This window comes from Arthrobacter sp. Marseille-P9274 (genome assembly GCF_946892675.1).
In the GTDB taxonomy this organism is placed as follows: domain Bacteria; phylum Actinomycetota; class Actinomycetes; order Actinomycetales; family Micrococcaceae; genus Crystallibacter.
In genome coordinates this window covers 1-57,671 of the sequence record NZ_CAMPOV010000004.1, presented here as the reverse complement: position 1 = coordinate 57,671, position 57,671 = coordinate 1, and the positions used below count along the sequence as shown (strand labels likewise).

The following is a 57,671-nucleotide window of genomic DNA, read 5'->3' as shown; positions in this document are numbered from 1 at the left end:
CGTAGTCGGCCAGGACGTCGCGTTCGCTGCTGCTGCCGGTGGTGCCGGCGGCCGGGATGCCCTCGGCGAGGTAGCGGGCGGCGGCGTCGCGGATGTCGAAGAGGCCGGTGTCGGAGGAGACCGGCAGGGCGCCGGGCAGGGCCATCTTCATGCCGTTGTACTGGGCCGGGTTGTGCGAGGCGGTGAAGACGACGCCGGCGGCGGACAGGGTGCCGCAGGCGAAGTAGAGCTCGTCGGTGGAGATCAGCCCGAGCATCACGGGGTTCGCGCCGCGGGCGGCGGCGCCGCGGGCGAAGGCCGCCGCGAATTCCGGGGAGGAGGGGCGCATGTCGCCGCCGACCAGCACCGCCTGTCCGGCCAGGCCGAGGACGTCGACGAAGGCCGCGCCGGTGGCCTCGACCGAGGCCGCGGTGATCGTCTCGCCGACAATCCCGCGCACGTCGTAAGCCTTGAAGGACTCCTGGAAAGAAACACTGAGATCGAGACTGGTCACCCGGCCAGCATATAAGCAATGCCTGTGGACAACCCACCGGGAGTGTCAGCCGCGCCTGTAATACTGGGGGACATGGCTGAAACCGAGAGCATGACAGTTCCGCTGGTCGACCAGGCGACGGAGATCCTGCGCCGGCTGGTCGGCAATGAGGCGGCCCGCTTCCACGACGGCCAGTTCGAGGCGGTCGAGGCGCTGGTCGACGGCGGACGCAGGGCCCTGGTGGTGCAGCGCACAGGCTGGGGCAAGTCGGCCGTGTACTTCGTGGCCAGCCTGCTGCTGCGGGCGCGCGGTGCCGGTCCGACCCTGATCGTGTCGCCGCTGCTGGCCCTGATGCGGGACCAGGTCGCCGCGGCGGAGCGCGCCGGTGTCCGCGCGGCCGCCATCAACTCGGCCAACCAGCTGGAGTGGGAAGAGGTGCAGGAGCGGCTGGCAGCGAACAGCGTCGATGTGCTGCTGGTCTCGCCCGAACGGCTGAACAATCCCAAGTTCCGCGACGAGCAGTTGCCCCGGCTCGTGCAGAGCTCCGGCCTCCTGGTGATCGACGAGGCGCACTGCATCTCGGACTGGGGCCACGACTTCCGGCCCGACTACCGGCGGATCCGCGACCTGATCGGGCAGCTGCCGTCGTCGGTACCGGTGCTGGCGACCACGGCCACCGCGAACTCCCGCGTGGTCCACGACATCGAGGAGCAGCTGGGTGCCGCCGCGGGCACGGGCGGCGGGGTGCTGACCATCCGCGGACCACTGGCCCGGGAATCGCTCCGCCTCGGCGTGCTTCGGCTCCCCGGTCCGCGGGCCCGGCTGGGCTGGCTCCTGACCCACCTTGAGGACCTGCCCGGCAGCGGCATCATTTATAGCCTCACGGTGTCCGCCGCGGAAGATACCGCCCGGCTGCTGCGCGAGGCCGGCCACCAGGTGCTCGCCTACACCGGCCGGACCGATCCCGCAGACCGGGAACTGGCCGAGGCGGCGCTGAAGGAGAACCGCGTAAAGGCGCTGGTGGCCACGAGCGCCCTCGGCATGGGATTCGACAAGCCGGACCTGGGTTTCGTGGTGCATCTCGGCGCGCCGTCCTCTCCGGTCGCCTACTACCAGCAGGTGGGCCGCGCCGGCCGTGGTACTCCCAACGCGGACGTGCTGCTGCTGCCCGGTGCGGAGGACCGGGACATCTGGGAGTACTTCGCGACTGCCTCGATGCCGAACGAGGGCACCGCCCACGCCGTGCTGCGCGAGCTCGCGGCGCCCGGGACCGTGCTCTCCACGGCCGCGCTGGAAACCCTCGTCAACCTGAAACGCTCGCCCCTGGAGCTGCTGCTCAAGGTCCTGTCCGTGGACGGGGCCGTGCGCAAGGTGGGCGGCGGCTGGGAAGGCACCGGACAGCCGTGGACCTACGACCGCGACCGCTACGCGCGGATCGCGAAGGCGCGGGTGGCCGAGCAGAACGCCATGCTGGATTACGAGAATACCAGCGGCTGCCGGATGGAGTTCCTCGCACGGGAGCTCGACGACCCTGCGGCGGCTCCGTGCGGGCGCTGCGACACCTGCGCCGGGGCCTGGTATCCGGACACCGTGGCCGCCGAAGCGACCGAAAGCGCCGGCGCCTCCCTGCAGCGCGCCGGCGTCGAACTGGAGCCCCGGGCCATGTGGCCCACCGGGATGTCCCGGCTCGGGGTGGAGGTCAAGGGCAAGATCGGCCCGGCCGAGGCGAATACGACCGGCCGCGCGCTGGCCCGCCTCACGGACCTCGGCTGGGGCGGCCGGCTGCGCGAGATCTTCGGCCGGGACGCCGCGGACGGCCCGCTGGATCCGCAGACGCTGCAGGCCTGCGTGCGCGTCCTGGCCGAATGGGGCTGGACCGAACGCCCGGTGGCGGTCGTGAGCGTCCCTTCCCGCAGCCGCCCGCAGCTGGTCCAGTCGCTGGCCCGCGGCCTGTCCGAGATCGGCCGGCTGCCCTACCTGGGCGAGCTCGCCGTTCCCCAGGGCGGTCCGAGGAACGGCCCGGGCGGCAACAGCGCCTTCCGGCTGGCGGATGTCTGGGACCAGTTCCAGGTGCCGGACGGCGGCGAGGCTTGGCTGGCGGAGAACCCCGGACCGGTGCTCCTGGTCGACGACCTCGCCGACAGCCGCTGGACGCTCACCGTCGCGGGCCGGGCCCTGCGCCGGGCCGGCGCCGCGTCCGTGCTGCCCTTTGTGCTGGCCCTCAAGGCCTGACCGGCAGCCGGCGGGCGGCCCTCGCCGGCTAGCGGACCCGGATCGCGGGGACGTGCTCGGGCAGGTCCGCGCCCTCCAGGACGTTTTCGTAGCTCGAGGAGAGATGCCCGATGTCGAGCGCCTGGATGCCCTTGGCCGCGAGCATGTCGGCGGCGACGGTGGCGGCCGGCCCGAGCGAGAGCAGGACCAGGTCGCGGCCCGTGTCCTCGATCTCGCCGACCAGCCGGTCCAGGTCGAAGAAGGCGTCCGTCGGCGTGGAGTAGACCTCGGTGACGCTGCCGAGGTTGTCGAACAGGGCCGGCACGAGGTCGAACCGGGAGCCGCGGCCGGTCACGACGGCCGCGTCGCGGCCTTCCCACACCGAGCGCCAGGCGTCCACGGCGTCCTGGCCATGGTGCTCGAAGAACATCGGCCGGGTGACGTGCGAGTTCGCGAACCGCTCCTGCGTGGCGACCATGGGCCTCAGGAAGTGCCAGGTCTCGGCGAAGACGATCGACCAATGGATGCCCATGAAAACCTGCGGCATCCCGAGGAGCGTGTGCTCGGAGGGGTTGACCAGGACGCGCTGGAGCGCCAGCATCAGCTCGGGCGAATTGCGGTGGAACTTCAGCTTGTGCTCAAGCCGGTACATCAGCCGGAATTCCCCGTCCCCGAAACGGGCCAGGCTCTTTCGCTCGGTGCGGAGCACGTCGATGGTCTCCATGAAACCGAGCTGGCGGACCTGCAGGACTTCGCCGACCTCCCGGCGGATCGGAGCCATGTTGACGTGCCGGATATTTTCCACGGCGTCACGCATCCGCTTGGTCTCCAGCGACGTCTTCGCGAGCGGGCCATCGATGGCCTCCCGCAGGAACCGGTTCTGTTCGGTCAGCAGCTTCCCGTGCCGTTCAAGCAACCTGTTCTGCTGTTCGAGCAGGGCAGCCTGCTGGCGCATCAGCGCGACCTTTTGGGCAGCAGCGCCCGTGATGAGACGTTTGACCCGCTTAGCAATTGGCACTTTGTGAAACCCCCCGGTGCAGAAGAACCCGGCCGAAAAAGGTCGGGAATAACGACGGAATTCTACCGTCAGCCGGGGGCCTTCTCCGCCACCAACGCAAAAGGCCCCTGCGGTGTCCTTGCGGAACCGTCAGGGGCCTGACGCGGAGACGGGGGGATTTGAACCCCCGGTCGAGTTTAACCCCGACCCTTCATTAGCAGTGAAGTCCATTCGGCCGCTCTGGCACGTCTCCAGGTGCTGTTGCCAGCCCATCAAGACTACCCAGAATTTCCGGCCAGATCAAAACCAGCTCCGGCTGCGGGGAGCAAGGGCGGGCCTCCCGCCGAGGCGGCTCAGTTCGTGAGCGCGCGCCACAGGAACGCATGGGAGAGCGCCTGCAGCCGGGCCGCCTGCCTATTGTCGCTTGCGCCGGCGTGCCCGCCTTCCAGCGCCTCGTGGAACCACACGTTCTCCACGCCGAGCCCCAGCATCCTGGCCGCCATCTTCCGGGCCTGCGCCGGCCCGACCCGGTCATCCGAGGTCGCCGTCCAGATGAGCGTGTCCGGGTAGTCCGCGCCGGCTTCCAGCAGGTGGTACGGGGAGAACGTGCGGATGAACTCCCACTGCGCCGGATCGGCGGGATCCCCGTACTCCGCAATCCAGGAGGAGCCGGCCGACAATTGCGTGTAGCGGGCCATGTCCAGCAGCGGCACGCCGCAGGAGACGGCGCCGAACAGGTCCGGGTAGCCGGCGAGCATGTTGCCCACCAGCAGCCCGCCGTTGGAGCCGCCGGCGCAGCCCAGGCAGTCGCGCGAGGCGACGCCGCGGTCGACCAGGTCGCGCGCCACGGCGGCGAAGTCCTCGTACGACCGGTGCCGGTGGGCCTGCAGGGCGGCCCGGTGCCAGCCCGGCCCGTACTCGCCGCCGCCGCGGATGTTGGCCAGCACGTACACGCCCCGGCGTCCGGCCTCGTCGCGCCGCTGCAGCCAGGCGCGCCCGGTCACGCCGCTGTAGGCGGGAGTGCGGCTCACCTCGAAGCCGCCATACCCGGCCAGCAGGGTCGGGTTGCCGCCGTCGTACTCCAGGTCCCTGGGCCCGATCTGGAAGTACGGCACCTTGGTGCCGTCCGCGGACACCGCGAAGTGCTGCTCCACGCTGTAGGCGGCGGCATCGAAGAACGACGGCGACTGCTTCACTTCCGTCGCGGGCCCTCCGATCGTGCCGCGCGAGAGCGTGGAAGGGGTGAGGAAGCCGGTGGCCACGAGCCAGTAGTCGTCGCCGTCCTCCTCGTCCACCGCGTAGGCCTCCACCGAATGCAGCGGCGGGCAGGCGTCCAGTTCCTCGGCGGCCCAGCCCGCCGCCGGATCCAGCACGAGGATCCGGGACGAGACGTCCTGCAGGAGATTCAGCAGCAGGTAGCCGGCGGTCCAGCTCCAGGACTGCAGGGAAGTGTTCGCGTCCGGCGGGAACAGCACGGCCAGGTCCCGGCTGCCGGCCAGGAAGTCCTCGAGTCCGATGGCCAAAAGCGACCCCGCCGGAAAGGTTTCCTCGGCGGGCTGCCAGTCCGTCTGCGGCCGCAGCGTCAGCCACTGCCGGTGCAGGCCGACTTCCACGTCGGTCGGCACGTCGATCGGCAGCCAGTCCCCGCCGCGGCGCAGGTAGGTGCGGGCGTTGAAGAAGTCGATCACGTCCACCGCGAGTTCGCGTTCGAAGCCCGGCGTGGGATCGTGCACCGCCTGGGCGAGCAGATGGTCCCCGGGGATCTCGAAGTACGGCTCGGCCTCCGCCAGGGCGGCCCCGCGGCGCAGGATGCGGCTGGTGCGCGGGTAGGACGAACCGGTCATGGAGCCGGGCCCGTAGTCCGTGCCGAGCAGCAGGCTGTCCCCGTCCAGCCAGCTGCAGCGGCTTTTGGCCGCGGGGATGTCGAAGCCGCCGGGCACGAAGGCGCGCTCCTCGACGTCGAACTCGCGGATTCGCACCGCGTCGCCGCCGTCGGGGGAGAGCCGCAGCAGCGCCCGCCGGTAGCTGGTGCCGTCCGCCGGGCGGAGGAACTGCGCGCCCGCGTAAACCCAGTCGATGCCCTCGTCCGCCGCGAGCGCGTCCACATCCAGCAGGACCTCCCACTCCGGGCTGTCCGCCAGGTAGCCCGCCCAGCTGGTCCGCCGCCACAGGCCGCGCGAGTTCCGCCGGTCCCGCCAGAAGTTGTAGTAGTAGCCGCCGCGCTTCGTGACGGAGGGGATCCGGTCCTCGGAGTCCAGCACGCCGAGGATGTCCTCCTCCAGCCGCCGGAAGTCCCCGTCCACCAGCCGGGCCTCCGTTCGCGCGTTCTGCCGGCGGACCCACTCCAGCGGCTCCGGGCCGTGGGTGTCCTCGAGCCAGATGAAATCGTCCGCGGGAAGGTGGCCGTGTTCCGTCATGCCTCCCATCCTAGGCAGACCCGGTCTTTCGGCTCCGCTTCGGCGCCCCGGCTCCGGCTCGAGCGGGAGCCGGGAACCAAACCGGAGCCGGCGCCGCCGTTAAGCTAGGGGCTATGGATTCCGAGCACGGCCACCGCGTGGCGATTGTGGGCGCCGGGCCGCGCGGCCTCTCCGTGCTGGAACGGCTCCTGGCTAGGCTCCCGCAGCGGCCGCAGGAACGGAAACCGCAGATCCATCTGATCGACCCGTTTCCGCCCGGCCCGGGTCACGTCTGGCGGCACGGGCAGTCGCGGCTGTTCCTGATGAATACCCCGTCGCTGTTCCCCACGGTCGTGCCCGGGGACGGGCTCGACGCCGGTGCCGTGCCTTCCGTAGCCGGCCTCACCTTCGATGCGTGGCGCGAGGGCGTGGCCGCCGGGTCGATCGGCGGCGTGCCCGCGGAAGACCGGGACGAGGCGGCGGCGCTGGCGCCGTCGGACTTCCCCAGCAGGCTGCTCTACGGGCGCTACCTGGCGTGGATCTTCTCCCGGCTGGCCGAGGAGGCCGGAGCCAGGGCGGCGCTCTCCGTCCACACCACCGAGGCCGTGCGGCTGTACCGGCACGGTGGCGGTTACCGGCTGGACCTGGCTGACGGCGGCGAGCTGGAGGCGGACGCCGTCGTCCTGGCGCTGGGGCACCTGCCCACCGCCCTGAACCCGGAGCAGCAGCGCCTCCAAGACGAGGCCGCCCGCTTCGGCCTGCACTACCTCCCGCCGAACGTGCCGCCGGACCTGGACTTCAAGCGGATCCCCGCGGGCCGCACCGTGCTGGTCCGGGGCATGGGACTGAACTTTTTCGATGTGATGATCCAGCTGACCGAAGGCCGCGGCGGAAAGTTCCTGCCGGCGTCGGACTCCGAACCCCTGCGGTACCTGCCGTCGGGCAAGGAGCCCCGACTCGTTGCCGCGTCGCGCCGCGGCACGCCGTACCGGGCCAAGGCCAGGCTGGAGAGCTACCTGCCGACGAGCCTGGACATGCGCTGGTTCACCCCGGCGGCGGCGCGGCTGTTCGCGGAGACCGGCGTGCAGCCGGGCTTCGACCATGACCTCTGGCCGCTGCTGCAGCGGGACGTGCTCTGGGCCTACTACTCCACGCTGGTGCGCGTGGAACCGCAGGCCGTGTCCGTGCCCGCGCGGGATTTCCTGGACGGCCTGCAGGAGCTGTTCGCGCGAAAGTCCACTCCGGGCAGCCGGGTGCTGCTGAACGCCGTGCACGCCTATCTTGCCGAGCGGATCCTGCCGGAACGGCTGCTCGATGTCGAGGCGCTGGCGAAGCCGTTTGCCGGCCGGAAGTTCGCCTCTGCCGAGGAGTACCAAGCGGCGATGCTCGGGTACCTCGAGGCGGATGCCGCCGGGTCGGCCCGCGGGGAGGACGACCCGCTGAAGATGGCCATCGGTGCGCTGAACGCGGGCCGCAGTCTGCTGAAAGAGATTGTCGCGGACGGAGGCCTGACCGAAGAGTCGTGGCTGGCCGAGCTGCGCGGCTGGTTCGAACCGCTGGTGGAAGGGCTCGCCAGCGGCCCTCCGGCGCAGCGGATCGAGCAACTCGCGGCACTGGCGCGCGCCGGCCTGGTGGACTTCGTCGGGCCTGATCCGCACTTCGAGGTGGAGCCGGAGACGGGCCGCTTCCGCGCCACCTCGCCCTGGGTGGACGGCGCCTCCTATTCCGGCGCCTACCTGGTCGAAGCGATGATGCCGGCGAACCGCGTGGCCCACAACGTCTCGCCGCTGCTGCGCCACCTGCTCGAGGACGGTCTGGCCCGGACCAAGCTGATGCTCGGGCCGGATCGCCTGCCGGTGCCCACCTCCGGACTGGACGTGACCCTGCCGCCCTACCGCGCGGTCGGGGCCAACGGGCAGCCCACCCGCAACCTGTACGTCCTGGGCCTGCAGCTCTCCTCCGCCCAGTGGGGCACGGCGATCGCCGCCGAGGCCGGGGCGCCACCGGAACAGGGCAGCCGCACCCTCAAGGACGCGGACGACATCGCCGGGCACATCCTGGGTGCAGCCGAAGACCCGCTACCGGTTGCGGGCGGCTTCATCCCGCCGCGTCTTGATGAAGGTATCAACGACGTCCCATAGCGTGACACCGACGATGACGACGACGGCGGTGGCGGCGACCGAGGACTCGGCGGACGTCCACCAGGTCAGCCGGTCGAGGAACTCCGGATTGAGCAGCGCGTCGGCGGACAGCAGCCACAGGGCCGGCAGCGCGAAGGCCAGATCCAGCACGAGGTTGAAGGCGAACAGCGGCCAGCGCCAGCCGCCCGTGCGGTACCGGAAGATTTCCAGCGCGGCGCCGGCCAGCATGACGGCGATGAAGTAGGGCAGCCAGAAGCTCCAGAGCGCGGGGTCGAGCAGCGGCACCGGCACGCCGTCGACGACGAACGGCGAGCGGAACTGCTGCCAGACGATGTAGCCTGCCACGGCCAGGGACAGCACCACGGAGACGATGGTGTCTCCGAGCCGCGGCTGGCCCTGCGCAGGCACGTCGCGAAGCTGCTCCGGCTGCCAGCGGGTGAGCGGCTTGCCGCTGCCGGTCCGTTCCAGCACGGCGAAGACCGCGGTCACCCAGAAGCACAGCTGCACGAATACGCCCAGCGTGGTCGTGACGGCGTTGGCGGCTGTCTGGCCGGGGTCGCCGTGCGCCAGCAGGTTGCCCAAGATGACGCCGATGGCCGTCAGCGGCAGGATCACCGCAAGCAGCACCGCCAGCAGCCGCACATAGTCCGGGTAGAGTGCCGGGCCGATCAGCTGCAGCGGGCGGCTCGAGTACTCGGCGGCGAGGCGGACCGGATCGCCAAGCTCCAGCAGGGCTGCCCGTTCGGCCGCGTCCGGTTCCTCGCCCGCGGCAAGGCGGGCCTCCGTCAGGTCGGCAATGGCGGCCGCGGTGTCCCTTTCGACGTCGGAACGCTGGTCCTCGGGGACGCCGCGCGCCACCGCGGCGACGTAGCGTTGGGGGAGGGTTGCCATGGTGGCTCCTAGGATTCTCGGGCGGGCGGAGTGGGGCGCAGGGCGGTGATGGCCTGGTGCAGCGACTGCCATTCGTCGAGCAGCTGCTCCAGTACTTGGGTGCCGGCGGGGCTGGTCCGGTAGAACTTGCGCGGCCGGGATTCGCCCGTGTTCCAGGCCGCCTCAAGCAGGCCCTGCTTCTCGAGGCGGCGCAGCAGCGGATACAGCGTGTTCGCGTCAACCGACAGCCCTGCCTGCTCCAAGGTGTCCAGCAGGGCGTAGCCGTAGCCCGGGGTCGAGAGCGTCGCCAGGCAGGCGACCACCACCGTTCCGCGGCGCAGCTCCTGCAGGTGTCCCGAGAGGCTGTCGTCAGTGCTCATGGTCAAACAATACTGTGTGTCACACACTATTGTCGGTGCTCTAGCAAGACGGACGCGGCGGGAGGCGCGACCGCCGTCGTCGTTCACCGCTGCCTTGGCACACGGCAAGGGCCGGCGCCCGGAACAATCCCGGACGCCGGCCCTCGCGGTCTCCACAGCGGAGAGTCAGCGGCTGTGTGCCTGCTCCTTCGCCGTTGGCAGGTCCAGGCCGACGATGAGCGGGTCATGGTCGCTGGCCCGGTAGGCGTCCGGTGCATAGAAGTCCGTGACGTTGTAGTTGTAGCGGCTGTACTCCAGCGCGACGGATTCCACCGAGTTGATGTTCCAGACGTCTGCCCCCGCCACGGTGGCGTCGGCGGACGGCGAGGCGAAGATGTGGTCGAGCGAGCCGACCATGCCGTCGAAGCTGTAGGTGTGCTCGCCGGTCTTTTCGCCCTGGTCCACGTAGCCCGCGTCGCGGAGCACCCGGATGGGATCTTCCTGCGCGTAGGAGTTGAAGTCACCGGTCAGGAAGACCTTGTCCGTGCTGAACTGCTCCTGCAGCCCGTCGGCGAAGGCCACCAGGGACTCGGCCTGGGCGGTCCGCGCCGCGTTCCAGGCACCCTGGCCGTGGTCCGCGTTGTCGCCGGTAGCCCCGCCTGAGCCCTTCGACTTGAAGTGGTTGGCCACCACGATGAACTTGGTGCCGGCGCCGCCGGCCTTGACCTTGAAGGTCTGCGCCAGCGGCTTGCGCGCGTTGGCGAAGGCGTCGGTGTCATTGTGGATGACGGACTCGTCGATGGTCTGGACCGCATCCTTCTTGTAGATGAACGCCGTGCGGATGAAGTCCTCGTCAGCCAGGGACGGCAGTTCCTCCGGCGACCGGACGTAGTCCCAGTCCGCAGGCTCGCCCTTGGCCGCCAGGGCCTCGTTCAGGGCCGCGGTCAGGGTCGCCAGGGCGGCGTCGCGGTCCTTGCCGAACTTTGCGGAGTTCTCGATCTCCTCAAGGGCGACGACGTCGGCATCGAGGGCGTTGATGGCGGCGACGATCTTCGCTTCCTGGCGTTCCAGGTTCTCGGCGTCATAGGCGCCGCGGGCGTCGCAGTTGCGCGCGCTGACCGGGTTGCCGTCGCGGTCCGTGTAGGCCTCGCAGCCGGCCAGCTGGTCGCCGGTGGTGGTGAAGTAGTTCAGCACGTTGAAGGACGCAATGCTGACGTTGCCACCCACTTCCTCCGGTGCGTCGGTGCGGGTATTGGAGAACGACGCCGGCTGCAGGCCCGCGCTGTCGTCTCCCGTCAGTTCACCCACGGGCTGGAAGCGCCAGAGGTCGAAGCGGTAGTCGAGGACGACGTCGCCGGTGAAGTCGGCGGCGGAGCCGATGCGGACCGGATCCTCCGGGGTCAGGTACGGCAGCGGGATGTCCTTGTTCCGGTCGCTGCCCAGGAAGTTGGTGCTGGCGCCGTCATCCAGGGTCACGGCGAGGGCGGCGTTCTTCTCCGTCTCGGCCCAGAAGGCGTCCGAGCCGTACGCGCCGACGGCAGTGGGCTGGACGAGCGGCATCTCGCCGGCGGCCAGGCCGATCTCGCCGTACTGGTTCAGCGCGTAGTTGTCCGTGACGGTGAAGCTACCCTCGGGCCGCAGCAGCATGCCCTCGAGCTTCTCCCGGTCCGCGTCCGTGGCGGGCCACTCGACGGCGGCGGCCTTGACGGCCTCGGCCGATTCGTCGAGCGTGGTGAGGCCCCCGTCGTTGACGGTCAGCTGGGTCATGCCGAAGTGCTCGGCGACCTTGCCGGCCACTTCGACATGGTCGCCGATGGCGACCTCGTCCACGGTGGCGGGGGAGTAGACGAAGATGCCGTCGGACGCAGTACGCTCCGCCGCGTTATCCTCGCCGCCGGTGCCCGGAGTCTGCATGTAGTAGCCGTTGAACCCGCCGCTGGGGTAGGCGGCGGTGACGACGCCGCGGGTGGCGACGGTTTGGCCGACGAGCGGGGAAACGTTTGACGTGCCTTGGATTTCGGCAATGGTCCGCAGGGCCGGAGCTTCAGGCTCGGGTTCCGGCTCGGGCTGGGACTCCGGCGCGGTTCCGCCGGAGGCAACCGGGGTGACCGCAGCGCTGAGGCTGAAGTCCTCGGCGTTGTTGTCGGTATCCAGCCCGCCGGAGCGGTTCATCGAGAGCGGGTTCGTGGTGCCGTTGGGGGAGGCGGCCGCCGCCGTCTCGTAGGTGTTGGAGCTGCCGTAGCCGAGCAGGTCCACCACCCGCTCGTCCTCCAGCACCGAACCCGTGGCCATTCCCGTGAGCGCGGTGGCCTGGCCGGCCAGCACGATGGTGCCGGAGCTGCCCGAAGGATTCAGCGCGCCGCTGGCCTGGTCTGCCTCGGGCAACGCCGCGCCGGTGCCGCCGTTGCTGCCGCCCTGGACCAGGAAGTAGCCGTTGGCCGGGATGGTGCCCTTCAGTGCCACCACCCCGGTGGGCGCGGAGGTGCCGCCCGAGGAGCGGTACTGCAGCGACATGCCGTCGAGTGTGACCGGCGCGTCGGTGGGATTGAACAGTTCGACGAACTTGTGGGTGTACGGCGCGTTGGCGCTGCCGCCATTGACGTACGCCTCATTAATCACGACGGCGGCGTCCGTGTTGATGCCTGCGGGCTGGGCTGCCGTTGCGGGCTGGGCTGCGGCTGCGGGTAGCGCTGCAAAGCCGGAGGCAAGAACGCCGGCGGCGATGGCGCCGCAGGCTGCCGGTTTCCAGGGTTTCCTGGTCATGGTTCTCTTTCCTTGGTGCGGGTGATGGGGACTAGGTCAAAGGGGGAGGGGCTCCCTCCACCGGAAGGAAGCCCCTCGAGTTGCCGCTAGCGTCCTGCTTGCTTGCGGCGCCGCGCGGCCAGGACGACGGCGGTGCCTCCGCCGAGCAGGACCAGCGCACCGATGCCGAGCGGCAGCAGGCCGCCGGCGCCGGTCAGCGGCAGGGTGCCGTCGCCCGGAGCGGACGGGTCTCCCGCGTTCGGGTCGGGGTTGCCACCCCCGCCGAGCGGGCCGGTGGTCGGCTCAGCGCTCGGCTCGTCGGTGCCTGGCTGCGGCTGGTCGGTCGGCTGATCGCTGGCGCCGGGCTCCTCGCCGGTCCCGGGCTGCCCGCTGTCGTCGTCGCTAGGAATGCCCGCCGTCGGCACCTCGATCGGCAGCCGCACCACGGTGCCGGACGGGGCCGCCGTCAGCGTGAACGCCCCGCCGCGAAGTTCGGCCGGGACGGTGAACGAAACCGTCGCGCCGCCGTCGGCCACGGCAAAGGTACCCAGGTCCGCCGGAAGCGCCGCGGCGGAAACGGCCCGCGAGAAGGCGCTGGCGCCGCTCTCCGCCGGCTCGTAGCGCAGGGTCAGTGTCTTGTTTTCCGGGGAGCCGAGCGAGGTCAGGTCCAGCTTGGAAACCTGGAACTCAACCTCCTGGCCGGGTTCAACCGTTGCCGGGACGCCGGTGAGCGCGGCCGAACGCCGGTCGAAGGACGGGGACAGCGGGCTGTTCTTTTCCAGGTAGGAGGTCCAGGCGTCGCGGTCGACCAGGCCGGAGTCGCGGGTGTCCGCACCGTCGGCAAACACATGGAAGTTGTCGCCGCCCTGGGCCAGGAAGCTGAAGGTGCCGATGCGGTATTCGCGCTCCGGATCCAGCTGCTCCCCGTCGATCCAGACGCCGGTGATGTGGCCGCCCTGCTCGGCGTCGGCATCGTACGTGTAGCTGACATTGTCCGAGAGGCCCAACTGCAGGTAGGGGCGGCTGGGAACTTCGCCGTCCGCGGTCAGCTGCCACTGCTGCTCGAGCAGGGTCTTGAACTGGGCGCCGGTCAGGGTGGTGGTCCAGAGGTTGTTGACGAACGGCAGGACGGCGTTGGCTTCGCCGTAGCTGACTTCTCCGTCCGTGCTCCCGTCCTCATCCAGCGCCGGGTCGTCGACGTAGTAGAGCTCGGACCGGAGGCCGCCCGGGTTGACGACGCCGATCTCGGCGCCGCCGAGCTCCTCGGCGGAAAGGGTGTCCGCCAAGGAGTCCGCAACGAGGTTGCCCAGCGTCGATTCGGAGGCCCGGTCGTCCCGCTTCCCGTCCGTGAACGCGGTGGTGATGTCCGCCGTGACGGAGCCGACCGGCTGCGCGCCGACGTCTTTGGCCTCGGCGAGGGCGGCGTCGACGATCTCCTTGACCTCGGCCACCCGGGGGTAGGCCTCGGTCAGGGCGGCGTCGTCGGCGGCGGTGCGCTCGACGATGTCCATCGAGTAGTCGGTGACGTCGTAGGTCGGCTCGCCGCCTTCTTCGCCCTCGGCCACCGTCAGCTTGATCTGGCCGACGTTCTCGCCGTACTGGCCTGTCTGGACCACGGGCCGGGTGTCGTCGCTGCCGGGTACCGGGGCGTCGAACGTATAGCCGAGGTGGGTGTGGCCGTTGAAGATGGCATCTACCTCGGGGGAGGTCTCGTTGACGATCCGATTGAACACGGCGCTGGCGCCGGTGGCGGTGCCCAGGTCCGCGGAGGCGCTCGCGCCCTCGTGGTAGGACGCGAGGATGATGTCCGCCTCGTCGCCCTCGCCGTCGGACAGTTCCACCGCCACCCGGTTGACCGCTTCCACCGGATCGCCGAAATCGATGGTGGAGATGCCGCCCGGGCTGACCAAGGTGCGGGTGTCCTCGGTGACGACGCCGATGATGCCGACCGTCAGGCCGTCGACCTCCGCCAGTTCGTATTCATCCAGCGCGGGAGTCTCGGTGCCCTTCTCGTAGACGTTGGCGCCGAGGTGGGCGAATCCGGCCGGGTCCTTGCCGGAAATGACCCGGCCGGTCAGGTCATCGAAGCCCTTGTCGAACTCGTGGTTGCCGACGGCCGAGGTCGTCAGGTCGAGCGCATCCAGGACGTCGATGGTCGGCTGGTCGTCCTGGACCGCGGACGCGAAGAGCGAGGCGCCGATGTTGTCACCCGCGGATGTGAACAGCGTGCCCTCGGGATTCTCTGCACGCAGTTGCTCAACGGTGCCGGCGAACTTGACGGTGTTGGCATCGATGCGCCCGTGGAAGTCGTTGATGCCCAGCAGGTTCAGCTCGTGGGTATCGCCGGCGGCGGGCGGGGACACCTCCGGCGCGGGCTCGCTGGTGTTCGCGACGGCGGGCAGGGCTGCGGAGGGAGCGGCGAGGAGGCCGATCGACAGCGCAGCGGCCAACGTGGCCTTGACGGGTGAAGCAGCCTTCGGCACTTTGTTCTCCAGTTTCATTCCCCATGCGGTGCGGCGGCGCGGCCGGCGCGGTGATGCGGTCGGCTGCGGCAGGATTCGAAGCGCGCGCGCACGCCTGTACCACCCCACCGCGACCGGATGAACGACAGGTTACCGGCCGGTAAGGGCGCAGGGAATACTTGCCTGAAACATTGGCTTCAGGACGTGCCGTTCGTCACGCTTCCCCTTGACTGGGAGAGGGGAAGGCCTATTTAACTGTGCTGATCATGAACGCCGCTCCCGTCGGGTCCGCTACCTGGGCCATGCGTCCGTAGGGCGAATCCCACGGTTCCCGGAGCACCGTACCACCGAGCTCCAGGACCCTGGCGGCGCCGTCGTCCGCGTTCCCCACGGCCAGGTACACCTGCCAGGTCGAGGGCGCCCCGGCCGGAAGATGGGCCGCAGCGTCGTAGATGCCGGCGCTGGACTCCTCGAAGGGCGCGTTCAGGGTGTAGCGGAAATCGGCCGCATCGCTCATCTCTTCGGTCTTCCAGCCGAAGACCTTTTCGTAGAACCCGACGGCGGTGTCATGGTCGCGGGTGGAGAGTTCGAACCAGGCGGGTGCGCCCTCGTCGCCCTCGCGGCCGAACCCCGTCATCTGGTCCGGCTGCCAGGCACCGATGACCGCGCCGGTCGGGTCGAGGAAGATGGCCATGGAGCCCTGGTCCCCGACTTTCATGGGCTTGGCCAGGATCCGGCCGCCCGCCTCGACTGCGGCGTTGGTCGTGGCCGAGACGTCCTGGCAGGACAGGTAGACGGACCACGCGTCGGGCTGGCCCGGCTGCTCGTTCCTGGCCAGGCCGGCCACCGGGAGGCCGTCTTTGAAGAAGGTGACGTAGTTGCCGTACTCCTCGCCGGATGTCCCGGCCGTCCAGCCGAAGAGGCCGGTGTAGAAAGCCTGGGCCTTGTCCGGGTCCGAGCTCATCAGGTCGATCCAGCAGGGAATGCCGGAGGGGAACGTTTCGCGGTCTGACATCTGGAGCTCCTTTGCTGGGAAGCCAGGAAGACGGTCCGCTCAGGGGCCGGAAGGAGTGTGGAAGTGTGGCTGGCGGCCGCGCAGGCGGGGGCCCAATTCCGACAATAGCGGCGGCGGGGAGGACGGACAAGAGCCGTCCGGGCGCCCCCAGGCGGAAGCCCGGTCCGCCGTGTAACAGAGCCCGGCCCGCCCGCAGGAAGCCGGCCCCTTAAACGGAAAAGGCCCCGTTACCGGGGCCCTCGCCGTGCTCAGGAGCGGAAGGTATGGGATTTGAACCCATGAGACGGGGTTACCGCCTACTGGTTTTCAAGACCAGCTCCTTCGGCCGCTCGGACAACCTTCCCTGACTAGTAGTGTGGCATGGAGGCGCTGGAGATATCAAAAGACCAGCCCTGTTTCCCCGAGGCTCCAGGAGGCGCAGATGAAGGCCGTTTTCTATCAGGGCGCAGGCGGACCCGAAGTGGTTGAACTGCGGGATGTTCCGGCCCCGCAACCCCGGTCAGGCGAGGTGATTGTCGACGTCGTCGCCGCGGGCCTGAACCGCGCCGACGTGCAGCAGCGCCGCGGCGTGTATCCGCCGCCTCCCGGCGCGAGCGACGTTCCCGGGCTCGAGGTGTCCGGCCGGATCTCCTCCGTGGGCAATGGAGTGGAGGGCTGGAAGGCCGGCGACGAGGTGTGTGCCCTGCTGTCCGGCGGCGGTTACGCGGAAAGGGTGGCCGTTCCGGCCGGCCAGCTGCTGCCGGTGCCGCCAGGCGTTTCCCTGCTGGAAGCCGCGAGCCTGCCGGAGACTGCCGCGACGGTGTTCTCCAACCTCTTCATGGCGGCCGGAGTGCAGGCGGGCGAGAGCGTCCTGATCCACGGGGGCGCCGGAGGCATCGGAACGATGGCGGTGCAGATGGTGCGCGCCTTCGGCGGGATCCCGATGGTGACGGCCGGCTCCCAGGCGAAACTCGACGTCGTACGTCCGCTCGGCGCGCAGCTGCTGATCAATTACCGCGAAGAAGACTTCGTCGAGAAGGTCAAGGAAGCCACCGGCGGCCGCGGGGCGGACGTGATCCTCGACGTCATCGGCGCCAAGTACCTGCAGCGCAACCTCGACGCGCTGGCCACGGCCGGCCGGCTGGTGGTCATCGGGCTGCAAGGCGGGGCCAAGGCCGAGCTTGATTTGGGGAAGTTGATGGCGAAGCGGGGCGCGGTCATCGGCACCACCCTGCGCGCACGGCCGGCGGAGGAGAAGTCGGCCATTGTGCGGGCGGTGCGTGAACATGTCTGGCCGCTGGTGGCCTCCGGGGACATCAAGGTGCAGGTGGGCAGGACCTTCCCGCTGGAGCAGGCCGCCGCGGCGCACGAGTACTTCGATTCAGGCGACCACGTCGGCAAGATTCTCCTGACCGTCGGGGAATAACCGCAGGTCAGCAGGATGGTCCTCGGCCGGCGCCAGATTTAGCAATCAAAGGCTGTGACCCATAGCATGCTGCTGTTAGCCTGCCATTATAAGGTCGCTTCGTTGATCAAGGGAGCATCATGAGCCAGACATCAGCACCACTGCCTGGACGGGACCCGGATCCGGAATCCACAGTGTTGGTCCAGGACCCGAACCTTCCGCCCGTCGCCCTCGACCCCGCGGTTATCGCGGCCGAAGACCGGAAATGGACGCCCGCGAAAATCGCGATCTGGATCGGCGTCGCCCTGCTCGGAGGCGTGAGCTGGACCATCATCGCCTTTGTCCGCGGCGAGACGATCAATGCCATCTGGTTCGTCTTCGCCGCGGTCTGTACCTACTTCATTGCGTACCGCTTCTACTCGAAGTACATCGAGAACAAGCTGACGAAGCCGAATGACCTGCGGGCGACGCCGGCCGAGTACAAGGCGGACGGCAAGGACTACGTCGCCACCGACCGGCGGGTGCTGTACGGCCACCACTTTGCCGCGATCGCCGGCGCCGGGCCCCTCGTCGGACCGGTGTTGGCCGCGCAGATGGGCTACCTGCCCGGAACCATCTGGATCATCATCGGCGTGATCCTGGCCGGCGCGGTGCAGGACTACCTGGTGCTGTTCTTCTCGATGCGCCGCGGCGGCCGCTCGCTGGGCCAGATGGCGCGCGAGGAGCTCGGCGTCATCGGCGGCACGGCGGCGCTGATCGCCACGCTGGCCATCATGATCATCATCGTGGCCATCCTGGCGCTCGTGGTGGTCAACGCGCTGGGCGAGTCCCCGTGGGGCGTCTTCTCCGTGTCGATGACCATCCCGATTGCGCTGTTCATGGGCGTCTACCTGCGCTTCCTGCGTCCGGGCAAGGTCAGCGAGGTCTCGATCATCGGGTTCGTGCTGCTGATCGCCGCCATCGCGGGCGGCGGCTGGATCGCCGAAACCGACTGGGGCGCGGCCCTGTTCACGCTGGACCGCACCACCATCGCCTGGGGCATCATCGTCTACGGCTTCATCGCTGCGGTGCTGCCGGTATGGCTGCTGCTGGCCCCGCGTGACTACCTGTCCACGTTCATGAAGATCGGCACCATCATCATGCTGGCCGTGGCCATCGTGCTGGTCCGGCCCGAGATCAACGTCCCGGCCTTCAGCGAATTCGCCGGCCGGGTGGACGGGCCGGTGGTTCCCGGCGCGCTGTGGCCGTTCCTCTTCGTGACCATCGCCTGCGGCGCCCTGTCCGGATTCCACGCGCTGATCTCCTCCGGCACCACCCCGAAGATGGTGCAGAAGGAGAGGCAGACCCGCTTCATCGGGTACGGCGGCATGCTGATGGAGTCGTTCGTGGCCATCATGGCGCTGGTCGCGGCGATCTCGATCGACCGCGGCATCTACTTCGCCATGAACTCCTCCGCGGCGGCCACCGGCGGCACGGTGGAAGGCGCCGTGGCGTTCGTGAACAGCCTCGGCCTCGCCGGCGTGAACCTGACGCCGGACATGCTGACCCAGCTGGCCCAGAACGTCGGCGAGGAATCGGTGGTCTCGCGCACCGGCGGCGCGCCGACGCTGGCCGTGGGCCTGTCGCAGATCATGCAGGGCCTGATCGGCGGCGTCGCCATGATGGGCTTCTGGTACCACTTCGCCATCATGTTCGAGGCGCTGTTCATCCTGACCGCGGTCGACGCCGGAACCCGGGTGGCGCGGTTCATGCTGCAGGACACCATCGGCAACTTCATTCCCCGGTTCAAGGACGTCTCCTGGCGGCCGGGCGTATGGGTCTGCACGGCCATCATGGTCGCAGGGTGGGGGTACATCCTGATCCTCGGGGTCACGGATCCGCTCGGCGGCATCAATACGTTCTTCCCGCTGTTCGGCATCGCCAACCAGTTGCTGGCTGCGATCGCGCTCGCGGTCTGCCTGGCCATCGTGGCCAAACGCGGCGCCTTCAAGTACCTCTGGATCGTTGCACTGCCGCTGGCGTTTGCCTCGGTGATCACCATCTGGGCGTCCATCCTGAAGATCTTCTCCCCGGATGTGCGCGTGGGCTATTGGGCCAACAACGCCGCGTACCGGGACGCGCTGGCCGCCGGCGAGACCAGCTTCGGCAACGCCAAGTCGGTCGCGGAGATGGAAGCGGTCGTCCGCAACACCACGGTGCAGGGCACGCTGTCCATCGTGTTCGTGGTCCTGACCATCATTGTGATTACGACGGCGATCGCCGCCACGATCAAGGCCTGGCAACGCGGCGGAGGCATCACCAACGAGGAGCCGGCCACCGTCTCGGCCACGTACGCGCCTGCCGGCCTGGTCGCCACGCCGGCCGAGCGCGAGCTGGACAAGCAATGGAACCAGCTGCCCGATGAGCTGCGCCTGGAGCGGGCCCACCACCACGGGCGGCGGCCATGAACTACGCACTCGCACGTGCCCGCGAGGGCTGGCACGGATTCGTCTGGTTCTTCAAGGGCGTGATGGGAGAGAACGCCTACCGGGATTACCTGGAGCACCACCGCCGGACGCACCCCGGCGTCGCGCCGATGACCGAGCGGGAGTTCTGGCGGGACAAAACGGACCGCCAGGACCGCAACCCCCAGGGCCGCTGCTGCTGAAGTGCCGGTACCCGAAGGCACCGCCCGCTTGCGCGCAGCAAACGGGCGGTGCCTTCGTCTGTCGCGGACGACGTCGGCGGTACCTGCCGGAGGTCCCGCCGGAATGTCCTGATCCTCTGGCAAGATGAAACCATGACTGACGAGCAGATACCTCAGGCGGACGATCCGGTGCTCGAGGGAGCGCTGGCCGGCGAAACGGGCGCCGACCGGAAAACGGCCAAGGAAAACGGCACGAAAAAGGGCACCTCGCTCCACGACTTGGTCGATGAGCCGGCCAAGGTTATGCGCATCGGCACCATGGTCCGCCAACTGCTCGAAGAAGTGCGCAGTGCCCCGCTCGATGACGCCGCGCGCACCCGCCTCGCGGAAATCCACGAGCGGTCCATCAAGGAACTCGAGGACGGCCTGGCGCCCGAGCTGATCGACGAACTCGAGCGCATCAACCTGCCCTTCGGCGACGATGCCGTCCCCTCGGACGCCGAGCTGCGGATCGCGCAGGCCCAGCTCGTCGGCTGGCTGGAAGGTCTCTTCCACGGGATCCAGACCGCCATCGCCGCCCAGCAGGCGGCCACCCAGCAGATGGCCGCCCGCCTCCAGCTGCGCCAGCTGCCGCCGGGAACCCTCATCGCGCCCGGCGTCGTCATCGGCGAGGACGGCGAACCCCGCCGCGCCGAAGGATCCGAAACGGAAATCGCGCCGGTCCACCCGCGTCCCGGCCAGTACCTGTAGCGGATGGAGTTCTTCGGCGCTGCCCGGCAGGCCCGCCGGGACGACAAGGAGCTGGGCAAGGGCATCTGGCGGCGCACGCACGACCGCTTCAAACGCGGACTGGACCGTTACCACCAGGTCCTGGAGGGAATCGCGGACGACGCCGTCTACGGCGAACTGGTCGTGATCGCCAACGAACTCTCCGCCCAGCTGCCCCAGGTCCGCGGCTGCTGCGCCGGGGCCCAGAAGCTGCACCCGAGCGACGGCCTGGACATCCCCGGCGGCAGCCTCGCGGGCGTCCACCGCTGCCTGTCCAAGGCCGGCAATTCCCTCGCGGCTGCCGCTGAGGCAGCCGCGATGGCGCGGCTGGCCACCGATGCGGCAGGCTCGGCCCATGCGGCGGAAAGCGTACGACGGCGGGCGGCCATCGTCGTCGAAGACGTCAGCGAGGCGCTCCGGCTGCTCGAGGAGTCCGGCGGCCGCTAGCGTTGCGCGAAACGGCGAATCCCCGCCTCGCGCGGAAGCAGGGATTCGGCTCTGAAGGCAGGGGAGCGCACTGCTCCGGCGAGGTCAGACCACGAGCGGTACCGCGTGCACCTCGTCCGCCCGGTGGCCGGCGCGCTCGTGGATCCGCTGTACGGCGTCTGCCGACGGCGCCTCGGACAGGCAGTAGACGACGCCGCTCTCCGGATCGGCCCAGGCCTGCTTGAAGACGACCTTCTCGTCGTCCTGAATGGCGAGGTCCGCGTTGTGCGCTTCCCTCAAAGCCTCCGCGGTGATCCCGACCATGTTGTGATGAACATCCATGAACTCAGGCATGACGACGTTCCTTTCTCGGCCATGTTGCTGAACGGGCGCTGGACTGCGTCCGGTTATTTCGGCTGGCAGGCGTACACTCGCCCCGGTCATCCGAAATAGCGCGGATTCGACAGGTCTGCCCAGGAATCCTAGTTCCATAGTGCTCTTCCCTGCGGAACGATGACAATGGCCGGGGCGGGCGAACCTGCGGGGTCAGGCAACAGGCTGCGCATGCCCCATGAGGTCGGCTTCCGGGGCGGCAGTCAGAGGCTCTATCCCGTCAGGCGTGACCAGGACGGCGCGGGCCGTTGCGATGTCGTAGAACAAACCGATGGCCTGGACCCGCCCCTCCGCCAGCGCAGGTCCGGCTGCCGGATGCTCCTCGAGCTTGCGCAGTTGGAGGGCAACGTTGACCATGCTCAGCTGGTCCAGCTTGCTGTAGCCGGCGGCCGCCGCCGCGAGAGCCACGAGATGGCCCGCCTTGAGCTCCCGATGGCTCGGCCGGGCATGTTCGAGCCATGCGTCGAAGCCGCTGCCGAGCGAGGGGGAACCTCCGCCCTCCGCGTCGGCCAACACGGCCTTCATGGCCCCGCAGTTGGAGTGTCCGCAGACCACGATCGAGTCCACGGACAGCCCGTGCACGGCGAAGGAGAGCGCCGAGTCGATGGAAGCATCGCTGGAATCGCTGCAGACCACGTTGCCGATGTTGCGCAGGGTCAGGAGGTCGCCGGGGCCGCTGCTGGTAATGAGGTTGGGGTTGACCCGCGAGTCGACGCACGCGACGAACAGAGTGTCCGGGTCCTGGCCGTCCGCCAGGTCCTGCACCAGCGGGCGGACCTTGTCAGCATGCCGGCGGTGGTACTTGTCAATGCCCAAGAGGATGGACCGCAGGGGAGGCGCGCCGCCGTCGTCGTTCCCCTCCGCGCCCGCGGCTACGGATTCCCCGTCGGCTGCGGCCGCAGCTCCGGCCGGCGCTCCAGGCACGGTCCCCGGCCCCGGCTGCCAGGAGGCTCGGGGAGGCAGCGGAAACTCCCGCGGTTCCCGGCGCTCGGGCGTGCAGTCGGCGGCATCCCGGAACACGGTCGTCCCGTGCTCTTCCAGCACGACGGATCCGCCCCAGGCCAGGTACTGGTCGTGCCAGGCGAGCAGGGCCTCGCGGAAGGAATGATCAAGATAGTCAGCGTTGAGTTCCACCACTACGTCCCGGCCTGCAGGCAGGGAATCGAGCACGTGGTTCAGCCGGGGCAGGGCGAAAAAGCTGCAGGACCCGGCGATCGTGACCCGCCAGGGCGCCGTGGGCATGGCCGGTTCGTGGACCTGCATCGGCGCCCGCAGGATCCGCCACAGCACGCACGCCGCCGCCAGGGCCAGACCGATCAGCACGCCTTCCAGCAAGTTGAGGAAGACCACGCACCCGAGCGTCGTGACATACACAAGGAGGTCTCCGGTGCGGCGGCTGGTCTTGATGTCGGCCAGCTTGACCAGCCGCGCCCCGATGACGACCAGCAGACCCGCCAACACTGCCATGGGGATCAGCTGGATCAGCCAGGCGAACAGGGCCGAGAAAAGGAGGATCCAGACGCCGTGCAGGACCGCCGAGGCCCGGGACGCGGCGCCGGCCTCGACATTGGTGGCGGAGCGGACGATGACGCCGGTGACCGGCAGTCCGCCCAGCATGCCGGAAACCACGTTGGCGGACCCCTGGCCCACGAGCTCCCGGTTGAAGTTCGTGCGCGGGCCGGTCTGCATCTTGTCCACGGCGACGGCGGAGAGCAGCGACTCGATGCTGGCGATCATGGCCACCGAAACGACGGCCAGCGCGACCCCGCGCCAGTTATCCTCCGGCAGGCTCGGCAGCGAGACCGCGTCGAAAATCGAACCGCTGAACGAAATCCGTTCGACGTCCGCGGCCATCAGCACCGACAGCGCCGTTCCGAGGGCTACCGCCGCCAGCGGCCCGGGCACCCGCCGCACCGGACGGGGCAGATACTTCCAGCCGAGCAGGACGGCTACGACGGCCGAACCGAGGAGGAAGGCGTGCAACTCGAGCGCAACTACGGCGGCGGGGAGAGCGGCGACGTTCGCGAGCGCCGAATCTTCCGGCTGCGCACCGAGCAGGACCTGGACCTGCTGGAGCACAATTGTGATGCCGATCCCGGCCAGCATCGCCTTGACCACGACGGGCGAAACGGCCAGAGCGGCCCGCCCGACCCTGCTCACGCCCAGCAAGAGCTGCACGACGCCGGCGGCGGCAGTGATCGCGCAGGTCACCTGCCAGCCGAACTGTTCGACCAGCCCGGCGACGACGACGGTGAGGCCGGCGGCCGGCCCGCTGACCTGCAGCGCCGAACCACCGAGGCTTCCGGCCACAATGCCGCCCACGGCGGCAGCGATCAGGCCTGCCATGACCGGGGCCCCGGACGCGGCCGCTATGCCGAGGGACAGCGGAAGGGCCACGAGGAAGACGACAAGCGACGCGGGGAGGTCGGCTCCCAGGTTGTTCAGCAGCGGTAAGGACCTGAGTCTGGTGAGGCCGCTGGCCGGCCGCCTCCTGTCACCGGCAGGACTTTCGGAAGTGCCCGAAACAGCAGAGTGGTCGTTTCGTCGGGTCACACGCTTCCCATCATTCGAGGTGCAAGGGTCGCGACCACGGTATGCGGGATGACCAGCCCATTTACAGACCGACGAGGGCATTTATTTTTGAAAGTGAGGGACGTTACAGAGGCGCAAGCCGCGCAGATGAACAACGCCTGTGCGCGGCTTGATTCCCTTTGCGGGGCCTGTACATCGCGGAGTTCGGCTGCTACCTGCCGTGAGGCCATCAGGCGGGGAGGCAACGGAAAGCGGAAACGCCCTTGGAATCCGATAGATCCCAAGGGCGTTTCTGTTGAGCCCCCTGCCAGAATCGAACTGGCGACCTTTTCATTACGAGTGAAACGCTCTACCGACTGAGCTAAGGAGGCGGAGGATTCACTCGGCGGTGCCAAGCGGAATCCACAAGGAATAACTATAAGAGAGCATCCGCGCGCGGGTCAAAACAGGCTTAGCAAACCGCCCCGTCCTTCGGCATGGTGCCTTCGATGAAGTAGCCGTCCACGGCGTCCTGCACGCACTTGTTGCCGCGGCTGTAGGCGGTGTGGCCTTCGGCTTCGAAGGTCAGCAGCGAGGCGGACTCGAAGTTTGCCGCCATGGATTCGGCCCACTCGTACGGCGTCGCCGGATCTCCGGTGGTGCCGACCACCAGGATGGGGTCCGCGCCCTCGGCCTTCACCGGCGCCGGCGTCCGCACCGCATCGTAGGACCAGTTCTCGCAGGTTGTCCCGCCGTAGGCCAGGTAGCGGCCGAGGGTCGGGGAGGCGTCTTCCAGTGCCTTGGCTTCCTCGCGCATGGCGTCGAGGCCCGACTCCATCGGGTAATCGAGGCAGTTGATCGCGGTGAAGGCCTCGGTGCTGTTGCCGGTGTAGCTGCCGTCAGGCTGCCGCTCGGCGCCGAGGTCCGACAGCCTCAGCATCTCCGTCGGGTCCCCGCCGAAGGCGCCCTTGAGCGCCGCGGTCAGGGCGGGCCAGTTCTGGTCGTTGTAGAGCGGGACGATGAGGCCGGAAACGAACATGCCTACGGTGACGAGCCGGCCGTCCGAGGCCGTCATCGGGTTGTCCTCCACCGCGGCGATCAGGTCCCGGATCTGGCCCACCGCGTCATCCGCGGACCCATCCATGGGGCAGTCGGACGACTGCAGGCAGCTCTCCGCGTAGCTGCGGATAGCGGCCTCGAACGCCTTGGCCTGCCCCAGAGTGACGTCGGCGTTGCTCAGCGACGGATCCAGTGCTCCGTCCAGCACCAGGCGGCCCACGCGTTCGGGGAACAGGTCGGCGTAGGTGGCGCCAAGGAAGGTGCCGTAGGAGAAGCCCAGGTAGTTCAGCTTCGCGTCGCCCACCGCGGCCCGCAGGATGTCCATGTCCTTGGCGGCGCTGACCGTGTCCACGTGGCCGAGCACCTCGCCGGTCTGCTCGGCGCACTGCTGGGCCAGCTCCTTGGAGTCCCGCGCTGCCTCGGCCAGGCCTGCGTCCGTGTCCAGGTCGTACTGGACCTGCCGCGCCTCGTCCTTCTCCTTGTCCGACATGCACTTCACCGGAGCCGAGCGCTTCACGCCGCGCGGGTCGAAGCCGACGATGTCGTAGTTCCGGCGCAGCTCCTCGGTGGTCATGTACGCCAGCGAGTCCTTCACCGTGTCATAGCCGGAGCCGCCGGGGCCGCCCGGGTTCAGCAGGATGGAGCCCTTGGAGCCGTTGCCGGCCGAGCTGCGGATGGCCGCGATCTCGATCCGTTCGCCGTCCGGCTCGGCGTAGTCCACCGGCACCTCGACCTTGGCGCACTGGAACTGCTGCTCGCAGTCCTCCCACGCAACGTCCTGCGTGTAGTAGGACTTGAGCGCCGGATCAACCGTGCCGGGATCCGCTGCGTTCCCGGAGCCGGGCGGCTCCTGCGGCTGGGGGAGCAGCCCGCACCCGGTGAGCATCAGGAGTACGACGACGGCCGCTCCGGTCGTGAGGGCACGGCGGCTTCGGCGCGGTGATAGGCGCATTAAAGGATTCCACTCCTGGGTCGGCGGCAAGGGGAGTCGGGGACCGGACGCTGCTTCACAGCAGGCTGACCACCATGGCTTCCATGGCAAGCACGGGCGCCACGTTGGTTTGCAGGCGCTTGCGGGCCTGGGCAATGGCGTCCAATCTGCCCAACGTTTGTTCGGGGGAAGATTGTTCCGCGAAGGCCGCCAGCTCCGGCCTCAGGTACTCGTTGACGAGCTCCGTCCGGGTTCCCATCTGCAGGGTCAGTACGTCGCGGAAGAACGTGGTCAGGTCGATCATCACCCGGTCCAGCGAGTCGCTCAGGCTGCGTTTGGCCCGGCGCTTTTGCTCTTCCTCCAGCGCCCTGAGCTGGCTGCGGATGGCCGGCGGCAGCGTTCCGGTTTCCGGCGCTCCCAAGGTGTGCAGCAGCGACTCCCGCTCGGCTGCATTGCGTTCCTCGGCAGCGGCCGCTGCTTCCGCGTTGGAAAGTTCCACCAGTTCGCCCGCGGCCATCACGGCATCGGAGACGCCGCGGAGGCGGAGGGGCAGCCGGACGATGGTGTCCCGGCGGGCCCGGGCGTCCTCGTTCCGGGCCAGGCGACGGGCCACTCCGATGTGGCTCTGCGAGACACGGGCAGCAAACTCGGCCAGCTCGGGGGTGGCCCCGTCCCTGCGGACCAGCAGTTCGGCCACGTCGCCGATCGACGGGATCCGCAGTCCAACCGGGCGGCAGCGCGAGCGGATCGTGACCAGGACATCGGCCGGACTCGGCGCGCAGAGCAACCAGACGGTGCGCGGCGGGGGCTCCTCGATGGCCTTGAGGAGCACGTTGGTGGTGCGTTCGGTCATGCGATCCGCGTCTTCGATGATGATCACGCGCCAGCGTCCCGAGGATGGCTTGTCCTGCGCCTTGGTCACCCACTCGCGCACGTCCTCGATCCGGAAGGTGACGTTCTCGGTGGCCATGACGGACACGTCGGCGTGGGAGCCGGCCAGCGCCGTCCGGCAGGAATGGCACTCCCCGCAGCCGCGGTCCTTGGCCCGGGGCTGCTCACAGACCAGCGCGGCGGCGAAGGAGCGGGCCGCATTGGAGCGGCCGGAACCGGGAGGCCCGGTGAACAGCCAGGCATGGTGCGGGTGCTCTGCGGCCGCAGCGCGGCTGAGCTGCTCCACTACGGCAGCCTGCCCGGGAAGGTCGGCCCAGACGCTCATGCCGGCCTCCCGCTGATCCGTTCCATGATGGCTTCCGTCAGCCCTGCCCGGTCCTGGCCGGCATCCAGCACCAGGTAGTGATCGGGACGCGCGGCCGCGAGCTCCAAAAAGGCCGCGCGGATGCGCGAGTGGAAATCATCCGGCTCCGATTCCATCCGGTCCTCGGTGCCCTCCGCGGCGCGGCGGTCGCGGCCGCGTTCCGGGTCGACGTCCAGGAGGACGGTGAGGTCCGGAAGGATTCCGTCGGTGGCCCACAGATTGAGGTCGCGGACGGCGTCGAGCCCGAGCCCGCGGCCGGCGCCCTGGTACGCAACGGAAGAGTCGATGAAGCGGTCGCACAGGACTGTCTCGCCGCGTTCCAGCGCCGGAACGATGACCTGCCGGACGTGCGCCGCACGCGACGCGGCGAAGATCAGGGCTTCGGTGCGCGCATCGATGTCCCCATGGCCGTGCTCGAGGACCAGCGCGCGCAGCTTCTCGCCCACGGGTGTGCCGCCCGGCTCCCGGGTGCGGAGCACGGTGCGGCCGAGTGCTTCAAGGCGGGCCTGGACCGCGGCGGCCTGGGTGGACTTTCCGGCCCCGTCGCCGCCCTCGAAAGCGATGAACAAGCCGCCGTTCCCCGCCGGCGCGGCGGCCTCCGCAGGGACAGGCAGGGGATGGCTCTCGGAAGTCACCAGACCAGCCTATCCGGTCCGACGGGGAGCCGAAGAAGTCACAGTTATCCTGTGGAGAGCCGCCGGGTCTACCCTTCTTTCATGACCCAGCACGCGTCCCAGCATCCCGAATCCTTGGCGCCGGACACCGTTGTGGTGGCCGGCGGCCGTCCCGAGCGCACGCACGACGCCCCCGTCAATCCGCCGGTGGTGCTGTCCTCCACGTTCGTCGGCCAGGGCGAGGTCTACGAAGGGGACCGTGCCTACGGCCGCTACTCGAACCCGAGCTGGGATCCGTTCGAGGACACCCTCGGCCAGCTGGAGGGTTCGGAGCTTCCGGCCCTCGTCTTCGCCTCCGGCCTCGCCGCCGTCTCCGCCGCGCTGTCGCTGGTGCCCTCCGGCGGCGTCGTCGTGATGCCGCGGCACAGCTACCAGGGCAGCCTGGCCCTGACGCAGGACCTGGCCGACCGCGGTGCCCTGACGGTCCGCCCGGTGGACATCGCCGACACGGAAGCGGTCAAGGCCGCGCTGGAGGGCGCCGACGCCCTGTGGCTGGAAAGCCCGACCAACCCGATGCTGGAGATCGCCGAGATCCGCGTCCTCGCCGCGGCAGCGCACGACGCCGGGGCCCTGGTGATCGCCGACAACACCTTCTCCACCCCGCTGGGCCAGCGCCCGCTGAAAAGCGGAGTCGACGTCGTCGTACATTCCGTCACCAAGTACCTGGCCGGCCATTCCGACGTCGTACTCGGTGCCGTGGTGACCTCGGATCCCGCCCTCCGCACCCGGCTGCTGTCCTACCGCTCGCTGCGCGGCGCCATCGCCGGGCCGTTCGAAGTCTGGCTGGCCCTGCGCGGACTGCGCACCCTCGCGCTGCGGATCGATCGCTCGCAGGCTACCGCCATGGAGTTGGCCCGCAAGCTGCAGGAACACCCCCGCGTGGAGGCCGTGCGCTACCCGGGGCTGCCCGGCGATCCCGGACATGAGCGGGCCGCGGCGCAGATGGACGGCTTCGGTTCCATCATCGCCATCACGGTCAGGGGCGGCGCCGAGGCTGCGGACGCCGTCGTGGACGATTTGCAGTTGTGGACTCCCGCGACCTCGCTCGGCGGAGTCGAGTCGCTGATCGAGCGCCGCCGGCGGCATGCCAACGAGCCTGCCTCCGTGCCGGAACACCTGCTGCGGCTCTCCGTCGGAATCGAGAACGCAGCGGACCTGTGGGCTGACCTCGACCGGGCGCTGCAGAAAGTGCAGGACTAACAGGACTTCGAACCGTTAGGCTGGAAACGTGCTGATTGCGTATGAGATTCAGGAATGGCTCTACCGGGGCCTGGGCTACGTGGCCCTCGGCATCGAGCTGTGGGCGCTCATCGACTGCGTGGGTCGCAAGGGCGAGCATTTCCAGGCCGCTTTCAAGCGCACCAAGGGGTTCTGGATCGGCATGACGGTCGCTGCGGCCGCGGTCGGCGGGCTGTCCCTTCTCGGCGGAGGATTCGGCACCTGGATGCTGTTCCAGCTGGCCGCCGTGATCGCCGCCTCCGTCTACCTGGCGGACGTCAAGCCGGCGCTGAATGAACTCAAGGGCTCCGGCGGCAGCGCCTACGGACCCTACGGCCCCTGGTAGGCCGGGGACTTCCTAGTCCGGGCGGACCGCGGCCCAGCCTACGGTGATTTCCCCGAGCCGCCACCGCGCCGGGCCGTCCTGCACGGGCCAGCCGGCCTTCCGCATCATCCGGCACATGGACAGCCACCGCTGGCGGTTCCCGAACGGCGCCACGGCGGCGGACTCCGCCCAGCACCGGTCCAGCGCCTGCAGATAGTCGTGGACGCGTTCGTCGGCGACATTGTGGTGGATCAGCGCCTTGGGCAGCCGCTCGGCCACATCGGAAGGCCGGTCGAACGCCCCGAAGCGCAGCGAGATGCTCAGCGACACAGGGCCCTCCGGCTCTACCGCGACCCAGGTGGCCCGGCGCCCGATCTCGTCGCAGGTGCCGTCGATGAACAGCCCGCCGGGGGCCAGCCGGTCCCGCACCGTGTCCCAATGCGCGCCGTACTCGGACTCGGCGTACTGCCGCAGGACATTAAAGGCGCGCACCACGGCTGGCCGGCGTCCCGGCACCGGGATCTCGAAGCCGCCCTGCCGGAAGCTCAGCCCCGGGCGTTCCAAGGGCTTCGCCCGCAGGACGCGCTCCGGCTCGATCTCGACGCCGATCACCTCCACGTCCGCGCGCAGCCTGGAGACCCGGTGGTGGAGTTCGATGGCGGTGCTCGGCGACGCGCCGTAGCCCAGGTCGATCACGAGAGGGTCCGCGGCATTGCGCAGGAGGGCTCCGCGCGGACCGCACAGCCAGCGGTCCATCCGGCGCAGCCGGTTCGGATTGGTGGTGCCCCGCGTGACCGCTCCGATCGGCTTGGCGGGTTTCGGGCGGACGGCAGCTGCGGGACGGGGGCTCGGCACGAAAAAACAGAATAGACGGACGGGCGGCCCGGTTTTTCCATTCAGTGCGCCTGAGTGCGTAACGTCACGGCACGGGAGAGAACCGGGAAGGGGCTGGCGGATAGGATGAACGCCATGACTGCCTCGACGAACTACAAGTTGATTCTGCTGCGGCACGGCCAAAGCGACTGGAACGAGAAGAACCTCTTCACCGGCTGGGTGGACGTTCCCCTGACCGACCAGGGCCGGGCCGAGGCCAAGCGCGGCGGCGAGCTGCTGGTCGAGGCAGGCATCCTCCCCGATGTGCTCTACACCTCCCGGCTCAAGCGTGCCATCGTCACCGCGAACCTCGCCCTCGAGGCCGCTGACCGCGACTGGATCGACGTCAAGCGCAGCTGGCGCTTGAACGAGCGCCACTACGGCGCCCTGCAGGGCAAGGACAAGACGCAGATCCGCGAGGAGTTCGGCGACGACCAGTTCATGCTGTGGCGCCGCTCCTACGACACCCCGCCGCCCGAGCTGGACGACTCGAGCGAGTGGTCGCAGGCCAAGGACCCGCGCTACGCGGACCTGGCCTCGGTTCCGCGTACGGAGTGCCTCAAGGACGTGCTGGAGCGCTTCCTGCCTTACTGGGAATCGGACATCTCCAAGGATGTGCTCAGCGGCCGCACCGTCATGGTGACCGCCCACGGCAACTCCCTGCGTGCGCTGGTCAAGCACCTCGACGGCATCAGCGACAACGACATCGCCGCGCTGAACATCCCCACCGGCATCCCGCTCGTCTACGAGCTCGACGAGAACCTGAAGCCGGTCAAGGCCGGCGGCACCTACCTTGACGCGGACGCAGCAGCCGCAGCGATCGAGGCGGTAGCCAACCAGGGCAAGAAGTAGCAGCCCCAGCACACTCAGAAGGCCGGTTCCCTGCGCGGGAACCGGCCTTCTGTCTGCTCGAGTGCTGGCTAGACGGCGTCGCCGTTGGCCGTCCACTCGCCCGTGACCAGGTAGGTCACCTTGCGGCTCACCGAGATGCCGTGGTCGGCGAAGCGCTCGAAGTAGCGGCTGGCGAGGGCAACATCGACGGCGGTCGCCGGCGAGGCGGAGAAGTCCGGGGAGGCAATGGCCTTGAAAATTCCTGCGTGGAGTTCGTTGACCCTGTCGTTGCGGCGGGCGATGTCGCGGGCCAGATCCAGTTCGCGGGTGTCCAGCAGCTCGGTCAGCAGCCGGGAGATGGCGATGTCCTGCTCGGCGATCTCGTCGAAGGTTGCTCGCAGGTGCTCCGGGACCACCATCTCCGGGTAGCGCATCCGGGCCAGCTGGGCGATATGGCGCGCCAAGTCTCCCATGCGCTCGAGTGAGGCGCTCATCCGCAGCGAACCGACGATGACCCGCAGGTCCGAGGCCACCGGGCCCTGCAGAGCCAGGATCTCGATGGCACGTTCATCCAGGTTGTTCTGCAGGAAATCGATGCGTGCATCTGACGCAATGACGTCCTGCGCGAGTTCGGTATCCGCCGTGGTGAAAGCCGTGTTCGCCTTCTCAATGGCCTCGGTCACGAGCCGGGAGATCTCGACCAGTTGTTCGCCTACCTGATGGAGCTCCGCTTGAAATACCTTTCGCACAGGCCGTCCTTTCATTGTCATTAGCCACACTCCGTCGACCGCGCAGTAGTCACAGTCACTGTGGAGACTGCCACCGCGCCGTTAACTTCCGGTGCTTCTCTAAGTGAACGTTAGTTGAACCCCTGACTGAATGCCACCAAAACCGCGGAGGGTGACGTCTGCGGCGGCATAAGCTATAGGCGTGGAACCTCTGATGATCGCCCTGCTGGCCGGGCTGGTCGGCCTGCTGCTGGGCGCCTTCGGCGTGCTGGCCTTCCGGCTCAGCGAACGCCAGCGACGCCAAGTGGAGGTTGCCGAGCCCACCATCCGTGAAGGCGCAGCGGAAGTCCTCGCCGTCGTCGGACGCGCCTATGTCATTGTGGACGTGATCGACGGCGTGGTGCGGGCAAGCCCGGGCGCCTACGCCTACGGGCTGGTGCGCGGCCACACCGTGGTCCACAAGGAGCTGCTGGAGTTGACCGCGAGGGTCCGCCGCGACGGCGTGATCGAGGAGCGCCAGCTGGAACTGCCGAGGGGCCCGTTCGGGCAGGGCAGCATCATCGTGCAGGTGCGGGTTGCCCCCATCGGCGATGACTACATCCTGCTGCTGGCCGATGATCGCACTGAGATCACCCGCACCGAGGCCATGCGTAACGACTTCGTGGCGAACGTGTCGCACGAACTGAAGACGCCGGTAGGTGCACTGTCGCTGCTCGCCGAGGCCGTCGAAGGCGCGGCTGACGACGAGCAGGCTGTCCGCCGGTTCGCACTGCGGATGCAGAAGGAAGCCACGCGGCTGGGCGCGCTGGTGCAGGACATTATCGAGCTCTCCCGGCTGCAGGGTGCCGACGTCGTCCAGACCGGCACGGCCGTGGACCTGAACCCGGTCGTCGCAGAGGCCGTGGACCGCAACCGGCTGACTGCGGACAGCAAGGACATCCAGATCATCGTGGGAGGCAAGGTCGAGGAAAAGGTCTACGGGGACCCCGACCTGCTGATGACAGCCCTGCGCAACCTGATCGAGAACGCCATCCGGTATGCGCCGGAGCACTCCAAGGTGGGCGTGGGCCTGCGGTTCCGCGAAGGCCTGGCAACGATCTCCGTAACGGATCAGGGCCCGGGCATCACGGCCGAAGAGCAGGACCGCATCTTTGAACGGTTCTACCGCGTGGATGCCGCGCGGTCCCGCCAGACCGGGGGGACCGGGCTGGGCCTGAGCATCGTCAAACACATCATTTCCCAGCACGGTGGAGAGGTCTCGGTCTGGTCGCAGCCGGGACAGGGATCGACCTTTACCGTCCGCCTGCCTGAGATGGACCAGACCGAAGAGGAAACGGAGGCCGGCGGAGGGCCGGCTGAGCCGACAAAAAAGGGCTCCAACGGTGCCCGTGAGCAAGGAGTTAGTGCTTGACCCGCATTTTGGTTGTCGAAGACGAAGAGTCGTTGAGCGATCCGCTCAGCTACCTTCTGGGCAAAGAGGGCTTTGAAGTACAGGTTGTCGACAACGGGCTGGATGCCGTTGTGGAGTTCGACCGCTCGGGTGCCGACCTCGTCCTGCTGGACCTCATGCTCCCGGGCCAGTCCGGTACGGAAGTGTGCCGTCAGCTGCGCCAGCGCTCGAACGTGCCCGTCATCATGCTGACCGCCAAGGATGCCGAAATCGACAAGGTGGTTGGCTTGGAGCTCGGCGCGGATGACTACGTCACCAAGCCCTACTCCTCCCGCGAGCTCGTGGCGCGGGTGCGGGCGGTGCTGCGCCGGCAGGGCGAGCCGGAAGAGCTGATTTCCAATACGGTGCAGTCCGGCCCCGTGCGGATGGACGTGGAACGGCACGTGGTCAGCGTTTCCGGGGAACCGGTCTCGCTGCCCCTGAAGGAGTTCGAACTGCTCGAAATGCTGCTCCGCAACGCGGGCCGCGTCCTCACCCGCGGGCAGCTCATCGACCGGGTCTGGGGTTCCGACTACGTCGGGGACACCAAGACCCTCGACGTCCACGTCAAGCGCCTGCGCGGCAAGATCGAACCGGACCCGTCGGCACCCCGCTTCCTGGTGACGGTCCGCGGGCTCGGCTACAAGTTCGAGCCCTAGGCAGCCGCCTCGGCGCCAGCGCCGCGGAGCGGACATAGGAGCTCACGCCGGCGAAGCAAACACAAAGGAGGGCCGCATCCGTTCAGGGATGCGGCCCTCCTTCGTCAGTCCGTTCGGGGGCTGCCGATTACGGAGCGGTCTCGGTCGGTGCCGGGGTGGCGGAACCGGAGGGAGCCGGGGTGGCCGAACCGGCCGGAGCCGGGGTCGCGGCGGAGCTCGGGACGAAGGGCTTGTACTCGGCCAGCGAGCCGTCCAGGACGGGGACACCGAGCTCGGTGGACTCCGAGTTGACCTTTACATCGAGGTTCACCAGTGCTCCCGGGTCGGCGCCCGGGGTGTCGACGACAGTTTCGTTCTCAGCCTGCTCGAAGCGGATCTGGCCGTTCGCCGGAACCGTGACGCTCGCCGTGCTGCCCGGACCGGTCAGGGTCAGCTGCACGGGGGAGTCGGAGGTGTTGCTGGCGGTGCCCAGCACCCGTGCCTGCGAGTCGCCGTCGGCGGCGACCAGCATCAGGTTGCGCAGCAGGATCGGGTCGACGTTGGCCACGATGCCGTCGCTTGCGGCGTACGAGAAGGTAGTCGCCTGGTCGTTGATGCTGCTGCACCCAGCGGACCCCAGGAGGGCTAGCGAGGCGGTGCCGATAGCTAGGGCACGCTGCACACGGTTCTTCGGCGCAATCTTCACGGCAGGGACTCCTCATTCAAAGGCTTTACATCGAGCGGGAGCTGTACACAGCTCAGCCATAGCCTACCGGCAGTCCCGGCAAAAGTTGGATTCCTCCGGCGTAACCAACCTGCCCGCATGCATCAAATCCGCTCTTCGTCAAGGGGTGACCACCGCGGGATCGCTGCAATGGCGCGGATCGGCGCCGTCCGGGCGGCCCGGGGAGACCGTAAGCGGCATGATAAACTTGTCTGTGGGAAAGGGGAAAGTCCACATGGTATTTGAGGTCGGCGAGACGGTTGTTTACCCTCACCACGGTGCTGCGAAGATCGAAGAGATCAAGATGCGCACCATCAAGGGCGAAGAGAAGATGTATCTCAAGCTCCGAGTGGCTCAGGGTGACCTGACCATTGAGGTTCCGGCAGAGAACGTAGATCTGGTAGGCGTTCGCGATGTGGTGGGCAAGGAAGGCCTGGAGCACGTGTTTGACGTACTCCGTGCCGAGTTCACCGAGGAACCCACGAACTGGTCGCGCCGTTACAAGGCCAACTTGGAGAAGCTCGCATCCGGCGACGTTATCAAAGTTGCCGAGGTAGTGCGCGATCTGTGGCGGCGCGAACAGGACCGCGGCCTGTCGGCAGGCGAAAAGCGCATGCTGGCCAAGGCCCGGCAGATCCTGGTTTCGGAGCTGGCCCTTGCGGAAAAGACAGACGAAGACAAGGCGGCGGCAGTGCTGGACGAGGTGCTTGCGTCCTAGCAGCCTAGACTGCCCCTAAAGGCCCCGGCGGCCGGTCCCAGCGGACCGGCCGCCTTTTTCGTGCCGGTAGGCTTGACGCGTGTCTACACCTCCCACGCTGCGCATCGGCGTTGTCATCGTCGCCGCGGGTTCCGGCCAGCGGCTCGGCTACGGCATCCCCAAGGCCGAGGTCGAATTGGCCGGGCGCACCTTGCTGGAACATGCGCTCGACTCGGTCCTTGCATCCGGCGTGGCCGCCCGCGTCTGCGTCGCGGTCCCTCCGGGCGACACCAGGCTCCGCGGCATTTGCGCGCGCGCCGGCGGGAAGACCCCGGTAGCGGCGGTGCAGGGCGGCAGCAGCCGGGCGGAGTCCGTCGGCAGGGCACTGGCAGGGCTGGGGTCCGGGCTGGATGCCGTCCTGGTCCACGATGCCGCACGCGCGCTGACGCCGCCCGAGGTCTTCAACCGCGTCGCAGCAGCGCTGGCCTCCGGTGCGCAGGCCGTCATCCCCGCCGTCCCGGTGGCGGACACGATCAAGGCGGCGAGTCCCAGTTCGCAGCAGGAGCGCAGCATCGCCGGCGAGAAGGTTGCCGGGACTCCCGAGCGGGCAATCCTTCGCGCCGTCCAGACCCCGCAGGGCTTCGATGCCCGGATCCTGGCGGAGGCCCACGATTGGCTGGAGTCGGCCGGCGAAGACGCCGCAGGGATCACGGATGACGCGATGCTCGTGGAGCGGCGGGGAGTGACGGTCTTCCTGGTGCCCGGTTCCGAAGAGGCCCTCAAGATCACCACCGAGCTGGACCTGATGACGGCGGAGGCACTGGCCGCCCGCCGGCTCGCGTCCGCTGCTGCCCCCGGACAGGAAGGCCAACAATGAGCGGCTCCAGCAACTTCCCGCGCACCGGCATCGGTGTCGACGTGCACGCCTTCGCCCCTGACGACGAGCCGCAGCCCCTTTGGCTGGGCGGGTTGCTCTGGGAAGGTGAGCGCGGCCTGTCCGGGCATTCCGATGGAGACGCCGTTGCCCACGCTGCCGCGGATGCGCTGTTCTCCGCCGCCGGCCTGGGGGACCTGGGAACGCATTTCGGTACCGACCGCCCGGAGTACGCCGGTGCCTCCGGTACCCGCCTGCTGGGCGAGGCGGCGCGGATAGTGCGGAGCGCCGGCTTCGAGATCGGTAACGTTGCCGTCCAGGTCATCGGCAACCGGCCCAAGTTCGCCCCCCGGCGCGGGGAATCCGAGGCGGTGCTCAGCGAGGCGGCCGGCGCTCCGGTCAGCGTCTCGGCGACCACGAGCGACGGACTCGGCTTCACCGGCCGCGGCGAGGGCATCGCCGCCGTCGCCACCGCCGTCGTCATGGCAGTTGCGCCCCAAGCCGCAGGCGCGGCTAATCTGGAGCGGTGAGCCTGAGATTCTATGACACCGCCGCCGCAGAAGTCCGCGAGTTCGTCCCGCTTCAGCCGGGCAAAGTAGGCCTGTACTACTGCGGCGCCACGGTGCAAGGGGATCCCCATGTCGGCCACATCCGCTCGGGGATCGCCTTCGACCAGCTGACCAGGTGGCTGCGCTACAGCGGCTACGAGGTCACGGTCGTCCGTAACGTCACGGACATCGACGACAAGATCCTCGCCAAGTCCGCAGCCTCGTTCGAGCCCTTCGACCCCGCCGACCAGGACGCGCCAGCCATCGCCAACGAGCCCTGGTGGGCGCTGGCGTACCGCTACGAGCAGGCCTTCCAGCGCGCATACGACACGCTGGGTGTCGCGCGGCCCACCTACGAGCCCCGAGCCACGGGGCACATCCCGGAGATGCACCAGTTGATCCAGCTGCTGATCGACCGGGGCCACGCCTACCCGGCGCTGGACGACTCCGGCGACGTGTACTTCGACGTCCGTTCCTGGGCGGAGTACGGCTCGCTCACGCGGCAGAACATCGAGGACATGCAGGCCGCACCCGACGCCGGTCCCCGGGGCAAGCGCGATCCCCGCGACTTCGCGCTGTGGAAGGGGTACAAGGAGGGCGAACCGGCCACCGCCAGCTGGCCCAGCCCGTGGGGCACGGGCCGCCCGGGCTGGCACCTCGAGTGCTCGGCCATGGTCACTAAGTACCTGGGCACCGAATTCGACATCCACGGCGGCGGGCTGGACCTGCGGTTCCCGCACCACGAAAACGAGGTGGCGCAGTCGCGGGCGGCCGGCCACGGGTTCGCCGGCTTCTGGATGCACAACGGCATGGTCACCTACGAGGGCGAAAAGATGTCCAAGTCGGTCGGCAACATCGTGACCCCGGCCGAGATGCTCGCGATCGCCCGTCCGCTGGTGGTGCGCTACTACCTCGGGCAGGCGCAGTACCGCTCGGCACTGGACTACAACCCGGGCTCCCTCGCGGAGGCCGCAGCCGCCGTCGAGCGCATTGAAGGCTTCATGCAGCGGGCCCTGGCCTTCCTCTATGGCGAGGGGTCCGCCGTGCCGGCAGCCCGGGAGCGCGTGCCGGAGGCCTTCGAGGCGGCGATGAACGACGACCTGAACGTGCCGCAGGCGCTGGCCGCCGTGCACGAGGCGGTGCGCGCCGGCAACACCGGCCTGGACGCCAAGGACAAAGATGCGGCGGACCGTGCCCTGCACCAGGTCATCGCCATGACGGACGTGCTGTACATCAATCCGCTGGACCCGCACTGGAGCAGCGGCTCCGGCGACGGGGTCGAGCACCAGGCTCTGGATGCCCTCGTCCGTGCGCAGCTCGAGGAACGACGCTCGGCCCGTGAGGCCAAGGACTGGGCGCGGGCGGATGCCATCCGGGACACCCTGGCTGCGGCGGGGATCACGGTGGCGGACTCCGCCGACGGCGCCACGTGGTCCGTGGCAGACCGCTAAACTCTATTTGACCGGCATCATCCCAATGCGACCGGCGTCCGCCGAGTCGGTGCAGACGCTGCCAGCTGATCGAAGGTAAGTATCATGGCCAACAAACCCCGCCCCGGAGCGGTGCGCAAGTCCAAGAAGGGCCCCACCACGGGCACCGGCGGGCACGGCCGCAAGGCTCTCGAAGGCAAGGGCCCGACGCCAAAGGCCGAGGACCGGCCCTACCACAAGGCCTACCGTGCCAAGCAGCTGTCCGAGCGTTCCTCCGCCCGTCGTGCCGGCGGCAAGTCCGCTCCCACCCGCCGTGCCGGCGGCAAGGCGGCCGAGGAGATGGTCACCGGGCGCAACTCCGTGGTGGAAGCGCTGCGCGGCGGCGTGCCCGCGAAGGCACTGTATGTCGCCGTCCGCGTGGAGATGGACGACCGGGTCAAGGAGTCGCTGAAGATCGCGGCCGAGCGCGGCATCCCCGTGCTGGAGGCGCAGAAGCCGGAACTGGACCGGATGACGGAGGACGCCGTCCACCAGGGCCTGGTCCTGCAGGTGCCGCCCTACGATTACCCGGACGCGCTGGACCTGGCCGAGGACACCATGGCCAAGTTCACCAAGGGCTACATCCGCAACGCACCGCTCTTCGTCGCGCTGGACGGCATCACGGATCCGCGCAACCTGGGCGCCATCATCCGTTCGGTGTCAGCGTTCAGCGGCCACGGCGTGATCGTGCCCGAACGACGGGCGGTCGGCATGACGGCCTCGGCGTGGAAGACCAGCGCCGGTGCGGCCGTCCGCGTCCCGGTGGCCCGCGCCGCCAACCTGAACAACACCCTGAAGGCCTTCAAGTCCATGGGAATCTTCGTCCTGGGCCTCGACGGCGGCGGCGACGTTTCGCTGCCCGGGCTGGAACTGGCCACGGAGCCGCTCTGCCTGGTGGTGGGCTCCGAAGGCAAGGGCCTCTCCCGCCTGGTGCGCGAGCACTGCGACCAGATTGTCTCCATCCCCATCGATTCCGACATGGAATCGCTGAACGCATCCATGGCCGTGGGCATCAGCCTCTACGAGGTCTCCCGGCAGCGCGCCGGGCAGTAGCCTTTCGTCGGAAGCAGACAGCCTTGGCCGAACCACAAGAAAAGATCCCCGCCGAACTCCGGCTCCGCCGCGACCACCTGTCGCGGCCCTTTCCGCTGGGCGTCAGCGACGCGGGGATCGATGCCGGCGGCCTGGTGAACGTGGCCGTCTTCGCCCCGGAGCTGAAGGCGGTGGATGTCCACTTCAAGGCCGGCGGACGGTGGTCCAGCGCCCCGCTGACCGAGCTGACCGACGGCGTCCACCACGGGGTGGTGTCCGGCCTGGGGGAGGGGAGCCGCTACGGCTTCTGGCCCCGCGGCGGCCAAGTGAGGCACGGCCAGCTGCTGGTGGACCCGTACGCGCGCGCCATCACGGACGACGGCGGGACCTTCCATTCCGTGTTCGTCGAACCTGGTTTCGACTGGGACGGCGCGCGGCCCCCGCAGGTTCCGTGGCGCGACACGGTGATCTATGAGTGCCACGTCAAGGGCCAGACCATGCTGCACCCGCAGATTCCGGCGGAACTGCGCGGCACCTATGCCGGGCTGGCCCATCCGGTGATGATTGACTACCTGCTGAACCTCGGCATCACCTCGGTCCAGCTGCTGCCCGTACACTTCCATCTGGACGAGCCGCACCTGCAGGAGCTCGGCCTGTCCAACTACTGGGGATACAACACCCTCGGCTTCTTCGCCCCGCACGAGGAGTACGCGACGACCGCGTCGCGCCGGGCGGGGCCGAAGGCCGTGCACGACGAATTCAAGACCATGGTGAAGACCCTGCACGAGGCCGGGCTCGAGGTGATCCTGGACGTGGTGTACAACCACACGGCCGAGGGCGGCAAACACCAGCGCACCTACTCGTACCGCGGCCTGGCCGACCATGCCTACTACCGCCACGACGCGCACGGCAACTACCTGGACACGACCGGTTGCGGCAACACCCTCAACCTCAACGAGCCCCGGGTACTCCAGCTGGTCATGGATTCGCTGCGCTACTGGATCGAAGAATTCCACATCGACGGCTTCCGCTTCGACCTGGCCGTCTCCCTGGCCCGGGACGAGAACAACCACTTCGACCCGAACCACCCTTTCCTCGCGGCGATCGCCGCCGATCCGGTGGTTTCCCGGGCCAAGCTGATCTCCGAACCGTGGGACGTCGGCCCGGGCGGCTGGCAGACCGGGAACTTCCCGCAGGGCTGGGCGGACTGGAACGACCGGTTCCGGGATGCGGCCCGCAGCTTCTGGCTGGAGGACGCCAACGCGCTGAACCACGGCGGGAGCGGCTCCTCGGTCGCGCGGCTGGCCAGCTGCCTCGCCGGCTCGGCCGAGGTCTTCGCCGGTTCCGGCCGCGGGCCGCTTGCATCGATCAATTTCGTCACCGCCCACGACGGCTTCACCCTGGCGGACCTGACATCCTTCGACCGCAAGCACAACGAGGACAACGGCGAGGAAAACCGGGACGGCACCAACCACAACCGCAGCTACAACCATGGTGTCGAAGGCGCCACCGGGGACAGCGCCTTGCTGGACGCCAGGGCCCGCGCGGCACGGAACCTGATGGCCACCCTGCTGCTCTCGCTCGGCGTCCCGATGATCACCGCCGGGGACGAGCTGGGGAAGACCCAGCACGGCAACAACAACGTGTACTGCCAGGACAACGAGCTCAGTTGGTTGCACTGGCTGCTGGACGACCGGCAGGAGCAGTTGCTCCGAACTACCCGGCGGCTGCTGCGGATCCGCAAGGTTTTCCTGGCCAACCAGCCGTACGGCTATCCGGCCACGGAACACGGCTCATACCTGCTGTGGTTCAACGAGTCCGGCGAGCCGATGACCCAGGACCAGTGGACGAACCCGTCCAGCCGCACCGTCCAGCTGCTGATGGGATCTCCCAGCGGCACCATCGACGGGCTGGTGGTTCTCAACGGCCGGCTCGAGCCGCGGAAGATCATGATGCCCAGCTCCGCGGCCCTGCGGGATTTCGGCGTGGCCGAGAACCACGGCCGGACCTTCGAATTGCTCCTGACGACCTCCGACTACGACGAACGCCGCCGCGGCGCGCGGATCGGGAGCGGGGAACGCGAAATCATCGGCGCCAATTCCATCAGCATCTACCGCGCCTGAATCCCCGTACAGTACAAAGGCGACAACGACGGCGGACCCCAAGGTCCGCCGTCGTTGTCGCCTTCAGTGCCGCCGGCGCTCTAGTACTGCCGCGGCTGGTCCTCCTGGACGTTGGTGCGGGCCTCATCGGCTCGCGACTTCACGTCCTCGGCGGCGTACTTGCCTTCTTCCTTGACGTGCTCGGCGGAATCCTGCGCCGAGGACTTGAGCTGTTCCGCCGCCTCGCGGGCCGGCTCCTTCAAGCCCTGGGCGACCTGCTGGGCGGAACCCTTGGCTTCCTCCACAAGGGGCTGGGCCTCTTCCTTCACGCGCTCGGCGGCGCGCTGTTCGGCCCTGGTAGCCGGGAATAGGGAGGAAACCAGCAGGCCGGCCCCGAAGGCGATCAGGCCGGCCGCCAGCGGGTTGCCCTCGGTCTTGCGGGCAATGGTGTGCGGCGCCTCTTGGACGGCATGGCCGGCGTCGTGCGCCGCGGAACGGGCGGAATCCGCCGTGTCGCGGACGGTGGACCTGGCGGAACCGACGGTGTCGTCCGCGCTTCCCATGACCTTGTCCTTGGCCCGGCTGAACGTGTCCTTTACTTTGTCGGTCTGCCGGTGCACGATGTTCGACGGCGAGACCTTCTCGGCTACGGCGTCCACATCGGTGCCCAAGCGGCCACGGGTGCGTTCGATATCGGCCCGGATTTCTTCAGGTGACTGGCTCATCGTGCATCCTCACTGGGTTTGAGAGTTTCGGGAATTTTCTTGACGGATTCCTGCGTCCGGGGGATACCTTGGACGCTCTTCAGCTGCTTCTTGCCAACGGCCGCGAGGATCGCTGCGATGATCGCCCAGATGACGGCCACGATGATCGCGGACCAGACGAAGCCTGAACCTTGGCCCATGACGAGGCCGAGCCCCCACCAGAGGGCGATCGAGAGGAAGAGCAGCACGAAGTGGCCGGCGATGCCCGCGCCGGTCAGCATTCCCGCGCCCTTGCCGGCACGGGTGGCTGACTCCTTGGCCTCAGCCTTCGCCAGCTCCAGTTCCTGCCGCATCAGCACGGACATGTCGCGCGAGACGTCGGAGAGCAGATCGCCGAGCGAGCTGGTTTCGGCCTTGACTTCGGCTTGCGTCGGGGGAACGTTTCCGGCTTCCGGGTAGCGTTCGCTCATCGGCTGCCACCGCCTTCAAAGGGATCCCGCTCGGGGATGGCCGTACCGCGGCGCAGGTCGGTGTCGGTCTCCGGGTAGCTGATGCTCTCCGGCGACCCCGCGGCACCGCCGACGGAGCCGGAGGTGTCGTACCGATCCGTGGCGCCGGTCGGAGTGGCAGTGGGGTAGCCGATCGTCTCCGGGTAGCCCGGGGCGCCGCCGTAGCCGGCCCCGGCCTGGCTGCCCGGTGCGGCATAGCCCCTGGCGCTCCGGGTGTCGTAGTCCGTGGTGCCCGCCCGGCGGGCCGATCCGCCGGTGCCGCTATCCGCGGTCAGCCCTCGGGTCAGCCGGCCGGCGACCAGGCCCGCGCCGGCGGCGATGGCCAGGAACGCGCCGGGCCGCTGCCGCGCGAACCGCTTGACCTCGTCGAGCAGCGAACCGGGATCCCTGTTCTCCAGCCAATCGGCGACGGAGCGGGCCTTGTCGGACGCTTGGCTGACCAGATGGGTCGCGTTGCCGGACTGCTCCGAGTTCCGCGCCATCGACGCGAGCTCTTCGCCGATGGACCGCAGGCCGGAGGCAACCTTCTGCTGCTGGGCACCGGCCTGGCTGTGAACGTTGTCGCCGAGCTGGGACATCAGCGAGCGGGCCTGTTCCTTGGCCTCGTGGGCGACCTGCTTCGCTTCGGTCTTAGCGGTTTCCGCCACGTGCTGGCCGGCGGCTGCGCCCTCGCGGCCCACTTCCTTGGCTTCCTGCTTGGCCGTTTCGGACTTGGACTGCTCCGGCTCGTAGGTCGTTACCGGTTCGGTGAGGGGCTCGGCCGGCCGCGCCGGCGGGAGGGTCTCGCCGCCGACTCCGCCCGGACGTCCAAAGGTGCCGCCTGTCGGGCCGAGGCCTGCGGTGTCGTCGTCGTAGTTTCCTGGGGTGTTGGTCGTCATAGCAATTCCTTCTCCTGGAGTCGGGTCAGTCGATGGGGCGGATGGGCAAACTAGGTGCGCCTGCTGTCCTCGCGGCTCTCGCCGAGGTCGCGACGCAGTGAACGTCCACGCTCTATGTCCTCCTTTTCCTTCTTGAGTTGCTTGTCGCTCTTGCGCGTGTCGCGCGGCGGCAGCTGGATGGTCTCTTCCGCCCCGATGCCTGCCTGCAGCTGGCGCCCGCGCTCGGCCTCAGCGTCGAATTCCGCGCCGAAAAGCAGCGACAGATTCGACAGGTAGAACCAGAGCAGCAGGACGATCACGCCGCCGATGGCGCCGTAGGTGCGGTTGTAGTTCGCGAAATTCGCGACGTAGAAGGCAAATCCCAACGTGGTGACCGCCAGGACCAGCAGGGCCAGGAACGCGCCCATGCTCATCCAGCGGAATTTCGGTTGCTTCACGTTCGGGGTCGCGTAGTACAACAGGGCGACCACGAGCACCGCGAAGGCAATGAGGATCGGCCACTTGGCGATATTCCAAGCGGTCAGCGCCGCATCGCCCAGGCCGATGGTCGCGCCGAGCGCCTCGGCAACCGGCCCCGACAGCACCAGGATCAGCATCATGGCGGCCGCGAGCAGCACGACGATGAGCGTGACCAGGAGCATGGCGGGCCGAAGCTTCCAGAAGGGCCTGCCTTCGTCGACCTCGTAGATGCGGTTCATCGCGCGGCCGAACGCCCCGACATACCCCGAGGCGGACCACAGGGCGCCCGCGATGCCGACGACGAGCGCCAGTCCGGCCGAAGGAGCATTTGCCAGCTGCTCGATCGGCTGCCGCAGGGTGTCGGCGGCCTGCCCGGGGGCTACCCGCTGAAGCGTGTCCAGCATCGCCGTCGTTGTCTGTTCCCCCTGGCCGACAATGCCGAGGATGGACACCAAGGCGAGCAGCGCCGGGAACAACGACAGCACAGCGTAGTAGGTGAGCGCCGCGGCCAGGTCGGTGCACTGGTCCGCGGAGAACTCGCGCACGGACTTGCGGAAGATGTACTTCCACGAGGGCTTCTTGACCTCGGCAGGAGTGTCCGGCTTCCGCTCATCCTCCGGATGGGGCGCCGTCGCCGCTTTCGACGAGCTGTTCTCTTTCTCCACGCCTCCTCCTTTCCCGGCTTCGTGTGTAAACGGGCGAACAAGACTCATGCTATTTCTAAGTATGCTTATAAGTAAGAGGGATGGGCAGAAAGGGCAACAATGAGGAAACCCACAGCGCGGGGACCGCTGAGCAGCGCACTACTCGCGAACATGGTCGAAGCCCCGCAGGAAAGGCTGCCGGAACCTTTGCCGCACCCCCGGCCGGACACCTGGCCTGAGCCGGAAGATTTTATGCACGACGGCGATGTGCAGCTCGCGCTGTTCTGCCTCTATGAACTGCATTATGGGGGCCTGGACGGCGTCGCCGACGGCTGGGAATGGCACCCGGAGCTGATCCGGGCGAGGACCGGCCTTGAGCGCAGCTTCGAAGGGGCTCTGCGCCGGATGGCTGTAGTGCCCCCGCTGCCCGAACCTGCCGCGGAGCCCGTTGCCGCTGGGCTGTTCGCCCTCACCGCGGACGACGGCGGTCCCAGCCTGTCGCGGTACGTCGCCAAGGAGGCAACAAGCGAGCAGCTGCGCGAGTTCCTGATCCTCCGCTCGATCTACCAGCTGAAGGAGGCGGACCCGCACAGCTGGGCGATCCCGCGCCTGGGCGGACGGGCCAAGGCAGCGCTGGTCGAGATCCAGTCGGACGAATACGGCGGCGGCCGGCCCGAGCGCATGCATTCGGGGCTGTTTGCCAGGGCGATGCGCGGAGCAGGGCTGGAGGACGCCTACGGCGCCTATATCGACGCGGTCCCCGCCGTGACCCTCGCCGCGGTCAACATGATGTCGCTGTTCGGCCTCAACCGCCGGCTCCGCGGAGCGATCGTGGGGCATCTGGCCGCGTACGAGATGACGTCGTCGATCCCCAACAAGCTGTACAGCCGAGGGTTCCGCCGGCTGGGCTACGGGGCCGACGTCCGCGACTACTTCGACGAGCACGTCGAGGCGGACGCCGTGCACGAACAGATTGCGGGCCGCGACATGGCAGGCGGGCTCGCCGAAGCGGAGCCCGCGCTGCTGGCCGATATCTTCTTCGGGGCTGCCGCCGCGCTCGCAGTGGACGCGCTCGCCGGCCGGCACCAGCTGGAGGCGTGGCAAGCGGGGCAGTCGGCGCTCCTGGTCCCCGCCGAAGCCCCGGCATGACAGCCTCGCCGGACCTGGCGGAGGCAGAGTACATTCTGCCGCTGCGCTGGTCCGAGGACGGGGGGCTCGAAGAGCTGACCGACTACCTGCGGGTGCTCTCCGGCTGGATCCGCATCACCGTGGTGGACGGCTCGCCGCCAGCGGTGTTCGAGGCACACCGGCGCGCGTGGCAGGACCTGGTCCGCCACATCCGTCCGGAACCGGGGCACGGCCGCAATGGCAAGGCAGCCGGCGTCATCACCGGAGTGCGCAGCAGCGAGAGCGAGTTCCTGGTCCTGGCGGACGACGACGTCCGGTACACGCTGCAAGGCCTGCGCCGGTTGGTGGCACTCCTCGTGGACGCAGAGCTCGTGCGGCCGCAGAACTACTTCCTCGAGTGGCCGTGGCACGCCCGGTGGGACACCGCGCGGACTCTGCTCAACCGGGCCTTCGGCTCCGACTATCCCGGGACGCTCGGCGTCCGGCGGAGCATGCTGGAGGCAACCGGCGGCTACGACGGCGAGGTCCTGTTCGAGAACCTGGAGTTGATCCGCACGGTCGAGGCGGCGGGCGGGCGGCAGGTGCGGGCGGACGGCCTGTACGTCGGCAGGATACCCCCGGCCTCGGCGCACTTTCGCCGACAACGGATCCGGCAGGCCTATGACAGCTTCGCCCAGCCGGGAAGGCTTGCCGCCGAGCTGTTGCTGCTGCCGCTCATCTGCTGGGCTGCGCGCAGGCCCGCGCGCCTGGTCCCGCTGCTTGCCGCCTCGATCGCCTTGGCCGAGGCCGGGCGGCGCCGGCACAACGGCACCGCGGTCTTCCCGCCGGGTTCGGCACTGTGGGCGCCCTGCTGGGTGCTCGAGCGCGCGGTCTGCAGCTGGCTGGCCGTCGGCCTGCGGCTGGCCGGCGGGGTGCACTATGCCGGCGGGCGGATTCCACGGGCCGGGACATCCGCCCGGCAACTGCGACGACGCTATCGGACGCAGGCCGCCGGTGCTCCGATCCAACAACGAGGAGGCCAACGAGCATGGCTGTGAGAGCAACGAACCCCGAGCCCGCGGCGACAGCGGACCAACCGGAGGAGGCCGAAGCAAGACCGCGCCCGGAGCCAGCTGCGGCGGCCGGGCGGCGACCGGAAGAGCCGACCGTCGAACCGCTCCCGAAGCCAGCGGCAGCGACGGTGGTGGCCTGTCCTAACGGGCCGCTGCTGCTGCGCGGAGACGTCGAAATCCTGACGGAAACAGGCGAGCCGGTGCCGCGCCTGCGCCGGACCGTGGCCCTGTGCCGCTGCGGCGCATCTTCCATCAAGCCCTACTGCGACGGCACGCACAAGCTCACCGGTTTCACCACCGGGCCGACGCCCTCCGCCGCCGGCCCGGTACAGGACGGCTGACCGGCCCGGCAGCGTGACCGATCAGGCGTTGGTGACCAGGCCCAGTTCCGACTTGGAGGCCAGCGACGGGTGGTGCGGAAGGACACGGACCGTGTAGCCGAAGGAGCCGGAGCGGTCGATCTGGACCTCGCCGGAGAACAGGAAGCGGCCGTCGCCGAGGTCTTCCTTCAGCGCGAGCTGGTCGAAGGAGGTATCGAGCAGCTCATCGCCCTCGCTGACCTTGCCGTGCGCAACTTCCACACAGACATCATCGGGGACCAGGGAACCGAGCTGGATGAAGGCACTGACGCGGACGAGATCGCCGATCTGCGGGTCGTCCTGCATCCCGAGGGAGTCCACATGCTCGACGGCGACGTCCTTCCACGTGTGGTGGATGCGCGTGGTCCAGCCGGCGAGGTTCCGCGCCGCCGAGAAACCGTTCTTCCTGATCATTCGGCCCGAGGTGCAGGCCGGCGTGTACAGCTGGCGCACGTAGTCCTCGACCATCCGCTCGGCAGAAACGGCCGGCCCCAGGTTCGCGAGGGTGTGCCGGATCATCGCGATCCACTGATGCGGCAGCTGATCGTCGGTGGCCAGGGGCTCGGAAGGGCCCGCGGCCCCGGCGCCCTCGGCGGCTTCGTCCGCGTAGAAGCGCGGCGCCACGTGGTTCTCCAGGAGCCCGTACAGCGCCGAGGCCTCGATGTCGTCCCGCTCGTCGGCGCTGAACAGCGAATCGGCCCCGCTCGCGGTCGACGGGTTGGCGGTCGGGATCGCCCAGCCGTTGTCGCCGTCGTACATTTCGTCCCACCAGCCGTCCAGCACAGACAGGTTGAGGCCGCCGTTGATCGCCGCCTTCATGCCCGAGGTGCCGCAGGCCTCCAGCGGACGAAGCGGATTGTTCAGCCAGACGTCGCAGCCCGGGAACAGCGTGCGGGCCATGGCGATGTCGTAGTTGGGCAGGAAGACAATCCGGTGGCGGATCTCCGGGTCGTCGGTGAAGCGGACCAGGTCCTGGATCATGCGCTTGCCCTGCTCGTCCGCCGGATGCGACTTGCCCGCGATGACCAGCTGGATGGGGTGGTCCGGATGCAGCAGCAGCGCCTTCAGCCGCGCGGGGTCGCGCAGCATCAGGGTCAGGCGCTTGTACGTCGGCACGCGCCGGGCGAAGCCGATGGTCAGGACGTCCGGATCCAGCACATGGTCGGTCCAGGCGAGTTCCGCGTCGGTCGCGCCGCGCTTCTTCCAGGAGGAACGCAGCCGGCGGCGGACGTCCTCGATCAGGTTGCCGCGCAGTTCACGCCGCAGCTGCCAGATTTCGGCGTCGGAGACGTCGTAGACCCTGTCCCACTGCCGTTCCCGGACGCTGCCGTTACCGAACTTGGCCAGGGCCAGCTCGGCGATGCGCGGATCCACCCAGGTCGGCACATGGACGCCGTTGGTGACGGAGCTGATCGGCACCTCGTTGGTGTCGAAGCCCGGCCACAGCCCCGAGAACATCCCCCGCGAGACTACGCCATGCAGCTTGGCCACGCCGTTGGCCCGCTGTGCCAGCCGCAGGCCCATCACGGCCATGTTGAACTTGATCGGATCCCCGCCGCTGTAGTTCTCCTCGCCGAGCGCCAGGATTTTGTCGATGGGGACGTTCGGTGCCAGCCCGGCCCGGAAGAAGTGCCCCACCTGCAGCCGCTCGAAGCGGTCGATGCCGGCCGGCACGGGAGTGTGGGTGGTGAAGACCGTGTTGGCCCGGCCCGCCGCGAGGGCCTCGTCCCAGCTGAGCCCCTCGTCCATGAGCTCGCGGATGCGTTCGATGCCGAGGAAGCCGGCGTGGCCCTCGTTCGTGTGGAAGACCTCGGGCGCCGCGCAGCCGGTCAGCCGCTGGAAGATGCGCAGCGCCTTGACGCCGCCCATGCCGAGCAGGAGTTCCTGCTGCAGCCGGTGGTCGCCGCCGCCGCCGTAGAGCCGGTCGGTGATGTGCCGGGCAGCCTCGTCGTTGCCGGCCACATTCGAGTCGAGTAGCAGCAGCGGGACGCGTCCGACGTCGGCGCGCCAGATGTGCGCCAGCAGGCGGCGGTCGTTGGGGAGCGGCAGTTCCACCTGTGCAGGGGTCCCGTCCGCCTCGCGCAGCAGCGAGAGGGGGAGCCCGTCCGGGTCCAGCACCGGGTAGGTTTCCTGCTGCCAGCCGTCGCGGCTCAGGGACTGCTTGAAGTAACCGGCGGCGTACAGCAGCCCGACGCCGATCAGCGGCACGCCCAGGTCGGACGCGGCCTTCAGATGGTCGCCCGCGAGGATGCCCAGGCCGCCGGAATACTGCGGCAGCACCGACGCGATGCCGTACTCGGGGGAGAAATAGGCGATGGATTTCGGCGCATCGGCGCCCAGGCTCTGGTACCAGCGGCTGCCGGTCAGGTAGCGGTCCAGGTCCTGGCTCACCTCGTGGACCCGCGCGACCAGGTCCTCGTCCGCGGCGAGCGCGTGCAGCTGCTCGCGGCTGAAGGAGCCGAGCAGCGCCACCGGGTCGTGGCTCTGCCGCCACAGCTTGGGATCCAGGCGCTCGAACAGCTGCTGGGTTGGCCGATGCCAGGACCAGCGCAAATTGCTCGCCAGCCGCGCCAGCGGCTGGATTCGCTCGGGAAGTACAGTGCGGACGGTAAACCTGCGGATTGCCTTCACCCGGCCTACGGTAGCGCAGATCACGCCGGCGCATGGTTTCGGAATTGTAAACGCTACGCGAACGCGTCGTTTTTGTTCCGGCTTCGGGCTTGGCCTTAGCAAACGGCCCTTTTTGTCGCTAACGTCTAGCGTGTGAGCACATTCACCGAGGATCCGCGCCCAGCCCCGTCCCAGGCCCACCTGCGTTTCGGCAGGATTCCGATCACCGACGTCGCCCCGGTGATCGAAAGCGGCCGCTTCCCGGCCAAGGCGATCGAGGGCGAAGACATCCCCGTCGCCGCTACGGTCTTCCGCGAGGGCCACGACCGGATCGGCGTCACGGTCGTCCTCTATGACCCGGACTCCAACGCCGTGCAGCGCCGCCAGTTGGATCCGCCCGCCAAGGGCCTGGACCGCTGGCACGGCGTCGTTCGCCCCGGCGCCCCGGGACTCTGGAGCTTCGCGATCGAAGGCTGGGCGGACCTTTACGCCACCTGGCACCACAACGCTGAAGTCAAGATTGCCGCCGGCGTCGATGTGGACCTGATGCTGGCCGAGGGCGTCCACCTGTTCAACGAAGCCGCGGCGCAGGAGGGGAGGCCCGCGGACAACGCCGAAGTGCTGCGCCAGGCGGCCGGTATCCTCGCCGACGGCGGCCGTTCGGTGGAGGAGCGACTGGCCGCCGGCGGCTCGCACGAGGTGCTCTCCGCGGTCCGCAGCCATCCCATCCGCAGCCTCGTCACGACGTCGGAAAAGTACCCCTTGCTGGTGGAACGCGAGCGGGCCGGCCGCGGCGCATGGTACGAGTTCTTCCCCCGTTCTGAGGGCGCGGTCTTCGACCATGCCGCAAACACCTGGACTTCGGGTAACTTCACGACGGCGGCGCGTCGCCTTCCGGCCGTGGCCGCCATGGGCTTCGACGTCATCTACCTGCCGCCGATCCACCCGATCGGGTTCATCAACCGCAAGGGACCGAACAACACGCTGCACGCCGGTCCGATGGACCCGGGTTCGCCGTGGGCCATCGGTGCCGCGTCCGGTGGCCACGACGCCATCCACCCGGACCTGGGCAATTTCGACGATTTCGATGCCTTCGTCGCGGCCGCCGCGTCGAACGGCCTCGAAGTGGCGCTCGACCTGGCGCTCCAGGCGGCGCCGGACCACCCGTGGGCCACCGAACACCCGGAGTGGTTCACGACGCGGCTGGACGGCACCATCGCCTACGCCGAGAACCCGCCGAAGAAGTACCAGGACATCTATCCGCTGAACTTCGACAACGATCCGGACGGCCTCTCGGAGGAAGTGCTCCGCATCGTCCGGCTGTGGATCAGCCACGGCGTGAAGATCTTCCGTGTGGATAACCCGCACACCAAGCCGGTCTGGTTCTGGGAATGGCTGATCGGCGAGGTAAACCGCACCGATCCGGACGTCGTCTTCCTCGCCGAGGCCTTCACCCGGCCCGCGATGATGCACGCGTTGGGCCGCGCCGGTTTCCAGCAGTCCTATAGCTACTTCACATGGCGCAATACGAAGCAGGAGATCGAGGAGTACTTCAGCGAGGTCAGCCACGACAGCGCCGATTACTTCCGGCCGAACTTCTTCGTGAACACCCCGGACATCCTCACCGAGTACCTGCAGTACGGGGGACCGGCCGCGTTCAAGATCCGCGCAGTGCTGGCCGCGACCGGCAGCCCGCTCTGGGGTGTCTATGCCGGGTATGAACTGTGCGAGCACGTCGCCCGGCCCGGCGCCGAGGAGTACATCGACAACGAGAAGTACGAGTACAAGGCCCGCGACTTCACGGCCGCCGAGGCCGAGGGCCGCTCGTTGGCGCCTTACCTGACCAGGCTCAACGGGATCCGGCGATCCCACCCGGCGCTCGGCGAACTGCGGAACCTGACCGTCCACAGCAGCACGGACGACGCGACCGTGGTCTACTCCAAACACAAGGAAGACCTGCCGGGCGGGGGCAAGGACACGATCATCGTCGTCGTCAACGTGGACCCGCACAGCGCCCGCGAATCGACGGTCAGCCTGAACCTGGGTGCGCTTGGCCTTGACCAGCAGGATCTGGGCGAGGACGGCCTCTTCTGGGTGGATGACCTCATCACCGGCGAGAGTTGGCGCTGGGGCGAGCACAACTACGTCCGCCTGGACGCTTACCGGGAGCCCGCCCACGTCCTGCACATCCGGAGGAGCCGCTAGTGGCCAATCCGTTCCAACTGCACGCACCCGGCCTCGCCCATGATCCGCACTGGTACCGCAAAGCGGTCTTCTACGAAGTGCTGGTCCGCGGGTTTGCCGATGCGAACGGGGACGGATCCGGCGATTTCTCCGGCCTGATCGAGAAGCTTGACTACCTGCAGTGGCTGGGAATCGATTGCCTGTGGATCCCGCCGTTCTTCAAGTCGCCGCTGCGCGACGGCGGCTACGACATTGCGGACTACTACGATGTGCTGGACGAGTTCGGGACGATCAGCGATTTCAAGCGCCTCGTCGCCGAAGCCCACGCCCGGGGCGTGCGCGTCATCATCGACCTTCCGTTGAACCACACCTCGGACCAGCACCATTGGTTCGAGGCTTCGCGGCGGGAACCCGATGGTCCGTTCGGCGACTTCTACGTCTGGAGCGACACGGACGAGAAGTACCAGGACGCGCGCATCATCTTCGTCGACACCGAGGAATCGAACTGGACGTTCGATCCGATCCGGCGCCAGTTCTTCTGGCACCGATTCTTCAGCCACCAGCCGGACCTGAACTACGAGAACCCCAAGGTCATCGAGGCCGTTTTCGACGTGGTCAGGTTCTGGCTGGACCAGGGCATCGATGGCTTCCGGGCCGATGCCATTCCGTACCTGTTCGAGGAAGACGGCACCAACTGCGAGAACCTGCCCGCGACGCACCGGTTCCTGCAGGACCTGCGCGCCATGGTGGACGCCGAATACCCCGGCCGCGTCATCATCGCCGAGGCGAACCAGATGCCGAACGAAGTGGTCGAGTACTTCGGGCAGCGGGACGACGCGGACGGCTTCGTTCCCGAGTGCCACATGTGCTTCCACTTCCCGATCATGCCCCGGCTTTTCTACGCGCTGCGGGACCAGAAGGCCGCACCGATCATCCGGACCATGGAGGAAACGCCCGACATCCCGACGGGGGCGCAGTGGGGCACCTTCCTGCGGAACCACGACGAGCTGACGCTCGAGATGGTGACCAACGAGGAGCGGGAAGCCATGCTCGGCTGGTACGCTCCGGACTCCCGGATGCGTGCGAACATCGGCATCCGGCGGAGGCTGGCGCCGCTGCTGGACAATTCCCGCGCCGAACTGGAACTCATCCACGCGCTGCTGCTGTCCCTCCCGGGCAGCCCGTTCCTGTACTACGGGGACGAGATCGGAATGGGCGACAACATCTGGCTCGACGACCGGGATGCCTCGAGGACGCCCATGCAGTGGAATCCGGACCGCAACGCCGGCTTCTCCACCGCCGACCCCGGCAAGCTCTACCTGCCGGTCGTCCAGTCGCTCGTCTACAACTACAACTACGTCAACGTCGAGGCCCAGCTGGCCCACAGCAGCTCGCTCCTCCACTGGGTCCGGCAGATGCTCGCGGTCCGCAAGTCACATCCCGCCTTCGGCCTCGGCATCTACCGCAACGTGCCGACCGAGGCGGAAACGGTGCTGGCGTTCCTGCGGGAAATCCCGGCGGACGATCCCTCGGGTGCCGAACCGGAGTCCCTGCTCTGCATCTTCAATCTTTCCCAGCACCCGGTCGCGGCATCGCTGCGGCTGCCCCAGTTCGCCGGACGCGGCCTCCGTGATCTCTTCGGCGGCCTGCCGTTCCCCGTCCTCGATGACGCCGGCCAGGTGACACTAACCCTGGGAAGCCACGATTTCTTTTGGCTGCGCATCCGCTCAGCCCGATCCAATCCGGCATCGCCGGTGACCGAAGCCATCCCCGTGATCACTCCGGTGAGCACCCGAACAGAGGTCGAATCCCCGTGAAGACTCCCGTACTGACACTGCCCGAACTGCTGCGCGACTGGCTGCCCGGCCAGCGCTGGTTCCCCGCGCAAGGCAAGGACATCTCGCTCCAGCGCCTCGGCGGGGTGCGGCTACAGGACCCAAGCGGCGAGGCCGGCCTCGAAGTGCACATCGCCGCCGTCGAGACCGACGAGGACTCCCTCGTCGTCAACGTGCCGGTCAGCATCCGCACACGGCCCCTCGAGGGCGGTGACCAGGCCCTGATCGGCAAGCTCGGGCCGGATGCCGAACACGTGGACGAGCGGTGGGTCTACGACGGCACCCACGACCCGGTCTTCATCGCGGCCTGGCTGGAGCTGATGCGGGCGGAATCGGAGACCTCCGACGGCCGGACCCGCGGCCACGCCGGCGCCGGCTTCGCGGACCGCCAGCCTTTCACTCTGCCGCTCGACGCCTCGGTGCTGCCCGGCGAACAGTCCAACACCTCCGTCGTCGTCAAGCGCGACGAAGAAGCCCTGATCGTGAAGTTCTTCCGCGTGCTCGAGGCCGGACCCAACCCGGATGTGGAGATCGGCGCTGTCCTCAGCGAAACGGGGGCACACGAAGTTCCGGCCACGTACGGCTGGGTCACCGGCGGCTGGCTGACTCCCGGCCAGGATGCCTCTTCCGAGGCCGATGAACTGTGGGACTCCGGCCACTTGAGCGTGCTCCGCGAGTACATCAGCAACAGCGAAGACGCCTGGCGCAGCGCGTCCGCGGCGGCCGTGGCCAACACCGACTTCACCAGCGAGGCGGAGGAACTGGGCCGCACCACCGCCCGGATCCACCGCCGGCTGCGGGACGGTTTCGGCGGCCACCAGGCCACGGACGAGGAGTTCGCGGTTCTGGTGCGCGACCTGCAGGAGCGGATCCGCTGGGGCTGGCAGCAGGCGGGCGCCGCCGTCGGTCCCTACAACGACACCGTCGAGGACCTGCTGACCCGGCTCGCCGAGCTGAAGGAACGGCCGGAGGTCCAGCGCATCCACGCGGACTACCATCTGGGCCAGGTGCTGCACTCCGCCGAGCGCGGCTGGGTCGTGCTGGACTTCGAGGGCGAGCCGCTGCGGCCGCTGAGTAGCCGCGGCGCCGATGACGTGGTGCTGCGGGACGTGGTCGGCATGCTCCGGTCCTTCGACTATGCCGGTGGCGTGGCCGTCACCTCGGCCGCCGGCGATAACGCGGCGGAGACGGAAGCCGCCGCGGAGCGCTGGGTCGATGCTGCCACCCGGGCCTTCACCGCTGGTTATGAGAGCGAATCGGGCACGCAGGTGGACAGCGGCTCCCCATTGTTCCTCGGCCTTTGGCTGGACAAGGCACTCTATGAAGTCGTTTACGAGCAGCGGAACCGGCCCCAGTGGCTCAACGTGCCGGTCAAGGCCGTGCGCCGCGGCCTGGAGCAGCTCCGCGGCGGAACCAGCGGGGCGCGCCGCCAGCCCGACGGCCCGAAGCACGCGGCTGAGCCGGCCGCCGCGTCACTGCCACTCGCGGAGACCTCCACCCTCGCCGGCGATCCCGTACACATCGACTCACACGTCCTCGCCGCCGTCGCACACGGAAGCTACTACCAACCGCACGCCGTGCTGGGAGCGCACCTCGACGACCACGGCAATGTAACGGTCCGGACGCTGCGGCCGCTGGCCGATTCGGTCACGCTGGTCACCCCGGCCGCGCGCGTGCCGATGAGGCATGAACAGGACGGCATCTGGGTCGCCACGCTGCCAGCCGAACGCGCCGGCCACGTGCCGGATTACCGGCTGCAGGTCGCCTACAGCGGCGGTGCCCCCGAGATCGTGGACGATCCGTACCACTACCTGCCGACCGTCGGAGAAATCGACCTGCACCTGATCGGCGAAGGCCGGCACGAAACGCTGTGGACCGTCCTGGGATCCCACGTGCGGCACTACACCTCGACGCTCGGCGAGGTGACCGGCACGAGCTTTGCGGTGTGGGCCCCCAACGCCCAGGCCGTTCGCGTGAAGGGCGATTTCAACGGCTGGAACGGAAGCATCCACGGCATGCGCTCCATGGGCGGGTCGGGCGTATGGGAACTGTTCATTCCCGGCGTCGCCTCCGGCAGCATCTACAAGTTCGAACTGCTCGGCCGCGACGGGCACTGGCACGAAAAGGCGGACCCGCTCGCCCGCTGGACCGAAGTGCCCCCGCTGACCGGCTCCCGCGTGGTGGATTCGCGCTACAGCTTTACGGATTCGGAATGGATGGCCCGCCGCGCGGCCCGGGACCCGCACAACTCGCCCATGAGCGTCTATGAGGTCCATCTCGGCTCCTGGCGGCTCGGGCTGGACTACCGCGACCTGGCCGAAGAACTGGTCGACTATGTCCGGTGGCACGGCTTCACCCACGTCGAGTTCATGCCCGTGGCGGAGCACCCGTTCGGCGGCTCTTGGGGCTACCAGGTCACGTCGTACTTCGCGCCGACTTCCCGGTTCGGCCACCCCGACGACTTCAAGTACCTGGTGGACAAACTGCACGCCGCCGGGATCGGCGTCATCGTCGACTGGGTGCCCGCGCACTTCCCCAAGGACAGCTGGGCGCTCGCCAGGTTCGACGGGGAACCGCTGTACGAGCATGCGGACCCGCGGCTGGGCGAGCACCCGGACTGGGGCACGCTCATCTTCGACTTCGGCCGCACGGAGGTACGCAACTTCCTGGTCGCCAACGCGCTGTACTGGCTCGAGGAATTCCATATCGACGGGCTGCGGGTCGACGCGGTCGCCTCGATGCTCTACCGCGACTACTCGCGCAAGGACGGTGAATGGTTCCCTAACGTCCACGGCGGCCGGGAGAACCTGGAGGCGATCTCGTTCCTGCAGGAAGTCAACGCCACGGCGTATAAGCGCGTCCCGGGCATCGTCACCATTGCGGAAGAGTCCACAGCGTTCGACGGCGTGACCCGGCCAACCAGCGCGGGCGGCCTCGGTTTCGGGCTGAAGTGGAACATGGGCTGGATGCACGACACCCTCGAGTACATCGCCGAGGACCCGATGTACCGCGTCTATCACCACAACAAGGCCACGTTCTCGATGGTCTACGCCTACACAGAGAACTTCCTGCTGCCTATCAGCCACGACGAGGTCGTGCACGGCAAGGGCTCGATGCTCCGGAAGATGCCGGGGGACCGCTGGCAGCAGCTGGCCAACCTCCGTGCCTACCTGGCGTTCCAGTGGGCCCATCCGGGCAAGCAGCTGATCTTCATGGGCACCGAATTCGGCCAGGAATCCGAGTGGTCGGAACAGCACGGGCTGGACTGGTGGCTCGCGGAAAACGTGCCGCACAAGGGCCTGCAGAAGCTGGTCCGCCAGCTGAACACGCTCTACACCGAGACCCCCGCCCTGTACGAGCGGGACAACGAGCCCGCGGGCTTCCAGTGGATTGATGAGAACGACGGCACCCGCAACACCCTGTCGTTCATCCGCTGGGATACCCACGGAAACCCGCTGGTCTGCGTCGTGAACTTCGCCGGGCACCCTCACGAGAGCTTCCGCCTCGGGTTGCCGTGGGCCGGCAGCTGGAGCGAGGTGCTCAATACCGACGACGAGGAGTTCGGCGGGTCCGGGGTCGGCAACAAGGGAAGCATCGAAGGCACCGAGGGTGCCTGGAACGGACATCCGGCCTCCGCGGTTGTCAACGTCCCGCCGCTCGGCGCGCTCTACCTCAAGCCCACGCCGCGGGCCTGACCCGAGGGCCGAATCCGATCCTCGGGCCGGCGGGGCCTACAGGCCCCGTCGGCCGCTGCTCGGTGGCGGAACCAGCTGGCTCTGCCAAGGCGGCACCCGGAATTTACATTCCCGTAACCGAGGTGTATAGTTTTTATCGCGCTGAACGGAACGTTGACAGCCCGAATCCCGCGTGTAGCTCCGGTCAAAGATCGGACGGCACGAAGCGGGGCAGGGCGATTTGACGGGAACGGGAAGCGCAGGTAAGTTAGGAAAGTTGCTCCGGAGCGATGGAGGGCCCTCTTGTGGGGGTTCTGCTGGTGCTGGGTGCTCCTGTTGTTTGAGAACTCAATAGTGTGCCAAGTTTGTTGATACCAATTGTTTTATTGGTTGAATTATTGTCGTGGTGTGCCACCCCCGTGGTGTGCTGCGATGTTTTTTAGCCTGGATTTGAA

Annotated in this window: 45 protein-coding genes and 3 tRNA genes (1 of these 48 running past the window's edge); 24 read left to right on the top strand and 24 right to left on the bottom strand. The window is 68.5% G+C overall.

Annotated features, from left to right (window positions below):
* Positions 1-493 carry the 5' end (the start) of a phosphomannomutase/phosphoglucomutase gene (locus OC550_RS20670; RefSeq protein WP_262107829.1) on the bottom strand. It extends 926 nt beyond the left edge of the window, so the window shows 493 of its 1,419 coding nt (coding positions 1-493); its start codon is at positions 491-493; the stop codon falls past the left edge of the window.
* Between the two features lie 72 nt (positions 494-565).
* Between OC550_RS20670 and OC550_RS20665 the strand changes: the two genes are divergently transcribed.
* Complete coding sequence (locus OC550_RS20665) at positions 566-2,704, top strand: RecQ family ATP-dependent DNA helicase (RefSeq protein ID WP_262107828.1); 2,139 nt, start codon at positions 566-568, stop codon at positions 2,702-2,704.
* Positions 2,705-2,732: 28 nt separating this feature from the next.
* Here OC550_RS20665 and OC550_RS20660 read toward each other — a convergent pair whose 3' ends face one another.
* The 3 genes from OC550_RS20660 to OC550_RS20650 all read right to left on the bottom strand — a co-directional run bounded on the left by OC550_RS20660 (position 2,733) and on the right by OC550_RS20650 (position 6,097).
* On the bottom strand, positions 2,733-3,638 hold the full coding sequence (locus OC550_RS20660) for a GT-D fold domain-containing glycosyltransferase (RefSeq protein WP_262107827.1): 906 nt from the start codon (positions 3,636-3,638) through the stop codon (positions 2,733-2,735).
* A gap of 206 nt (positions 3,639-3,844) precedes the next feature.
* Positions 3,845-3,933: transfer RNA gene (locus tag OC550_RS20655), tRNA-Ser, on the bottom strand.
* Positions 3,934-4,033: 100 nt separating this feature from the next.
* Positions 4,034-6,097 (bottom strand): prolyl oligopeptidase family protein, encoded by a 2,064-nt coding sequence (locus OC550_RS20650; protein WP_262107826.1) that lies wholly within the window; start codon positions 6,095-6,097, stop codon positions 4,034-4,036.
* Between the two features lie 113 nt (positions 6,098-6,210).
* Here OC550_RS20650 and OC550_RS20645 point away from each other — a divergent pair, with 113 nt between their 5' ends.
* Positions 6,211-8,217, top strand: coding sequence for an FAD/NAD(P)-binding domain-containing protein (locus OC550_RS20645; protein WP_262107825.1), 2,007 nt, complete (start codon positions 6,211-6,213; stop codon positions 8,215-8,217).
* Here OC550_RS20645 and OC550_RS20640 read toward each other — a convergent pair.
* The 6 genes from OC550_RS20640 to OC550_RS20615 form a co-directional block, all read right to left on the bottom strand.
* On the bottom strand, positions 8,155-9,108 hold the full coding sequence (locus OC550_RS20640; RefSeq protein WP_262107824.1) for a hypothetical protein: 954 nt from the start codon (positions 9,106-9,108) through the stop codon (positions 8,155-8,157). The genes OC550_RS20645 and OC550_RS20640 overlap by 63 nt on opposite strands.
* An 8-nt stretch (positions 9,109-9,116) precedes the next feature.
* A complete protein-coding gene (locus OC550_RS20635) occupies positions 9,117-9,467 on the bottom strand; it encodes a PadR family transcriptional regulator (RefSeq protein WP_262107823.1) in 351 nt (116 codons plus the stop codon).
* Between the two features lie 165 nt (positions 9,468-9,632).
* A complete protein-coding gene (locus OC550_RS20630) occupies positions 9,633-12,209 on the bottom strand; it encodes an ExeM/NucH family extracellular endonuclease (protein ID WP_262107822.1) in 2,577 nt (858 codons plus the stop codon).
* 86 nt (positions 12,210-12,295) lie between these two features.
* Entirely contained in the window at positions 12,296-14,689 is a 2,394-nt protein-coding gene (locus OC550_RS20625) for a bifunctional UDP-sugar hydrolase/5'-nucleotidase (RefSeq protein WP_306556949.1), read from the bottom strand.
* 208 nt (positions 14,690-14,897) lie between these two features.
* Positions 14,898-15,665 (bottom strand): VOC family protein, encoded by a 768-nt coding sequence (locus OC550_RS20620; protein ID WP_262107821.1) that lies wholly within the window; start codon positions 15,663-15,665, stop codon positions 14,898-14,900.
* Positions 15,666-15,920: 255 nt separating this feature from the next.
* Positions 15,921-16,008 (bottom strand) — tRNA-Ser (locus tag OC550_RS20615).
* A 78-nt stretch (positions 16,009-16,086) separates the two neighbouring features.
* On the opposite strand from OC550_RS20615, the gene OC550_RS20610 reads away from it, so the two are divergent.
* The 5 genes from OC550_RS20610 (at position 16,087) to OC550_RS20590 (ending at position 20,890) form a co-directional block, all read left to right on the top strand.
* The gene (locus OC550_RS20610) at positions 16,087-17,070 is read left to right on the top strand and encodes an NAD(P)H-quinone oxidoreductase (protein ID WP_262107820.1); all 984 of its coding nucleotides are present in this window, start codon (positions 16,087-16,089) and stop codon (positions 17,068-17,070) included.
* 119 nt (positions 17,071-17,189) lie between these two features.
* On the top strand, positions 17,190-19,496 hold the full coding sequence (locus OC550_RS20605) for a carbon starvation CstA family protein (RefSeq protein ID WP_262107819.1): 2,307 nt from the start codon (positions 17,190-17,192) through the stop codon (positions 19,494-19,496).
* On the top strand, positions 19,493-19,696 hold the full coding sequence (locus tag OC550_RS20600; protein WP_262107818.1) for a YbdD/YjiX family protein: 204 nt from the start codon (positions 19,493-19,495) through the stop codon (positions 19,694-19,696). The genes OC550_RS20605 and OC550_RS20600 overlap by 4 nt, the downstream gene beginning before the upstream one ends.
* 132 nt (positions 19,697-19,828) lie before the next feature.
* Positions 19,829-20,425, top strand: a complete 597-nt coding sequence (locus tag OC550_RS20595) for a bacterial proteasome activator family protein (RefSeq protein WP_262107817.1) — start codon at positions 19,829-19,831, stop codon at positions 20,423-20,425.
* Between the two features lie 3 nt (positions 20,426-20,428).
* Complete coding sequence (locus tag OC550_RS20590; protein WP_262107816.1) at positions 20,429-20,890, top strand: hypothetical protein; 462 nt, start codon at positions 20,429-20,431, stop codon at positions 20,888-20,890.
* An 84-nt stretch (positions 20,891-20,974) separates the two neighbouring features.
* Here OC550_RS20590 and OC550_RS20585 read toward each other — a convergent pair whose 3' ends face one another.
* The 6 genes from OC550_RS20585 to tmk all read right to left on the bottom strand — a co-directional run bounded on the left by OC550_RS20585 (position 20,975) and on the right by tmk (position 27,632).
* Positions 20,975-21,223 (bottom strand): SCO4226 family nickel-binding protein, encoded by a 249-nt coding sequence (locus OC550_RS20585; protein WP_262107815.1) that lies wholly within the window; start codon positions 21,221-21,223, stop codon positions 20,975-20,977.
* Positions 21,224-21,415: 192 nt separating this feature from the next.
* Positions 21,416-23,710, bottom strand: coding sequence for a bifunctional SulP family inorganic anion transporter/carbonic anhydrase (locus tag OC550_RS20580; protein WP_262107901.1), 2,295 nt, complete (start codon positions 23,708-23,710; stop codon positions 21,416-21,418).
* A 382-nt stretch (positions 23,711-24,092) separates the two neighbouring features.
* Positions 24,093-24,165, bottom strand: a tRNA-Thr gene (locus OC550_RS20575).
* An 80-nt stretch (positions 24,166-24,245) separates the two neighbouring features.
* Positions 24,246-25,784, bottom strand: coding sequence for an alpha/beta hydrolase (locus OC550_RS20570; protein WP_262107814.1), 1,539 nt, complete (start codon positions 25,782-25,784; stop codon positions 24,246-24,248).
* A gap of 55 nt (positions 25,785-25,839) precedes the next feature.
* A complete protein-coding gene (locus tag OC550_RS20565) occupies positions 25,840-26,979 on the bottom strand; it encodes a DNA polymerase III subunit delta' (RefSeq protein WP_262107813.1) in 1,140 nt (379 codons plus the stop codon).
* On the bottom strand, positions 26,976-27,632 hold the full coding sequence (tmk, locus tag OC550_RS20560; protein ID WP_262107900.1) for a dTMP kinase: 657 nt from the start codon (positions 27,630-27,632) through the stop codon (positions 26,976-26,978). Before tmk ends, OC550_RS20565 begins: the two co-directional genes overlap by 4 nt.
* Before the next feature lie 102 nt (positions 27,633-27,734).
* Here tmk and OC550_RS20555 point away from each other — a divergent pair, with 102 nt between their 5' ends.
* Together OC550_RS20555 and OC550_RS20550 are read left to right on the top strand one after the other, a co-directional pair.
* On the top strand, positions 27,735-28,892 hold the full coding sequence (locus tag OC550_RS20555; protein WP_262107812.1) for a PLP-dependent aspartate aminotransferase family protein: 1,158 nt from the start codon (positions 27,735-27,737) through the stop codon (positions 28,890-28,892).
* A gap of 28 nt (positions 28,893-28,920) precedes the next feature.
* On the top strand, positions 28,921-29,256 hold the full coding sequence (locus OC550_RS20550; protein WP_262107811.1) for a DUF2516 family protein: 336 nt from the start codon (positions 28,921-28,923) through the stop codon (positions 29,254-29,256).
* 12 nt (positions 29,257-29,268) lie between these two features.
* Here the strand turns inward: OC550_RS20550 and OC550_RS20545 are convergent, their stop codons facing one another.
* Positions 29,269-29,991, bottom strand: a complete 723-nt coding sequence (locus OC550_RS20545; protein ID WP_262107899.1) for a class I SAM-dependent methyltransferase — start codon at positions 29,989-29,991, stop codon at positions 29,269-29,271.
* A 213-nt stretch (positions 29,992-30,204) separates the two neighbouring features.
* Here OC550_RS20545 and OC550_RS20540 point away from each other — a divergent pair, with 213 nt between their 5' ends.
* The gene (locus OC550_RS20540) at positions 30,205-30,960 is read left to right on the top strand and encodes a phosphoglyceromutase (RefSeq protein ID WP_262107810.1); all 756 of its coding nucleotides are present in this window, start codon (positions 30,205-30,207) and stop codon (positions 30,958-30,960) included.
* Between the two features lie 68 nt (positions 30,961-31,028).
* Here OC550_RS20540 and phoU read toward each other — a convergent pair whose 3' ends face one another.
* The gene (gene phoU, locus OC550_RS20535; protein ID WP_262107809.1) at positions 31,029-31,688 is read right to left on the bottom strand and encodes a phosphate signaling complex protein PhoU; all 660 of its coding nucleotides are present in this window, start codon (positions 31,686-31,688) and stop codon (positions 31,029-31,031) included.
* Between the two features lie 181 nt (positions 31,689-31,869).
* On the opposite strand from phoU, the gene OC550_RS20530 reads away from it, so the two are divergent.
* Together OC550_RS20530 and OC550_RS20525 are read left to right on the top strand one after the other, a co-directional pair.
* Positions 31,870-33,078, top strand: coding sequence for a cell wall metabolism sensor histidine kinase WalK (locus OC550_RS20530; protein ID WP_262107808.1), 1,209 nt, complete (start codon positions 31,870-31,872; stop codon positions 33,076-33,078).
* Positions 33,075-33,755, top strand: coding sequence for a response regulator transcription factor (locus tag OC550_RS20525; RefSeq protein WP_262107807.1), 681 nt, complete (start codon positions 33,075-33,077; stop codon positions 33,753-33,755). The genes OC550_RS20530 and OC550_RS20525 overlap by 4 nt, the downstream gene beginning before the upstream one ends.
* Before the next feature lie 127 nt (positions 33,756-33,882).
* On the opposite strand, the gene OC550_RS20520 is transcribed toward OC550_RS20525, so the two are convergent.
* The gene (locus OC550_RS20520; RefSeq protein ID WP_262107806.1) at positions 33,883-34,440 is read right to left on the bottom strand and encodes a hypothetical protein; all 558 of its coding nucleotides are present in this window, start codon (positions 34,438-34,440) and stop codon (positions 33,883-33,885) included.
* 253 nt (positions 34,441-34,693) lie between these two features.
* Between OC550_RS20520 and OC550_RS20515 the strand changes: the two genes are divergently transcribed.
* The 6 genes from OC550_RS20515 (at position 34,694) to glgX (ending at position 41,201) form a co-directional block, all read left to right on the top strand.
* The gene (locus tag OC550_RS20515; RefSeq protein WP_262107805.1) at positions 34,694-35,176 is read left to right on the top strand and encodes a CarD family transcriptional regulator; all 483 of its coding nucleotides are present in this window, start codon (positions 34,694-34,696) and stop codon (positions 35,174-35,176) included.
* Positions 35,177-35,255: 79 nt separating this feature from the next.
* Positions 35,256-36,032 (top strand): 2-C-methyl-D-erythritol 4-phosphate cytidylyltransferase, encoded by a 777-nt coding sequence (gene ispD / locus OC550_RS20510; protein WP_262107804.1) that lies wholly within the window; start codon positions 35,256-35,258, stop codon positions 36,030-36,032.
* Complete coding sequence (gene ispF, locus OC550_RS20505; protein ID WP_262107803.1) at positions 36,029-36,559, top strand: 2-C-methyl-D-erythritol 2,4-cyclodiphosphate synthase; 531 nt, start codon at positions 36,029-36,031, stop codon at positions 36,557-36,559. Before ispD ends, ispF begins: the two co-directional genes overlap by 4 nt.
* Entirely contained in the window at positions 36,556-38,028 is a 1,473-nt protein-coding gene (gene cysS, locus OC550_RS20500; RefSeq protein ID WP_262107802.1) for a cysteine--tRNA ligase, read from the top strand. The genes ispF and cysS overlap by 4 nt, the downstream gene beginning before the upstream one ends.
* A gap of 84 nt (positions 38,029-38,112) precedes the next feature.
* Positions 38,113-39,099, top strand: coding sequence for a 23S rRNA (guanosine(2251)-2'-O)-methyltransferase RlmB (gene rlmB / locus OC550_RS20495; RefSeq protein ID WP_262107801.1), 987 nt, complete (start codon positions 38,113-38,115; stop codon positions 39,097-39,099).
* A 23-nt stretch (positions 39,100-39,122) separates the two neighbouring features.
* The gene (gene glgX, locus OC550_RS20490) at positions 39,123-41,201 is read left to right on the top strand and encodes a glycogen debranching protein GlgX (RefSeq protein WP_262107800.1); all 2,079 of its coding nucleotides are present in this window, start codon (positions 39,123-39,125) and stop codon (positions 41,199-41,201) included.
* Positions 41,202-41,281: 80 nt separating this feature from the next.
* Here the strand turns inward: glgX and OC550_RS20485 are convergent, their stop codons facing one another.
* The 4 genes from OC550_RS20485 to OC550_RS20470 are packed head-to-tail and all read right to left on the bottom strand — an operon-like array spanning position 41,282 to position 44,395.
* Positions 41,282-41,905 (bottom strand): DUF3618 domain-containing protein, encoded by a 624-nt coding sequence (locus tag OC550_RS20485; RefSeq protein ID WP_262107799.1) that lies wholly within the window; start codon positions 41,903-41,905, stop codon positions 41,282-41,284.
* On the bottom strand, positions 41,902-42,354 hold the full coding sequence (locus OC550_RS20480) for a phage holin family protein (protein WP_262107798.1): 453 nt from the start codon (positions 42,352-42,354) through the stop codon (positions 41,902-41,904). The genes OC550_RS20485 and OC550_RS20480 overlap by 4 nt, the downstream gene beginning before the upstream one ends.
* A complete protein-coding gene (locus OC550_RS20475; protein WP_262107797.1) occupies positions 42,351-43,271 on the bottom strand; it encodes a hypothetical protein in 921 nt (306 codons plus the stop codon). The genes OC550_RS20480 and OC550_RS20475 overlap by 4 nt, the downstream gene beginning before the upstream one ends.
* 50 nt (positions 43,272-43,321) lie before the next feature.
* Positions 43,322-44,395: a YihY/virulence factor BrkB family protein gene (locus OC550_RS20470; RefSeq protein ID WP_262107796.1), complete on the bottom strand. Its 1,074-nt coding sequence runs from the start codon at positions 44,393-44,395 to the stop codon at positions 43,322-43,324.
* A gap of 99 nt (positions 44,396-44,494) precedes the next feature.
* On the opposite strand from OC550_RS20470, the gene OC550_RS20465 reads away from it, so the two are divergent.
* The 3 genes from OC550_RS20465 to OC550_RS22325 are packed head-to-tail and all read left to right on the top strand — an operon-like array spanning position 44,495 to position 46,895.
* Positions 44,495-45,523 (top strand): iron-containing redox enzyme family protein, encoded by a 1,029-nt coding sequence (locus tag OC550_RS20465; RefSeq protein ID WP_262107795.1) that lies wholly within the window; start codon positions 44,495-44,497, stop codon positions 45,521-45,523.
* Positions 45,520-46,539: a glycosyltransferase family 2 protein gene (locus tag OC550_RS20460; protein ID WP_262107794.1), complete on the top strand. Its 1,020-nt coding sequence runs from the start codon at positions 45,520-45,522 to the stop codon at positions 46,537-46,539. The genes OC550_RS20465 and OC550_RS20460 overlap by 4 nt, the downstream gene beginning before the upstream one ends.
* Positions 46,530-46,895: a CDGSH iron-sulfur domain-containing protein gene (locus OC550_RS22325; protein ID WP_306556948.1), complete on the top strand. Its 366-nt coding sequence runs from the start codon at positions 46,530-46,532 to the stop codon at positions 46,893-46,895. The genes OC550_RS20460 and OC550_RS22325 overlap by 10 nt, the downstream gene beginning before the upstream one ends.
* Positions 46,896-46,916: 21 nt before the next feature.
* Here OC550_RS22325 and glgP read toward each other — a convergent pair whose 3' ends face one another.
* Positions 46,917-49,544: an alpha-glucan family phosphorylase gene (gene glgP, locus OC550_RS20450; RefSeq protein WP_262107793.1), complete on the bottom strand. Its 2,628-nt coding sequence runs from the start codon at positions 49,542-49,544 to the stop codon at positions 46,917-46,919.
* 132 nt (positions 49,545-49,676) lie between these two features.
* Here glgP and OC550_RS20445 point away from each other — a divergent pair, with 132 nt between their 5' ends.
* Genes OC550_RS20445 through glgB form a run of 3 tightly spaced genes read left to right on the top strand, consistent with a single transcriptional unit; the run spans position 49,677 to position 57,237 of the window.
* Positions 49,677-51,728, top strand: coding sequence for an alpha-1,4-glucan--maltose-1-phosphate maltosyltransferase (locus OC550_RS20445; protein WP_262107792.1), 2,052 nt, complete (start codon positions 49,677-49,679; stop codon positions 51,726-51,728).
* Complete coding sequence (gene treS, locus OC550_RS20440) at positions 51,728-53,524, top strand: maltose alpha-D-glucosyltransferase (protein ID WP_262107791.1); 1,797 nt, start codon at positions 51,728-51,730, stop codon at positions 53,522-53,524. The genes OC550_RS20445 and treS overlap by 1 nt, the downstream gene beginning before the upstream one ends.
* Positions 53,521-57,237 carry a 1,4-alpha-glucan branching protein GlgB gene (glgB, locus tag OC550_RS20435; RefSeq protein WP_262107790.1) on the top strand — a complete coding sequence of 1,239 codons (3,717 nt, stop codon included), beginning with the start codon at positions 53,521-53,523 and terminating at the stop codon, positions 57,235-57,237. The genes treS and glgB overlap by 4 nt, the downstream gene beginning before the upstream one ends.
* Positions 57,238-57,671 lie beyond the last annotated feature (434 nt).

Bases quoted from the DNA above. Each gene is read 5' to 3' on its own strand.
- OC550_RS20590 (WP_262107816.1), top strand. From the start codon at position 20,429: ATGGAGTTCTTCGGCGCTGCCCGGCAGGCCCGCCGGGACGACAAGGAG.
- OC550_RS20610 (WP_262107820.1), top strand. From the start codon at position 16,087: ATGAAGGCCGTTTTCTATCAGGGCGCAGGCGGACCCGAAGTGGTTGAA.
- OC550_RS20645 (WP_262107825.1), top strand. From the start codon at position 6,211: ATGGATTCCGAGCACGGCCACCGCGTGGCGATTGTGGGCGCCGGGCCG.
- OC550_RS20585 (WP_262107815.1), bottom strand. From the start codon at position 21,223: ATGCCTGAGTTCATGGATGTTCATCACAACATGGTCGGGATCACCGCG.
- OC550_RS20665 (WP_262107828.1), top strand. From the start codon at position 566: ATGGCTGAAACCGAGAGCATGACAGTTCCGCTGGTCGACCAGGCGACG.
- OC550_RS20630 (WP_262107822.1), bottom strand. From the start codon at position 12,209: ATGACCAGGAAACCCTGGAAACCGGCAGCCTGCGGCGCCATCGCCGCC.
- ispF (WP_262107803.1), top strand. From the start codon at position 36,029: ATGAGCGGCTCCAGCAACTTCCCGCGCACCGGCATCGGTGTCGACGTG.
- OC550_RS20545 (WP_262107899.1), bottom strand. From the start codon at position 29,991: ATGGACCGCTGGCTGTGCGGTCCGCGCGGAGCCCTCCTGCGCAATGCC.
- OC550_RS20650 (WP_262107826.1), bottom strand. From the start codon at position 6,097: ATGACGGAACACGGCCACCTTCCCGCGGACGATTTCATCTGGCTCGAG.
- OC550_RS20540 (WP_262107810.1), top strand. From the start codon at position 30,205: ATGACTGCCTCGACGAACTACAAGTTGATTCTGCTGCGGCACGGCCAA.
- OC550_RS20600 (WP_262107818.1), top strand. From the start codon at position 19,493: ATGAACTACGCACTCGCACGTGCCCGCGAGGGCTGGCACGGATTCGTC.
- OC550_RS20635 (WP_262107823.1), bottom strand. From the start codon at position 9,467: ATGAGCACTGACGACAGCCTCTCGGGACACCTGCAGGAGCTGCGCCGC.
- OC550_RS20605 (WP_262107819.1), top strand. From the start codon at position 17,190: ATGAGCCAGACATCAGCACCACTGCCTGGACGGGACCCGGATCCGGAA.
- OC550_RS20460 (WP_262107794.1), top strand. From the start codon at position 45,520: ATGACAGCCTCGCCGGACCTGGCGGAGGCAGAGTACATTCTGCCGCTG.
- OC550_RS20480 (WP_262107798.1), bottom strand. From the start codon at position 42,354: ATGAGCGAACGCTACCCGGAAGCCGGAAACGTTCCCCCGACGCAAGCC.
- OC550_RS20555 (WP_262107812.1), top strand. From the start codon at position 27,735: ATGACCCAGCACGCGTCCCAGCATCCCGAATCCTTGGCGCCGGACACC.
- OC550_RS20565 (WP_262107813.1), bottom strand. From the start codon at position 26,979: ATGAGCGTCTGGGCCGACCTTCCCGGGCAGGCTGCCGTAGTGGAGCAG.
- OC550_RS20485 (WP_262107799.1), bottom strand. From the start codon at position 41,905: ATGAGCCAGTCACCTGAAGAAATCCGGGCCGATATCGAACGCACCCGT.
- OC550_RS20595 (WP_262107817.1), top strand. From the start codon at position 19,829: ATGACTGACGAGCAGATACCTCAGGCGGACGATCCGGTGCTCGAGGGA.
- OC550_RS20660 (WP_262107827.1), bottom strand. From the start codon at position 3,638: ATGCGCCAGCAGGCTGCCCTGCTCGAACAGCAGAACAGGTTGCTTGAA.
- OC550_RS22325 (WP_306556948.1), top strand. From the start codon at position 46,530: ATGGCTGTGAGAGCAACGAACCCCGAGCCCGCGGCGACAGCGGACCAA.
- rlmB (WP_262107801.1), top strand. From the start codon at position 38,113: ATGGCCAACAAACCCCGCCCCGGAGCGGTGCGCAAGTCCAAGAAGGGC.
- OC550_RS20465 (WP_262107795.1), top strand. From the start codon at position 44,495: ATGAGGAAACCCACAGCGCGGGGACCGCTGAGCAGCGCACTACTCGCG.
- OC550_RS20640 (WP_262107824.1), bottom strand. From the start codon at position 9,108: ATGGCAACCCTCCCCCAACGCTACGTCGCCGCGGTGGCGCGCGGCGTC.
- OC550_RS20515 (WP_262107805.1), top strand. From the start codon at position 34,694: ATGGTATTTGAGGTCGGCGAGACGGTTGTTTACCCTCACCACGGTGCT.
- OC550_RS20625 (WP_306556949.1), bottom strand. From the start codon at position 14,689: ATGAAACTGGAGAACAAAGTGCCGAAGGCTGCTTCACCCGTCAAGGCC.
- OC550_RS20475 (WP_262107797.1), bottom strand. From the start codon at position 43,271: ATGACGACCAACACCCCAGGAAACTACGACGACGACACCGCAGGCCTC.
- OC550_RS20620 (WP_262107821.1), bottom strand. From the start codon at position 15,665: ATGTCAGACCGCGAAACGTTCCCCTCCGGCATTCCCTGCTGGATCGAC.
- OC550_RS20570 (WP_262107814.1), bottom strand. From the start codon at position 25,784: ATGCGCCTATCACCGCGCCGAAGCCGCCGTGCCCTCACGACCGGAGCG.